The organism is Arthrobacter sp. 05T442 (assembly GCF_056395945.1).
The window spans coordinates 56,703-113,024 of record NZ_JBFTKM010000011.1; the positions used below are offsets into that span (position 1 = coordinate 56,703).

General features: G+C 67.1%; 49 protein-coding genes and 1 pseudogene (1 of these 50 cut by a window edge). 20 read left to right on the top strand and 30 right to left on the bottom strand.

Features of this window, described 5'->3' with window-relative positions; translation table 11 throughout:
* Nucleotides 1-3,090: the 5' portion of a DEAD/DEAH box helicase gene (locus tag AC1DES_RS12130; protein WP_476895951.1), read on the bottom strand. Its footprint begins 378 nt before the window's first position; only the first 3,090 of its 3,468 coding nucleotides appear in the window; it begins with the start codon at nt 3,088-3,090; its stop codon lies beyond the left edge, outside the window.
* A 341-nt stretch (nt 3,091-3,431) separates the two neighbouring features.
* On the opposite strand from AC1DES_RS12130, the gene AC1DES_RS12135 reads away from it, so the two are divergent.
* Nucleotides 3,432-4,313 carry a DMP19 family protein gene (locus AC1DES_RS12135; protein WP_476895952.1) on the top strand — a complete coding sequence of 294 codons (882 nt, stop codon included), beginning with the start codon at nt 3,432-3,434 and terminating at the stop codon, nt 4,311-4,313.
* A 49-nt stretch (nt 4,314-4,362) separates the two neighbouring features.
* Here the strand turns inward: AC1DES_RS12135 and AC1DES_RS12140 are convergent, their stop codons facing one another.
* From AC1DES_RS12140 to trmB, 3 genes are all read right to left on the bottom strand, one after another.
* Nucleotides 4,363-4,905 carry a COG4315 family predicted lipoprotein gene (locus tag AC1DES_RS12140; protein WP_476895953.1) on the bottom strand — a complete coding sequence of 181 codons (543 nt, stop codon included), beginning with the start codon at nt 4,903-4,905 and terminating at the stop codon, nt 4,363-4,365.
* A 333-nt stretch (nt 4,906-5,238) separates the two neighbouring features.
* Nucleotides 5,239-6,021: a DUF1206 domain-containing protein gene (locus AC1DES_RS12145; protein WP_476895954.1), complete on the bottom strand. Its 783-nt coding sequence runs from the start codon at nt 6,019-6,021 to the stop codon at nt 5,239-5,241.
* 151 nt (nt 6,022-6,172) lie between these two features.
* Nucleotides 6,173-7,096, bottom strand: a complete 924-nt coding sequence (gene trmB / locus AC1DES_RS12150; RefSeq protein WP_476895955.1) for a tRNA (guanosine(46)-N7)-methyltransferase TrmB — start codon at nt 7,094-7,096, stop codon at nt 6,173-6,175.
* Between the two features lie 194 nt (nt 7,097-7,290).
* Between trmB and AC1DES_RS12155 the strand changes: the two genes are divergently transcribed.
* Complete coding sequence (locus AC1DES_RS12155) at nt 7,291-8,544, top strand: MFS transporter (protein WP_476896023.1); 1,254 nt, start codon at nt 7,291-7,293, stop codon at nt 8,542-8,544.
* Nucleotides 8,545-8,564: 20 nt separating this feature from the next.
* On the opposite strand, the gene AC1DES_RS12160 is transcribed toward AC1DES_RS12155, so the two are convergent.
* Together AC1DES_RS12160 and AC1DES_RS12165 are read right to left on the bottom strand one after the other, a co-directional pair.
* Complete coding sequence (locus AC1DES_RS12160) at nt 8,565-9,851, bottom strand: MFS transporter (protein ID WP_476895956.1); 1,287 nt, start codon at nt 9,849-9,851, stop codon at nt 8,565-8,567.
* 17 nt (nt 9,852-9,868) lie between these two features.
* Nucleotides 9,869-11,137: a M20 metallopeptidase family protein gene (locus AC1DES_RS12165; protein WP_476895957.1), complete on the bottom strand. Its 1,269-nt coding sequence runs from the start codon at nt 11,135-11,137 to the stop codon at nt 9,869-9,871.
* Nucleotides 11,138-11,308: 171 nt separating this feature from the next.
* Here AC1DES_RS12165 and AC1DES_RS12170 point away from each other — a divergent pair, with 171 nt between their 5' ends.
* Together AC1DES_RS12170 and AC1DES_RS12175 are read left to right on the top strand one after the other, a co-directional pair.
* Nucleotides 11,309-12,343, top strand: a complete 1,035-nt coding sequence (locus tag AC1DES_RS12170; protein ID WP_476895958.1) for an AsnC family transcriptional regulator — start codon at nt 11,309-11,311, stop codon at nt 12,341-12,343.
* 110 nt (nt 12,344-12,453) lie between these two features.
* A complete protein-coding gene (locus AC1DES_RS12175; RefSeq protein WP_476895959.1) occupies nt 12,454-13,917 on the top strand; it encodes an MFS transporter in 1,464 nt (487 codons plus the stop codon).
* A gap of 110 nt (nt 13,918-14,027) precedes the next feature.
* Here AC1DES_RS12175 and AC1DES_RS12180 read toward each other — a convergent pair whose 3' ends face one another.
* Together AC1DES_RS12180 and AC1DES_RS12185 are read right to left on the bottom strand one after the other, a co-directional pair.
* Nucleotides 14,028-15,512 (bottom strand): amino acid permease, encoded by a 1,485-nt coding sequence (locus AC1DES_RS12180; protein ID WP_476895960.1) that lies wholly within the window; start codon nt 15,510-15,512, stop codon nt 14,028-14,030.
* A 413-nt stretch (nt 15,513-15,925) separates the two neighbouring features.
* Nucleotides 15,926-16,777, bottom strand: coding sequence for an SAM-dependent methyltransferase (locus AC1DES_RS12185; RefSeq protein ID WP_476895961.1), 852 nt, complete (start codon nt 16,775-16,777; stop codon nt 15,926-15,928).
* 232 nt (nt 16,778-17,009) lie between these two features.
* Between AC1DES_RS12185 and AC1DES_RS12190 the strand changes: the two genes are divergently transcribed.
* Nucleotides 17,010-18,917, top strand: a complete 1,908-nt coding sequence (locus tag AC1DES_RS12190) for a DEAD/DEAH box helicase (RefSeq protein ID WP_476895962.1) — start codon at nt 17,010-17,012, stop codon at nt 18,915-18,917.
* 144 nt (nt 18,918-19,061) lie between these two features.
* Here the strand turns inward: AC1DES_RS12190 and AC1DES_RS12195 are convergent, their stop codons facing one another.
* The 3 genes from AC1DES_RS12195 to AC1DES_RS12205 all read right to left on the bottom strand — a co-directional run bounded on the left by AC1DES_RS12195 (nt 19,062) and on the right by AC1DES_RS12205 (nt 21,649).
* Complete coding sequence (locus AC1DES_RS12195; protein ID WP_476895963.1) at nt 19,062-19,712, bottom strand: MBL fold metallo-hydrolase; 651 nt, start codon at nt 19,710-19,712, stop codon at nt 19,062-19,064.
* A 21-nt stretch (nt 19,713-19,733) separates the two neighbouring features.
* Nucleotides 19,734-20,738, bottom strand: coding sequence for an aldo/keto reductase (locus AC1DES_RS12200; protein WP_476895964.1), 1,005 nt, complete (start codon nt 20,736-20,738; stop codon nt 19,734-19,736).
* Nucleotides 20,739-20,965: 227 nt separating this feature from the next.
* Nucleotides 20,966-21,649: a HutD/Ves family protein gene (locus AC1DES_RS12205; RefSeq protein WP_476895965.1), complete on the bottom strand. Its 684-nt coding sequence runs from the start codon at nt 21,647-21,649 to the stop codon at nt 20,966-20,968.
* Between the two features lie 137 nt (nt 21,650-21,786).
* Between AC1DES_RS12205 and AC1DES_RS12210 the strand changes: the two genes are divergently transcribed.
* Nucleotides 21,787-22,389, top strand: coding sequence for a phosphoribosylanthranilate isomerase (locus AC1DES_RS12210; protein ID WP_476895966.1), 603 nt, complete (start codon nt 21,787-21,789; stop codon nt 22,387-22,389).
* A 148-nt stretch (nt 22,390-22,537) separates the two neighbouring features.
* On the opposite strand, the gene AC1DES_RS12215 is transcribed toward AC1DES_RS12210, so the two are convergent.
* From AC1DES_RS12215 to AC1DES_RS12245, 7 genes are all read right to left on the bottom strand, one after another.
* A complete protein-coding gene (locus tag AC1DES_RS12215) occupies nt 22,538-23,278 on the bottom strand; it encodes a hypothetical protein (protein WP_476895967.1) in 741 nt (246 codons plus the stop codon).
* A gap of 240 nt (nt 23,279-23,518) precedes the next feature.
* Nucleotides 23,519-23,896: a hypothetical protein gene (locus tag AC1DES_RS12220; RefSeq protein ID WP_476895968.1), complete on the bottom strand. Its 378-nt coding sequence runs from the start codon at nt 23,894-23,896 to the stop codon at nt 23,519-23,521.
* Entirely contained in the window at nt 23,886-25,766 is a 1,881-nt protein-coding gene (locus AC1DES_RS12225; protein ID WP_476895969.1) for a hypothetical protein, read from the bottom strand. The genes AC1DES_RS12220 and AC1DES_RS12225 overlap by 11 nt, the downstream gene beginning before the upstream one ends.
* The gene (locus AC1DES_RS12230; RefSeq protein WP_476895970.1) at nt 25,763-27,874 is read right to left on the bottom strand and encodes a glycosyltransferase; all 2,112 of its coding nucleotides are present in this window, start codon (nt 27,872-27,874) and stop codon (nt 25,763-25,765) included. The genes AC1DES_RS12225 and AC1DES_RS12230 overlap by 4 nt, the downstream gene beginning before the upstream one ends.
* Nucleotides 27,875-27,885: 11 nt before the next feature.
* Nucleotides 27,886-28,986 carry a hypothetical protein gene (locus AC1DES_RS12235; RefSeq protein WP_476895971.1) on the bottom strand — a complete coding sequence of 367 codons (1,101 nt, stop codon included), beginning with the start codon at nt 28,984-28,986 and terminating at the stop codon, nt 27,886-27,888.
* 69 nt (nt 28,987-29,055) lie between these two features.
* The gene (locus tag AC1DES_RS12240; RefSeq protein WP_476895972.1) at nt 29,056-30,051 is read right to left on the bottom strand and encodes a glycosyltransferase family 2 protein; all 996 of its coding nucleotides are present in this window, start codon (nt 30,049-30,051) and stop codon (nt 29,056-29,058) included.
* A gap of 1 nt (nt 30,052) precedes the next feature.
* Nucleotides 30,053-30,913, bottom strand: a complete 861-nt coding sequence (locus AC1DES_RS12245; RefSeq protein WP_476896024.1) for a glycosyltransferase family 2 protein — start codon at nt 30,911-30,913, stop codon at nt 30,053-30,055.
* Nucleotides 30,914-31,490: 577 nt separating this feature from the next.
* Here AC1DES_RS12245 and AC1DES_RS12250 point away from each other — a divergent pair.
* Complete coding sequence (locus tag AC1DES_RS12250; RefSeq protein ID WP_476895973.1) at nt 31,491-32,243, top strand: family 16 glycosylhydrolase; 753 nt, start codon at nt 31,491-31,493, stop codon at nt 32,241-32,243.
* A 67-nt stretch (nt 32,244-32,310) separates the two neighbouring features.
* On the opposite strand, the gene AC1DES_RS12255 is transcribed toward AC1DES_RS12250, so the two are convergent.
* Nucleotides 32,311-33,222 (bottom strand): metallophosphoesterase family protein, encoded by a 912-nt coding sequence (locus AC1DES_RS12255; RefSeq protein ID WP_476895974.1) that lies wholly within the window; start codon nt 33,220-33,222, stop codon nt 32,311-32,313.
* Nucleotides 33,223-33,598: 376 nt separating this feature from the next.
* Here AC1DES_RS12255 and AC1DES_RS12260 point away from each other — a divergent pair, with 376 nt between their 5' ends.
* The 3 genes from AC1DES_RS12260 (at nt 33,599) to AC1DES_RS12270 (ending at nt 35,198) form a co-directional block, all read left to right on the top strand.
* Complete coding sequence (locus AC1DES_RS12260) at nt 33,599-34,150, top strand: YceI family protein (RefSeq protein WP_476895975.1); 552 nt, start codon at nt 33,599-33,601, stop codon at nt 34,148-34,150.
* Between the two features lie 81 nt (nt 34,151-34,231).
* Entirely contained in the window at nt 34,232-34,645 is a 414-nt protein-coding gene (locus AC1DES_RS12265; RefSeq protein ID WP_476895976.1) for a YccF domain-containing protein, read from the top strand.
* A gap of 79 nt (nt 34,646-34,724) precedes the next feature.
* On the top strand, nt 34,725-35,198 hold the full coding sequence (locus tag AC1DES_RS12270) for an SRPBCC family protein (protein ID WP_476895977.1): 474 nt from the start codon (nt 34,725-34,727) through the stop codon (nt 35,196-35,198).
* Between the two features lie 35 nt (nt 35,199-35,233).
* On the opposite strand, the gene AC1DES_RS12275 is transcribed toward AC1DES_RS12270, so the two are convergent.
* The gene (locus AC1DES_RS12275; protein WP_476895978.1) at nt 35,234-36,103 is read right to left on the bottom strand and encodes a DUF4031 domain-containing protein; all 870 of its coding nucleotides are present in this window, start codon (nt 36,101-36,103) and stop codon (nt 35,234-35,236) included.
* 156 nt (nt 36,104-36,259) lie between these two features.
* On the opposite strand from AC1DES_RS12275, the gene AC1DES_RS12280 reads away from it, so the two are divergent.
* The 4 genes from AC1DES_RS12280 to AC1DES_RS12295 are packed head-to-tail and all read left to right on the top strand — an operon-like array spanning nt 36,260 to nt 39,358.
* A complete protein-coding gene (locus tag AC1DES_RS12280; RefSeq protein ID WP_476895979.1) occupies nt 36,260-36,670 on the top strand; it encodes a TOBE domain-containing protein in 411 nt (136 codons plus the stop codon).
* Nucleotides 36,667-37,470, top strand: a complete 804-nt coding sequence (gene modA, locus AC1DES_RS12285; protein WP_476895980.1) for a molybdate ABC transporter substrate-binding protein — start codon at nt 36,667-36,669, stop codon at nt 37,468-37,470. Before AC1DES_RS12280 ends, modA begins: the two co-directional genes overlap by 4 nt.
* A complete protein-coding gene (locus AC1DES_RS12290) occupies nt 37,467-38,312 on the top strand; it encodes an ABC transporter permease (RefSeq protein WP_476895981.1) in 846 nt (281 codons plus the stop codon). The genes modA and AC1DES_RS12290 overlap by 4 nt, the downstream gene beginning before the upstream one ends.
* Entirely contained in the window at nt 38,309-39,358 is a 1,050-nt protein-coding gene (locus AC1DES_RS12295) for a sulfate/molybdate ABC transporter ATP-binding protein (RefSeq protein WP_476895982.1), read from the top strand. The genes AC1DES_RS12290 and AC1DES_RS12295 overlap by 4 nt, the downstream gene beginning before the upstream one ends.
* A gap of 20 nt (nt 39,359-39,378) precedes the next feature.
* Here the strand turns inward: AC1DES_RS12295 and AC1DES_RS12300 are convergent, their stop codons facing one another.
* The gene (locus tag AC1DES_RS12300) at nt 39,379-39,870 is read right to left on the bottom strand and encodes a carboxymuconolactone decarboxylase family protein (RefSeq protein WP_476895983.1); all 492 of its coding nucleotides are present in this window, start codon (nt 39,868-39,870) and stop codon (nt 39,379-39,381) included.
* A gap of 954 nt (nt 39,871-40,824) precedes the next feature.
* Here AC1DES_RS12300 and clpB point away from each other — a divergent pair.
* On the top strand, nt 40,825-43,500 hold the full coding sequence (gene clpB / locus AC1DES_RS12305; protein ID WP_476895984.1) for an ATP-dependent chaperone ClpB: 2,676 nt from the start codon (nt 40,825-40,827) through the stop codon (nt 43,498-43,500).
* Nucleotides 43,501-43,584: 84 nt separating this feature from the next.
* Here the strand turns inward: clpB and AC1DES_RS12310 are convergent, their stop codons facing one another.
* On the bottom strand, nt 43,585-44,409 hold the full coding sequence (locus tag AC1DES_RS12310) for a septum formation family protein (RefSeq protein ID WP_476895985.1): 825 nt from the start codon (nt 44,407-44,409) through the stop codon (nt 43,585-43,587).
* Between the two features lie 291 nt (nt 44,410-44,700).
* On the opposite strand from AC1DES_RS12310, the gene AC1DES_RS12315 reads away from it, so the two are divergent.
* Both AC1DES_RS12315 and AC1DES_RS12320 read left to right on the top strand, forming a co-directional pair.
* A complete protein-coding gene (locus tag AC1DES_RS12315) occupies nt 44,701-44,934 on the top strand; it encodes a DUF3073 domain-containing protein (RefSeq protein ID WP_082492711.1) in 234 nt (77 codons plus the stop codon).
* A 233-nt stretch (nt 44,935-45,167) separates the two neighbouring features.
* Complete coding sequence (locus AC1DES_RS12320) at nt 45,168-45,950, top strand: VOC family protein (RefSeq protein ID WP_476895986.1); 783 nt, start codon at nt 45,168-45,170, stop codon at nt 45,948-45,950.
* Between the two features lie 84 nt (nt 45,951-46,034).
* Here AC1DES_RS12320 and purM read toward each other — a convergent pair whose 3' ends face one another.
* From purM to AC1DES_RS12335, 3 genes are all read right to left on the bottom strand, one after another.
* Nucleotides 46,035-47,198, bottom strand: a complete 1,164-nt coding sequence (gene purM, locus AC1DES_RS12325; protein WP_476895987.1) for a phosphoribosylformylglycinamidine cyclo-ligase — start codon at nt 47,196-47,198, stop codon at nt 46,035-46,037.
* Nucleotides 47,195-48,874: an amidophosphoribosyltransferase gene (purF, locus tag AC1DES_RS12330; protein WP_476895988.1), complete on the bottom strand. Its 1,680-nt coding sequence runs from the start codon at nt 48,872-48,874 to the stop codon at nt 47,195-47,197. Before purF ends, purM begins: the two co-directional genes overlap by 4 nt.
* Before the next feature lie 65 nt (nt 48,875-48,939).
* Nucleotides 48,940-49,263, bottom strand: a complete 324-nt coding sequence (locus AC1DES_RS12335; RefSeq protein ID WP_476895989.1) for a hypothetical protein — start codon at nt 49,261-49,263, stop codon at nt 48,940-48,942.
* A gap of 135 nt (nt 49,264-49,398) precedes the next feature.
* Between AC1DES_RS12335 and AC1DES_RS12340 the strand changes: the two genes are divergently transcribed.
* Nucleotides 49,399-50,247, top strand: coding sequence for a class I SAM-dependent methyltransferase (locus tag AC1DES_RS12340; RefSeq protein WP_476895990.1), 849 nt, complete (start codon nt 49,399-49,401; stop codon nt 50,245-50,247).
* Nucleotides 50,248-50,368: 121 nt separating this feature from the next.
* Here the strand turns inward: AC1DES_RS12340 and AC1DES_RS12345 are convergent, their stop codons facing one another.
* From AC1DES_RS12345 to AC1DES_RS12355, 3 genes and pseudogenes are all read right to left on the bottom strand, one after another.
* Nucleotides 50,369-51,016 (bottom strand): hypothetical protein, encoded by a 648-nt coding sequence (locus AC1DES_RS12345; RefSeq protein WP_476895991.1) that lies wholly within the window; start codon nt 51,014-51,016, stop codon nt 50,369-50,371.
* Nucleotides 51,017-51,441: 425 nt separating this feature from the next.
* Nucleotides 51,442-51,921, bottom strand: a complete 480-nt coding sequence (gene bcp / locus AC1DES_RS12350; RefSeq protein ID WP_476895992.1) for a thioredoxin-dependent thiol peroxidase — start codon at nt 51,919-51,921, stop codon at nt 51,442-51,444.
* Between the two features lie 103 nt (nt 51,922-52,024).
* Nucleotides 52,025-52,302, bottom strand: a pseudogene (locus tag AC1DES_RS12355) (hypothetical protein); the annotation flags it as partial.
* A 100-nt stretch (nt 52,303-52,402) separates the two neighbouring features.
* Between AC1DES_RS12355 and AC1DES_RS12360 the strand changes: the two are divergent.
* On the top strand, nt 52,403-53,356 hold the full coding sequence (locus AC1DES_RS12360; protein WP_476895993.1) for a serine hydrolase: 954 nt from the start codon (nt 52,403-52,405) through the stop codon (nt 53,354-53,356).
* 109 nt (nt 53,357-53,465) lie between these two features.
* Here the strand turns inward: AC1DES_RS12360 and AC1DES_RS12365 are convergent, their stop codons facing one another.
* Nucleotides 53,466-53,816 (bottom strand): hypothetical protein, encoded by a 351-nt coding sequence (locus AC1DES_RS12365; RefSeq protein WP_476895994.1) that lies wholly within the window; start codon nt 53,814-53,816, stop codon nt 53,466-53,468.
* 582 nt (nt 53,817-54,398) lie between these two features.
* On the opposite strand from AC1DES_RS12365, the gene AC1DES_RS12370 reads away from it, so the two are divergent.
* Nucleotides 54,399-54,569 (top strand): hypothetical protein, encoded by a 171-nt coding sequence (locus AC1DES_RS12370; RefSeq protein WP_476895995.1) that lies wholly within the window; start codon nt 54,399-54,401, stop codon nt 54,567-54,569.
* A gap of 62 nt (nt 54,570-54,631) precedes the next feature.
* Here the strand turns inward: AC1DES_RS12370 and AC1DES_RS12375 are convergent, their stop codons facing one another.
* Entirely contained in the window at nt 54,632-56,290 is a 1,659-nt protein-coding gene (locus AC1DES_RS12375) for a sensor histidine kinase (protein ID WP_476895996.1), read from the bottom strand.
* Nucleotides 56,291-56,322: the final 32 nt, after the last annotated feature.

Below are 56,322 nucleotides of genomic sequence, written 5' to 3' on the forward strand. Positions count from 1 at the left end.
GATGTTCTCCTCGACGAGCCGCTCGCGGACCTTGCCCAAGAAGCCGGTGAACTGGCTGAAGATCAGCGCACGGTGGCCCTCCGCCACCAGGTCCTGGAGCTGTTCGAACAGCACATCGAGCTTGCTTGAGCGCACTCCTGACAGCGACGGATCAATCAACGAGGGGTCCAGGCTGAGCTGCCGCAGCAGGGTCAGCGACTGGAAGATGGTGAAACGGTTCTTGTTGACGTCCTCGATCAGGCCGAGGATCTTCTGGCGCTCCCGCTGAAGGTGTGTCTGGTACACCTTCTGGTGGCGCGGGTTCAGCACCACCTCGAGGATCTGTTCCTGCTTCGGGGGCAGATCGTGGATGACCTGCTCCTTGGTGCGACGCATCATCAGCGGACGGACCCGGCGGCGGAGCTTGTCCAGCTGCGCCTTGTCCCCGTTCTTCTCCACCGGCTTCTGGTAGTACTCGGCGAAACGCTTCGGACTGGAAAAGAGGCCCGGCGCAACGATCGAGGTGAGCGCCCAGAACTCCATCAGATTGTTCTCCAGCGGGGTACCGGTGATGGCCAGTTTGAAGGCAGCGGGCAGCTTGCGGGCGCACTGATAGGCCTTGGACTGGTGGTTCTTGACGAACTGGGCTTCGTCCAGGACCAGGCCGGCCCAGTCCCGGGACGCGTAGGCGTCGTAGTCGATCCGGAACAGGGCGTAGGAGGTGATGATGATGTCCGCGCCGGCCATGGCCTCAGCCGGCTTTGAACCACTCTTGGCGAAAGTCTCGCCGATCGCCCGGACCGTCAGGCCCGGTGCGAACCGTGCGGTCTCCGCCTCCCAGTTGCCCACGACACTTGTGGGAGCCACGACCAGGAAGGGGGCGGCGCCCGATGCGGCCCCGGCCCCGGGCTCAGCGGACTCTCCCGCCGTTTCCTTGGCCGCTTCCTTGGCGGCACACATCAGCGCCAGCGCCTGGACCGTCTTGCCGAGGCCCATGTCATCGGCAAGCACGCCGCCCAGCCCGTGGCGGTAGAGGAAGCTCAGCCAGTTGAAGCCTTCCAGCTGGTAGGGCCGCAGGTCGGCGTTCAGCGCTGAGGGCAGCGGCAAGCCCTTTACGCCGCCCTCCAGCAGGCCTCCGACCGCCTCGCGCCAGGCAGCCGCCTGCTCATCCACGATGCCGAGCTGTGCGAGTTCGTCCCAGAGACCGGCCTGGAAGCGGCTGATCTGCAGTGGCGCGTCCTTGTTGTCCTGCAGCGACCTGGCTTCATCAATCAGGGCCCGCAGCTGGTGCAGTTCGGGCAGATCCAGCGAGAAGTGGGCGCCACTCGGCAGGAGCATGCGGGTCTGGCCTGCCGCGAGGGCCGAAAACAGTGCCGCGAAGGAGACCGGCTGGCCTTCCAGGGTGATCACGATGCCAAGATCGAACCAGTCCCGGCTGTCTGTCGCCTTGGTTGAAATCGCCACCACCGGGGCCTCTTCGGCCTCGCGGTAGTCCGCCATTTCGCCGGCAGTGTCCACGGCGAAGCCGGGGAGCTCGCGGAGGCGGGGGAGCACCTCCTCGGTGAAGGCCAGCGTGTCCAGGCCCGTGAGTTCCGCCGTCGCCGTGAGGCGCGGTGTTCCCCAGCCTCCGGTTGCGGATTCACCCAGTGCCGGGACCACGTCCCACGGCTGCCCGACTCCTTCAAGAATACGGGCCTCGGCGGCGTCGTCCCGGTAGCCGTGATCGCCGGGGTGGCGCCACAGGGGCTGGGCTGTGACCAGGTTCCCGGACTTGTAGTGCCATTCCCAGTGCAGCCGGACCCTGTGGTCGGCACCGTAATTGGCGAGCAGGGACAGGGTGGGAACGGCCAGCGTGGGCAACTCCACGGACTCATCGGAGGCCGTGACCCGGGCCGTTTGCTTGAGCTTGGGGTAGAAACCGGTCAGGAAACGGCTTTCGTCCCGGGCCGGAATGTGCAGTGTGGTCCCGGCCGTGACGAAAGTGAGGAGTTCCTCGCTGAGCCCGCTTTCCAGCGGGGCGAGCGTGATCAGGGAATCCGCCGGGGCGACGCCGGGCAGAGCGTCCCCGCCGGAAGTCAGGAAGATCCCGTGGGCGGGGTGGCCGATGGTCCCAACGGACGCCGGATCGACCACGACGCCCTCGACCGTGATGGTCGGCGCGAGCGCCAGGCCGCCGTCGTCTACACCGCCGCCGGCAGACGGTGCGGTTGCCCCGGCCCCGCCGTCAAGTCCCGTCGATGCGCCGAAGCGGGTGAGGTTCAGCCCGACGGCGGCCGCCTGGTCCACGACGCGAACCGGCTCCGTGCCGCGGTTATGGACCAGGGCGACGCCGATCTTCTGCGCCTCGGCCAGCAGGCTCCACAGGTTCTTCCCTGCGTAGGTGTTCAGCCCCAGCCAAGGTGCGGTGCCAGCGTGCCGGCGGTTGGCCACTGCCGTATGGGAAGCCAGGAATTCCTGCATCCACTCGACATGGGCCTCGTTGCATTCGCGGCGGAAGTTCAGGTAGCTCAGGGTGTTCCAGGAGACGTCTCCGCGGATCCATTTGCCCTTGGCCCCCATGATCACGGGCCGCGCCTTGAGCTGGCGCACGCTACGGAGCGGATCGCGGCGGCCGGTGTAGGAGAAATGCGGGGCGGGCTCCTCGACCTCGAACTGGAGTGCCAGCGGGATGCCATTGGTGGACTGGGTGATGCCGGGACGGGCAATCAGCGGGCTGAGCGCCTGCTCCCAGTCCGCCACCTCCAAGGGCGGACTCTGGCGGGACAGCCGCGTGACACCTGCTGGCGCCAGCAGCTGGATCCGGGTTGCGGGGTTGTCTTCTGCCGCGAAAAGGAGGGCGGCCACATGCTTGCAGTCCTTGCGGACGGGGCAGCTGCAGAGGCCCACAGTGCAGCTCCAGCCGCCCGCCTTCCGGACCAGCTTCGCCGTCGTCGAATAGGGCACGTCCGAGCCGCCCCGCACCTTGCCCAGCAGCAGCCCGGTGGCGGCGTCGAAGGAGATCGCGGAAACACGGCTCCCCATGGCGTAGGCAAGTCCGGCCGCAAGGGAGCGGTCGTTGATTGCGGGAGTCTGTATTGCCAGTGCCGCACTCTCGTCCGGATGGGATGGCATGTGCGCGCTACTTTCAGCAGTTGGTCATCTGATCCATCTTAGCGAGCCTGAAGGGGACCCCGAACCTTCACCTGCGCAAGCGCTCCACGTCCGGGCCGCGCTCACCGGGATCTACGAGTGGCCTGGACGCGAGGTCGGCCGAAATCGCCGGAAGGCTTCGGGCTCGCCGTAGGCTTCCGGCGATGTCGCACTCTTCCGGCGACCCGAGTCCGGGCTGGCCGTCTTCAAACGGTCCCTGAATCTTCGCCTGACGTTCAACCGGGGCTCGGCCGACGGCGGCGGGGCCCGCCTACCTTGGAAGGGTCCGGGCTATCAGCCGACTTCAGCAGTAAGGATCTCTCATGACCAACGGTGAGCCCACCAGCCAGTCCGCCAACAGCTACCCCACCGTGCTGACCACGGAGGGCAGGAACGGCGGAAACGAGGACGTTGTCGACGCGAACGTAAACGTCGTCAACACCATGTTTGCGGAACTGCTCGACGCCGGGGAAATCTCCCCGGCTGCGCTGCGCAGCTACTACGTGGACTTCTACCTGACGCAGTCGCTGGGCGGCGGCTTCGCCCAGTACGTATTCACCGCTCCGGAACGCGAAGAGATCGACCCCTTCGTCCGGGAAGGCCTGGAACGCATGGGCGCAACCCGGCACCTGGATCTGTTCAACCGGACTGTGGCCGCCTTCGGCGCCCTTTCCGATACCGACGTCGACTCGTATCTGGACGGCGGCACGGGCTGGAATGCCGCGGGTGATGCTGCTGAGGACGGAACGTCGGAGGCCGTGAAGCGCATGGAAGAGTTGGATGGGGAGTTCGAGTCGCTCCTGGAAACCGAGGACATCCTGGAGCTGAACGCCGCCTGGCTCCGCAGCCAGGACGGTCTGCTGGTCCTCTCCGACGACGAGCTCGATGCCCACATCGCCGGGCGCGTGGCACGGATCCCCAACCTGGCCGAGCGCCAGGCGGCCGCTGCCGAGGAAGCGCTCCTGGACGCCCCGGAATTTGAGCAGATTATTCGTGAGCTGTGCGATGTTGCGGGCCATACCCTGCTGCGGATCTCCATGGGCGATCCCAACTACGAGCACAACGGAGAGACCACCCTGGCCTGGCACTTCGCTACCGACCAGGGGGAATTCCTCATGGTGGAGGATGACGACGAAGCATTTATGCTCGACCCTCGGACCAGGGAGATCCTTGCCGCCCTGGAGTTCGAAGAGGCCGACGCCTAGACGGAAGCCCCCGGCCGGGGATCCCCGGCCGGGGTGAGGCGCGTGGCCGTTAGTAGCCGCCGGCCGCGGAGGTGACCATCGCCCCGGAGGGGGTCACGAGATACCAGACGCCGCCTACGCCCTGGCCCAGGATGTCACCGGGGGCCTGGTCCTTGGCAAAGTAGTACACGCGCATGCCGTTGATGGTCAGCTGCTTCTTGCCGTCCGCTGTTGCGGCGGTTCCCACTGTGCCCATGACGCCGGTGGCCGCGGGAGTGTCGGACGCGGTGGTGACTGCCGGCCAGTTGTTGGCGCACGAGCCGGTGCAGGCGGTGGTCCCGGAATCCTTGGTGTCCTTCGTGAAGACGTAGACGCTCATGCCCTTCATGTCCACGACGATCTGCCCGGCCCTGGACGGGGCCACCATGAGGTCCGCCGCTGCTGCGGCAGGCGCCGACGATGACGCGGCAGGCGCTGGCGATGACGACGCTGCAGGCGCAGGTGCCGTCGTCGCCGCCGTCGACGTTGTTGAACTTGTGGTGGTGCCGGCACAGCCGGAGAGGACTGCCGCGAGGGCAAAGGCGGACAAGCCAATGCTGAGGTGCTTCTTCATCTGCTGCTCCTTGACTCGAGCCAGCCCAACTCGGAGGCCGGCGCTAACCCTTATGACGTCGCCGGGGGACAAATGGTTCAGGGCGGCGCCGTGGACTGCCGCCCTGCTCAATCACTGCTGAATCACGAGCCGTCCCGGACCGCGGGCAGCGCGCCTCCGGCGAGGCTCAACTGTCGGTCCGGGCAGAACCAGGCCTGCCCGCAGGACCGTGAAAGCACGGAAGTCCCCGTCCACGGCGAGGACGTCGGCACGCATTCCCGCCCGCAGGCTCCCGACTTCGTCTTCCAGACCTGGGATCTGTGCCGGCACGCCCGTGGCGGCAGCCGTCGGGCGTCACATCTTGGCGAGCCTGGCCCGCATCGCCATGAAGATGCCGTAGCAGATCAGCCCGACGCCGACGGCTGCCAGCATGTACATGCCCATGGGCTGCTCGCGCAGGGCCCTCAGGCCGCCGTCGAGCCCCGTGGACTCGTCCGGATCTGCCTTCCAGGTGGCGATGACGATCAGCAGCCCCGTCAGGAGCAGGGCGACGCCCTTAGCGGCGTAGCCTGCGATTCCGGTGGCGGTCACCGCGGAGCGGGCGTGGCCGTTGGACGGCATGACCAGGTACTTGATGAAGGACTTCCTGAAGCCGCGGATGGCGTAGACGACACCGGTGAGGGCCACTGCGCCGCCGAGGATGAACAGGAGCAGGATCCCGCCCGGTGCCTGCATGAGTTGCAGGGTGAGGTCGCTTGTGGAGCGGCGGTGGTCCGCCCGGGCGCCGATGGCGACGGACGCCAGCGTGAGTGCGAAGCCGGTGTACACGACGGCTTGGAGGGTGGCCTTGAGCTTCTTGCCGACCTTTTTCTTCGTGGGCAGGTGCTCGAAGTCGAAGATGGCGTCGCTGGCCTGCCAGATGGCCAGTGCGACGCAGGCTGCGAAGGCGCTCCAGAGAAGCACGGGTCCTGCCGGCTGCACGGCGAGCTCCTGGACGGCGCCGCTGACGTCGGCCTGGCCCTGTCCGCCCATGGCCAGGCGGAGGGCGACCAGGCCGATGAGGAAATGCAGGATGCCGCTGACGGCAAATCCCGCCCGCGCCGCCACCTCGAGCGGCTTGGAATTGGTGACGTCCACGGCGACTTCGACGGCGTCTTTTAGTTCTTTTTTGATGGTCGATCCTACTCCGGTCCGTTCCGGGGCCGTGGGTCCGCCCCGGGAATTCCTTTCCCGTTATGGTGCCACGCCGGACCGTCCGGGAACAGCCGCCGCGGGCAGCGCCCCCGGCTTAGCGGCGCCGGTAACTGAGGTCGAAGATGAGCCGGCCGGCCTCGTGTGCCTTGTTCTCGAAGCTGGTCAGGATCCGGCCCTCGAACCTCGGCGCCCAGCCGCCGGTTTCGTCGGTTCCATGGTTGGGTCCGGTGTGTTCGGTGCTCACAGGCGCGCGGCCCTCCTTGACGGGCGCCCCGCCCACGAGGGATTCCACGCCGGATTCCCACACCCGGGTGAGGGGGCTCTCGCCCCGGCTGCGCTCACCCGCATGCAGGTTCTCAAAGGCGGCGGAGCCGGCCAGGACGTCGCGCACGTGAACGGCGTAGTTGGACCAGTCCGTCGCGATCCGCCAGATGCCGCCGGGCTTCAGGGCCCGCGCTGCGAGCTCGGCGAACTCGGGCTGGATGAGGCGGCGCTTGTGGTGACGGGATTTGTGCCACGGATCCGGGAAGAAGACCCACAGCTCAGTGACGGAACCGGCCGGCAGCATCGTGGCGAGCACCTCAGGGGCGTTCGCTTCCACCACTCGGACGTTGCTCAGCTTCCGCCCGTTGATCTTGATCAGGGTGTTGGCGAGACCCGGCGTGTAGACCTCCACGGCGAGGAAGTCCGTGTCCGGGTTCTCCTCCGCGGCATGGCACACGGCGTCGCCGAGGCCGGAGCCGATCTCCACGATCAGCGGAGCTTTCCGGCCGAATTCGGCCTCCGCGTCGAAGACGTAATCCGGGTGTACCGAGGTGTTGGCGATGTGGCGCGGGACTTCGACGGCCCACCGGTCCGAGTGCTCTTCCCACGCGGCCTGGCGGCGGCCCTGCAGCCGGGTTCCGCGGCGCACGAAGCTGACCGGCCGGCCGCCGTAGGTGCCAAAGGAGGCCTGGCTGCCGGGCGTCACGGGGCGTGCGGGCTGCGGAGTCTGCGGGGATTCTGGGGATTCACTCATCCCTTCCAGAATAGAGGAAGTCCCGCACCGGCACGGGCCCGCACGGCCCGGTCGGGGGTCCGCGGGAGCCCGCGGGGCCTGCTCCCGCCCCGGGCTGTTAACACGGGGTGCGGCCGGGGCTCTGCCAGAATGGGTCGGTGACTGTGCCGAAGAGGGTCCCGCAGACCGCTGCCAGCAGCCCCGCCGTCGAGGGCGTGCCTCACGGCCGGCGCGGCACTTTGGTGGACGCCGAGATTGACGACGTTCCGGCATCAGGGTCCACCCGTGTCGGGAGCCGCCGCGCACTGGCCTACCTCGGCGTCTGCCTGGTATTGATCGGGCTGAACCTGCGCACCGTGTTCTCCAGCTTTTCCGCCGTGCTTCCCGAGGTGGCGGCCGACGCCGGGCTGCCGGGCTGGGCGGTGGTGGTTCTCACCACCATGCCGGTGACGTTGCTCGGCGTGTTCGCCCCGGCCGCCCCGGTGCTGGCCCGCCGTTTCGGTGCCGAGCGCGTGCTCCTGGGCGCCATGGCTGTCCTGACCGCCGGGCTGTTGTTGCGCCCCGTGGAAGCGGGCGGGGCCGGCCACCTTCCGGCGCTTCTGGCCGGAACGGCGGCATGCGGAGCCGCGATTTCGCTCTGCAACGTGCTGCTGCCGGGACTTGTGAAGCGCGACTTCCCGGACCGCCTCGGCCTGATGGGCGGGCTCTACACGACGGCGATCTGCGCCTCGGCGGCCCTCGGCGCCGGCTTCACCTACCCGGTGTTCAGGGCGACCGGGGAGTGGTCCGCGGCGCTGTGGTTCTGGGCGCTGCCGGCCGGCGTCGTTCTCCTCCTGTTCCTGCCGCTGGCCGTCCGCCAACGGCACGGCCGCCAGCAGCAGGGCGCCCAAGGGGTCAACGTGTGGCGCTCGGCCATCGCCTGGCAGGTGACCATCTTCATGGTCCTGCAGGCAATGATGTCGTTCAGCGTCTTTGCCTGGCTGGCGCCGATCCTGCGCGAACGCGGGGTGGACGGCGGGACAGCCGGGCTGATCGTCTCGGCCTCGATTGTGCTGCAGATGCTCGGTTCCCTGTTCGCTCCTGCACTGGCTGGCCGCTTCCGCGACCAGCGCGCCATCAATACGGTGGTGGCGCTGATGACCGGCGGAGGGTTCGCGCTGAGCATCTTCGGGCCGCCGGAGCTCATCTGGCTGTGGACCGGGCTGCTGGGCCTCGGCCAGGGCAGCCTGACCGCCGTCGCACTCACCATGATCATGCTCCGCACCCGCGACGGCCATACCGCCGCTCACCTGTCCGGGATGATGCAGGGCGTTGGCTACGGGCTGGGTTCCACCGGAACCCTCCTGGTCGGCCAACTGCACCAGTCCACGGGATCCTTCGTTGCGGCGGGTGTGCTGTTCCTCGCAGTTGGTGCCCTGGCCGCGGTGTTCGGCTACCGCGCCGGCCGAAACGCCTTCATCGGCGGCTGATCCTGGTTGCAGGCGCGGGATCAGCCGCGCAGGTCCTTTCCGTTGGTCTCCGGGATGCTGAAGATGAACGCGATGCTGATGACCAGCAGGACCACGGCGTAGAGGTTGAAGGCCTGCGCCATGCCGACGTCCTTGAGCCATTGCTGCAGGTAGGGCGCGGTGCCGCCGAATGCTGCCACGCAGATCGAGTAGGGGACGCCGACGCCGACCGTCCGGATGCTGGTCGGGAAGAGTTCCGCGAACACGGCCGGCACAATAGCTGCGCTTGCGGCGATGAAGATGAGCATCACGGACATGCTTACCGCCAGCTGCCAGGCGGAGTCCTTCAGCAGCCACGTCATCGGGAAGTGCAGCACGGCCGCCCCGGTGGCGCCGGCCCACAGCACTTTCTTGCGGCCGATCCGGTCCGAAAGCTTGCCCCAGAAGGGCAGGGCGGCAATGAAGACGAGGTTGCCGACCACTCCGGCCCAGAGGGCCTCGCCCCTGTCGATCTTCAGCGCCGTGGTGGCGTAGCTGGGAGCCACAACGCCCCAAATGTAGTAGATGACGGTGAGCCCCACGGTCAGGCCGATCACCTGGAATGCCTGCTTGCGGTGCCGGACGATCTGCGGCCAGATCGGCTCCCGCTTTTCGTCCGCGGGCTCGTTCTCGAACACGGTGCTTTCGTGCAGCCGGGCCCGCATGACCAGCGCATAGAGGCCAAACGCGGCGCCGATCAGGAACGGGACGCGCCAGCCCCAGGCGTTCATCATGTCGGCGCTCAAGCTCATGTTCAGGACCGCGCCGAGTAGGGTGCCGAACAGGATGCCGACCGTACCGGACGTGTAGATCAGGGTGGCCCAGAAGCCGCGGTGCTCCCGCGGCGCGATCTCGGACAGGTAGGTCTGCGACGACGGCAGCTCGCCGCCGTGCGCAAGCCCCTGGACCAGCCGGGCCACCAGCAGCAGCAGGGACGCCCAGACGCCGGCGGCGGCGAACGTCGGTGCGATGCCGATGAGCAGGCTGCCCAGCGAGGCCAATCCGACGGCGAGGGTCATGGACGCCTTCCGGCCGATCCTGTCGCCGATCCAGCCGAACAGGAATCCGCCAAAGGGCCGCGCCACGAAGCCGACGGCGAAGATCGCCAAGGTGGACAGCACGGCCGAGGCGGGATCTGCCTTGCTGAACAGCTGGCTGGCGATGAACGGCGTGAACGTCGCGTAAATCGCCCAGTCGTACCACTCGACGGCGTTGCCGATGCCGGTGCCGACGAGGGTCTTCCGGAGCGTTGCCCGGGCCTCGCGCTGCGGGTTGAGAGTGCTTGTCATGGGTGTCTCCAGAATGATCAGGGGCGGGTGCCGGATGCGGCCGGGGCGGGGGAAGAGGCCAGCGCGGCAATCCGCTGCAGTGCCAGTTCGGCGTAGAGCGCCGCGCCGTCGGCGAGGACGCCGTCGTCGAATGTGGCGTAGGGGGAGTGGTTGAAGGCGGACGTGGCGTGGTCCGCGTCGCGGGGCACGGCGCTCAGCCCGATGAAGGTGGACGGGACTTCCTCCATGACCCGGGAGAAGTCCTCCGAACCGCTGAGCGGGTTGGCGAAGCGGACGTGCCGGTCTTCGCCGAAGAGTTCGTGGATGACCCGCTCGGCCGTGTGCGTCTCGTCCTCGTCGGTGACGCTGAGCGGGTACTCGTCCCGGTAGTCCACGTCGACCTCAAGTCCATGGGCGGCGGCGATGCCCTTGAGCAGCGTAGGGATGGCGGCCAACATTTTCTCCCGGGCCGCCGCCGAGAACGTGCGCACCGTCGCCTCGAAGCGCGCGGTCTCGGGGATGATGTTGCGCTTGGTGCCGGCCTGGAGCACGCCCACGGTCAGGACGACGGGATCGAACATGTTGAACTGGCGCGTGATCATGACCTGAAGCGCGGTGACCATCTCGGCCGCGGCCGTCACCGGGTCCTTGGCGGCATGCGGCGCGGAGCCGTGTCCGCCGGCGCCGAACACGGTGACAAAGAGGCCGTCGGAGGCGCTCATGATCACGCCCGGGCGCGTGCAGAAGCGGCCGTACGGCTCCAGCGACGAAAACACGTGCATGCCGTAGGCGGCGTCCACCCGGCGGCCTGCGGCGTCCAGCACGCCCTCGCGGATCATGTGGCCGGCGCCGTCGAAACCCTCCTCGCCGGGCTGGAACATCAGGACGACGTCGCCCGCGAGTTCGTTCCGCCGCTCGGCCAGGAGCGTTGCGGCACCGGTGAGCATCGCCGTGTGGAGGTCATGGCCGCAGGCGTGCATGGCGCCGTCGATCCGGGACGTGAAATCGGCGCCGGTTTTTTCCTGCACCGGCAGGGCGTCCATGTCCGCCCGAAGCAGCACGGCGGGGCGCCACGCAGCGCTGGTGGATGGCTCCCCGCCGCGCGGCGGTGCCTGCCCGCGGAGGACCGCCGTCACCGACGTCGTGTCCCGGCCAAGGCTGATCTCGTAGGGGAGTCCTTCGAGCGCCTTGAGCACCTTTTCCTGCGTCCGCGGGAGGCTCAGGCCAATCTCCGGCTCGCGGTGCATTTCGTGCCGGAACCGTGTGAGGTCTCCCTGCAACTCCTTGGCGTCTGCGGCGGTCGTCATTCATCCTCCAGGTCTCGGTGGGGCGTTTTACGGGTGCGCCTGTGGATCCAGGCTTTCGTGATGTTCTCCGGCCATTCTGTAGTGGCGAGCCTCACATCGGACGGTGATTGCTGGAATAATGCAGAGTCAGGAGGCAATTCAAAGGATTCGCGCATTCTAGGAAGGCAGGGGATGGAACTCAGCGAGGATGACCTGGCGCTGATCAACGCGCTGCAGATTGCGCCCCGGCTGAGCTGGCACGACGCGTCCGAGGTCCTGGGCGTCCACGCCACCACCCTGGCCGCCCGCTGGGAGCGGCTGCGCGCCGCGGGCGCCTCCTGGGTCACGGCCCATTTGATCGGTGATCCGAAACAGATGTGCCTGGCCATGGTGGATATCGACTGTGAAATGCACCGGCGGGCGCAGGTGACCGCAGCACTCGCCGCACTGCCGGCCGTTGTCACGATCGATGAGGCCGCCAGCAACCGGGACCTGATGCTGACCGTGATCACTCCGTCCTTGGAACAATTCAGTGCCGATGTCGTGGCGCGGTTCAAAGACATCGAAGGGCTGGTGAAATACCAGATTGCCTTGTGCACCCGGCTCCACAGCGGCGGCGGTGCCTGGCGGCTCAACGTCCTGGACCGCAAGCAGCAGTCGGCGCTGGCGGCCCTGGCCGGCCCGGAGGCGACAGGCCTGATGCATGCCGTGCCCGCCGGGCCGCCGTTGCAGGCGAGCCATCTGGCACTCCTTCCGTTCCTTTCCAGGGACGGACGGGCGTCGGCTGCCGAAATGGCGCGGGCGCTGGACCGGCACCCGGCCACCGTGCAGCGGCAACTCAGCCGGGTCCTGGCCAGCGGAATGCTGTCCTTCCGGTGCGAAATTGCGCAGAAGGAGTCCGGGTTCCCCGTCACGTGCCAATGGTTCGCCAACGTTCCTGCAGGCCAGCATGACGCCGCAGCGGCGGCCCTGCGGGGATTCCGGAACATCAGGCTCAGCGCCTCCACCACGGGCCGCACCAACTTCGTCATCATCATGTGGCTGCAGTCCCTCGCCGAGGTCATGAATGCTGAGCTGGCGCTTCGGCAGCGGGTCCCCGGCATCGAACTGGCCGAGAGCGTCATCATGCTCAGCCCGGTCAAGCGCGTGGGCTGGATGTTGAACCCGGACTCAACGGCCACCGGGGCCGTCGTCGTCCCGGCCCATGGACTCGACGTCGCGGTCTAGAGGAGGATGGTGCGCGCCGCCGGGCAGCTGTGGGATGCTTCCCCTCTAGCTTTCAACCAGAACCATGCAACCGAGACCTCAGCGTTGGTTGAGGTCCTGCGGCTGCCTCCATGACTATCGATCAGGCCCCTCCCGTGTCCCGTTCCGCCCCGACCCTGGCCCACGAACCGGCCGGCATCTTCCACCGCAGCTACCTGCTCGTGACGTTCGGCGCCTGCGCGCTGGTGTTCCTGGCAGCGTTTGAGTCTTTGGCGGTGACCACAATCATGCCGCTGGTCAGCCGTGAACTGGGCGGGGCCGGCCTGTATGCGCTGGCCTTCGCCGGCCCGCTCGCCACCGGCGTCATCGGGATGGTGGCCACCGGGAGCTGGTCCGACCGGCGCGGGCCCGTCGCTCCGCTCTACGGATCGGTGGCCATGTTCGCGCTCGGCCTGCTGATCGCCGGAACCGCCGTGGACATGCCCGTTCTCGTGTCCGGGCGGCTCGTGCAGGGACTGGGCGGGGGCGGCATGACGGTGGCGCTCTACGTGGTGATCGCCCGCGTGTACCCGCCGGTGCTTCATGCGAAGATCTTCGCGGCCTTCTCCGCCGCGTGGGTGGTCCCGTCCCTTGTGGGTCCGTTCGCGGCCGGGCTCGTGGCCCAGCTGGCCAGCTGGCACTGGGTCTTCCTGGGGGTGGTGGGGCTGGTGCTGCCGGCCCTGCTCATGATCGCTCCTGCCTTGCGCGGACTGCGGGGCACCGCCGAAGGCGCCCCCGGTGACCCCCACCGGATCGGCCCCCGGAGCGACCCCAACGGCACGGCGGACCCCAGGCAGCCGGAAGCCCCGCGCACGACCTCGGGCTACGCCCGGCTGGCCTGGGCAATGCTTGCGGCGCTCGCCGTGCTGGGACTGAACCTTTCCGCGCAGGTACCCGTGGCCGGGGGCGCCCTGGCGGCGGCCGCCGTCGTCGTGGCGCTCGTAGCGGTCCGTCCCCTGATGCCGCAGGGAACCCTCGCAGCCCGCCGCGGACTCCCGAGCGTCATCCTGACCCGCGGCCTCGCGTCCGCCGCCTTCTTCGGGGCTGAGGTGTACCTGCCCTACCTGCTGGTGGAACGCTATGTCTTCTCGCCCACGTTCGCGGGTCTCACCCTCACCGGCGGCGCGCTCGCGTGGGCGGCGGCGTCGGCCATCCAAGGCAGGCTCGGTGCCCGGTTGGGCCACCGGCGTGCGGTCCGGATCGGTTCGGCGCTCGTGCTCGGCGCCGTCGTCCTGGCACTCGTGACCACGGTGCTGGCGTGGCCGGCCGCCGTCGCGATTACCGGCTGGGTATTTGCGGGCGGCGGCATGGGCTTGATGTATCCGCGCCTGAGCGTCATGACCCTGGCCCTTTCCACCAAGGACACGGAAGGCTTCAACAGCTCGGCGATGTCCATCTCCGATTCCCTGGGCGGCGCACTCGCCCTGGCCGCCACAGGTTTGGTCTTTGCCGCGTTCACGACGACGGTCGCGTCCTTTGCTGGGGTGTTCGCCTTGACGGCGGTGGCAGGCGCTGGCGCCGTCGCGGTTGCCCCGCGCGTCGCCACGCACCCTTAGCCGCGCACCCGCTGCGGCAGCGAAAGGGAGCTCCGGCCGGAAACCGGCCGGAGCTCCTTCGCGGAGTTCCGCCCCGGGCAGGCTGCCCGGGATCACTTCCCGACGTAAGCTCAGCCGGCTACAGGAGCTTCCTCGGCGGAGCGGAGGGCTTTCCATTCCTCAATCCGGGCTTGCTGCAGCGGCGCCTGGCGGTTGAAGTACCAGGCTGCGCCGAGCAGAAGGAACCAAACAGGTGCCACCACGAGAGCCATCCGGGTGTCATCGGCCTGGGCCAGTGCCACGAGCATGAAGCCGAAGAATGCCAGCACCACATAGGGCATGAAGGCGGACCCGGGCATCTTGAACGTTGAGGCGGCGTGCAGGGCCGGGCGGCGCCGGCGGAACACGATATAGCTGACGAGGATCATGGACCAGACGAACATCGTCAGGACGGAGGCCACGGACGTGACGATCGTGAAGGCGCCAATGACGGAATCGCCGGCGTAGAGCAGGACCAACCCGGCCAGCAGGAAAATGCAGGAGAACAGCAGTGCGTTCTGCGGGACCTTGCGGACGCTCAGCCTCCCGAATATCTTCGGCGCATTGCCGTCCTGGGCGAGGCCGTAGACCATCCGGGAGGTGGAGTAGATCCCGGAGTTGGCGCTGGAGGCCGCGGAGGTCAGGACCACAAGGTTGACGACTACCGCGGCGATGCCCAGCCCGGCCAAGGTAAACATGCCGATGAACGGGCTGCTGGCCGGATCGATGCTGCGCCAGGGGTTGACGGCCATGATGACCACAAGGGCGCCCACGTAGAACAGCAGCACCCGGATCGGGATGGAGTTGATGGCCCGCGGGAGGTTCTTTTCCGGGTTCTTGGTTTCCGCGGCTGCGGTGCCCACGAGTTCGATGCCCGCGAAGGCGAAAATGGCGATCTGGAAGCCGAGGATGAAGCCGAATACGCCGTGCGGGAACATCCCGCCGTCGTTCCACATATTGGCCAGGTTCGCCACGGCGCCGCTGGGCGACGTGAAATGCGTGGCGATCATGACAACGCCGGTCGCTATCAGCGCGATGATCGCGACCACCTTGATGATGGCGAACCAGAATTCCGTTTCACCGAAGGCTTTGACGCCGGGCAGGTTCAGCAGGATCAGGACCAGAGGGGTGATCAGGGCCGGGATCCAGAGCGGGGTGCCCGGCGCGAGCTTGTCGACGTAACCGGCGATAGCCACGATGTCGGCCACTCCGGTGACCACCCAGAAGAACCAGTAGGACCAGCCGGTGAAAAAGCTTGCCCACGGACCGAGAAGGTCACCGGCAAAGTCGCTGAACGACTTGTAGTTCAGGTTGGAGAGCAGGATCTCGCCCATGGCCCGCATGACGAAGAACAACATGGAACCGATGATCATGTAGACGAAAATCACGGACGGTCCGGCGAGGGAGATGGTCTTGCCGGACCCCATGAACAGGCCGGTGCCGATCGCGCCGCCGATGGCGAGCAGCTGGATGTGGCGGTTCCCCAGGGCGCGGGCGAGATGTGGTTCCTGGCCCGGGCTGCCTGCGGAGGGCTTTGTTGCGATCTTCGGGACAGCCGTGGTGGTGCGTTCTGACATGTGGCTTCTTCCTTGTTGCAGGCGGGGGCGATGCGCCGTGGAACTTCGGAATCGCGGCCCGCACTGATCCAGTCTTGGCGTGACGGAGGTAACACTTTGTCGTGTGCATCAAGCCTAGGGGCCTTATTCCGCCCGACGCGCCCCCGGGCAGGTCCGGCCGGCCGCTTCCGCGGGGCAAATCCGCCGCTGTGCCGCCGGAGACGCACCGCCCCTTGCGGGATGCTGAGGGGATCCCGTTCGTTGGCTTGTCGGCAATATGAGACGCGGATCACATGGGCGGGGCGTGGCGACCGGGCCCTGGTAGGCGCTGGAGGCACGGGGGAGCCCGTGTCGACAACTGTCGATGATCGTAGCCTCAGTTGTCGTCCGGTGTCCCATGTCATATTTTGGCTCTCAGCACACCCGATCCGGCGTCAGCGGGCGGCCAGGCGGGTAGCCCGCAATACGGCGTCGGTGAGGGCCGCCGCCTCGCCGTCGGGTCCGAAGGCGCTGCGGTGCCGGGTGTCGACGACGTCCAGGCGCCACTCGGGCGCCTCGATCCCGAGTTCACGGGCGAGCTGTTCCGCGGTGAAGTACTTCTCCGCCGTGTTGTGCGTTCCCCACGGCGGCAAGCCGTCGGGGTGGTGGCCCACGATGAGCAGGGTCCCGCCCGTCCGCACGGCTGCCGCGGCGAGCTGGAGGGCCTGCTGCCACGGCATCCGGGTGGAATGCAGGAACTGGGCGGTGACCAGGTCGAACTGCCGCTCCGGTACCCAGCTGGCAAGGTCCTGCTGTACCCACTCGATGTTTGCGTCCTGCCCCGCCTCCCGCGCGTGGGCTGCCGCCCGTTCAAGGGCGACGGCGGAGACGTCCAGCGCCGTCACGGCCCACCGGCGGCTGGCGAGCCAGATGGCGTCGGCACCCTCGCCGCAGCCCAGGTCAAGGGCGCTGCCCGGACGCAGATCGGAGGCCTCTGCGATCAGCTGCGGATTGGGCTGCCCGCTCCACACCGTGGCGCGGCTCCGGTACTTCTCGTCCCACATGTCCGCCGCGGTGCCGGACTCGCCAATGTGGCCGCCGCCGTGGTGGCCGCCGAAGTCCCCTCGGCCGTGCGCCTGCCCGCGGACCGGGAGGGGCGGCGCACAGGCCGGGGTCGTGCGCAGGGGATCCCGGCCCCGGGAAGCGGGCGGGGAGGCCGCCGGATGATAGACTGGTGAAACTTGATGTGCAGTGATGCCCACTTTGGTCTTGACGGACAGGGTCCTGATTGACCGGAACCGGTTCATCAACCGGTTCCCCGGCCGAATTCTTCACCGAAGCCGTTCGCCGGGAGTGGGTTTTTTCATGTGAGAGGCACATCCTGCGTCGATGAACGCGTTCTATTTGGTCCCGGCCGCCACTGCCGCAAGGTTGGTAGCGGCCCGGTTGATCACCTGACTTTTCTTCGGCGAACCCTTGGGCCAACCGGCACCGGGGGCCGATATCCGCACGGATACCGCCTGAAAGACCTCGAAACATATGACTACTTTTGCTGCCCTCGGCACGCCCAAGACCCTCGCTGACACCTTGACCGCCCAGGGGATCGTGGAACCGTTCCCCATCCAGGTCAAGACCCTCCCCGACACCCTGGCCGGACGCGACGTCCTGGGCCGCGGCCGGACCGGCTCCGGCAAGACCATCGCCTTCGCCATCCCGCTTGTAGCACGACTCGCTGAGCGGGAGGCCAAGCACTTCCGCAAGCCGGGCCGCCCCATGGGACTGGTCCTCGCACCGACCCGCGAACTGGCCACCCAGATCAACGCCACCATCGAGCCGATGGCCAAGGCCATGGGCCTGAACACCACCGTGATTTACGGCGGCATCTCCCAGGCCCGCCAGGAAAAGGCCCTGCGCGCCGGCGTCGACATCGTCATCGCCTGCCCGGGACGCCTCGAGGACCTGATCCGCCAGCGCATCCTGACCCTTGAGGGTGTCGAGATCACCGTCCTCGACGAGGCCGACCACATGGCCGACCTCGGTTTCCTCCCGGTGGTCAAGAAGCTCATGGACATGACCCCCAGCCAGGGCCAGCGACTCCTCTTCTCCGCCACCCTGGACAATGGCGTGGACAAGATCGTCCAGCGTTACCTGTCCAACCCGCTCACCCACGCTGTGGATGAATCACAGGCTGCGGTGACCACCATGGAACACCACGTGCTGGTCGTCAGCGACCAGACCGTCAAGAAGCAGCTGATCGTCGAGCTCGCCTCGGGTGCCGGCCGCCGGGTGCTCTTCATGCGCACCAAGCACCACGCACGCAAGCTGGCCAAGACCCTGACCGACGCCGGCATCCCAGCCGTCGATCTTCACGGCAACCTGTCGCAGAACGCCCGTGACCGCAACCTGGCCGAGTTCTCCTCCGGCGAGGTCCGCGTCCTGGTCGCCACCGACGTGGCCGCCCGCGGCGTCCATGTCGACGACGTCGAACTCGTCATCCACGTGGATCCGCCCACGGAGCACAAGGCCTACCTGCACCGTTCCGGCCGCACGGCCCGCGCCGGCTCCGACGGCACTGTCGTCACGCTGACGCTTCCCGAGCAGCAGTCGGACGTCAAGAAGCTCATGAAAGCTGCCGGCGTCGAGGTCAACTTCGAGCGAGTCACAGCCAACTCGCCGCTCGTGGCTGAACTTGTGGGCGAGATGGCCGACAAGATCGATCCCCGCACCCGCGCTGCACTGCTTGCTGCAAAGTCCAACCAGGGCGGCGGCACCTCCACGGGCGCCAATGCCGAGCGCAAGCGCGCCCGCCGTTCCACCCAGGCTGCACCCACCGCGGGTGGCCGGGGCGGTCGCGGCGGACGCGGACGCGTCGGAACCGAAGCTCCCCGCACCGACCTTCCCCGTGCAGAGCGCCGTGCCGTGGCCTACGAAGGCCAGGCCGCGGCGCGCAACGCCGCTGAGCGTGTAGCGGAAAAGAACGAGGACCGGATGGACGCCGAGCGCGCTGCACGACGCAACGCCCGAGGCCGGTCCACTGCATACGCACACCACAACGATGTTCCGGCTTCAGGCGGCCGCGCATCCGCCGGCCGGGGTTCTGACGGCCGGGCAGCCGAGGGCCGCAGCGATGCCCGCGGCGCTTCGGCACCCCGCTCGGGCGCACCCCGCAGCGGCGCACCCCGCTCGGGCGCACCCCGCAACGGCGGCGCGCCCCGCACCGGGGCTTCGGCTGGCGGCCAGCGCGGCGGACGTCCGGCAACGGGCCAGCGTGCAGCTGCCGGCGCCAAGTCCGGCGCAAACCCGGCTGTGTGGTCCTCCAACACTGACGGAACCTCGGGCGGATCTTACGCAGGTGGCGGCAACGGCCGCTCCGGTGAAGGCCGTCCGGCGCGCAGCGGACCCCGCCGTGCGTCCGCTCCGGCATCAAACGAACGCCGCAGCCGCTAACAATGCCGCTTAACCACCGTCGAGTGCTCCGCAACTGCCCTTTGGAAGGTTCATAACGGCAGTTGGGCCCACGCCGGCAGGGTTCCCTGGCCGAGCTTGCGAGGCGAAGGGGCCGGTGGGGAGCACTCGATGAGGTTTCAGGCCCTACCAGCCGCGGGCGCGCCACTCTTCCAGGTGGGGCCGTTCCGCACCCAGGGTGGTGGGCTTTCCATGGCCCGGGTGCACCACAGTGTCATCCGGATAAACGTCGAACAGCCGCTCGCTGACGTCGGTGATGAGCTGGGCGAACCGCGCGGGATCCTTCTGGGTATTGCCCACGCCGCCTGGGAACAGCGAGTCGCCGGAAAAGATGTGTGCCTGGCCCTCCGGGTCCTGGTACACGAGGGCGATTGAACCCGGGGTGTGCCCCCGCAGGTGCACTGCCGTCACATCGAACCCGTCGAAGTTGCCGACGTCCCCGTGACTCAGCAGCACATCCACCGGAACTGGCAGCTCCGGGGCGTCGTCCGTCCCGGCTGCGGTCCGGGCACCGGTCGCTTCCACGAGGCCCGGCAGTGCACGGATGTGGTCCCAATGCTGATGGGTCGTAGCGATCAGCGCCAGCTTGGGCGTGGCCGAGGTATCCGCGGCGGCGTCCGCCAGCAGCTCCTGGATGGCCGCCAGATCATCGGCGGCATCGATCAGCAGCTGGGCGCCGGATTGCCTGGCGGTGAGCAGGTACACGTTGTTGTCCATCTCGCTGACTGAAATCCGGCGGATGGTGATGTCTCGAAGTGAGTGAATGAGCGAGTCCATGGGCATCAGTCTACGGACGGACTATTCGCGGCCCTGCGAAACCCAGCTGGGGTCCGCGGAACGGGAGCCGAAGACGGCGTCCGCGGCGGCGTCGAGCTTGTCCAGTTGCGCCCGGGTGAAGGCGAGCGCCAGGGCGCCCAGGTTCTCGTCGATCCGGTGCGCCTTGCGGGTTCCGGGGATGGGGACGACAGGAAGCCCCAGCTTGCTGCCCTGCGCCAGCAGCCAGGCCAGCGCAACCTGGGCCGGCGTCGCCTCCAGCTCGGAAGCGACCGCCTGCACCGCAGCCACCACACCACGGTTGGCCTCCGCGGCATCCGCGGCGAAACGCGGGATGTTGCGGCGGAAGTCGTTGCTGCCAAGCTTCGAGGCGTCCACTGTGCCCGTGAGGAACCCCCGGCCGAGCGGCGAGTAGGGCACGAAGCCCACGCCCAGCTCGGCCGCGGCGGGAACAACATGAAGTTCTACATCCCGGCTCCAGATGGACCATTCGCTCTGTACGGCTGCGATCGGGTGGACACTGTTAGCTTCGCGCAGTTCCTCGGCCGTGACCTCGGACAGGCCAAGGTGCCGCACCTTGCCCTGCTGCACAAGCGCTGCCATGGCCTCCACGGTTTCCACTATCGGAACGCGGAGGTCACGGCGGTGCATGTAGTAGAGGTCGATGGTGTCGGTCCCCAGCCGTTGCAGGCTTCGGTCCACCGCCTGTTTGACGTAGGAGGCGTCGCCACGGATGTCACGGTAGCCCTCCGCCGGGCTGCCGACGAGACCGAACTTGGTGGCCAGCTGGATCTCGCCGCGGCGGTCCTTGAGCAGCTGCGCGATGAGCTCCTCATTGCTGCCGCCACCGTAGATGTCCGCCGTATCGATGAAAGTCACGCCGGAGTCCACCGCATGGTGCAGGGTCTGCAGCGCCTCGGCCGGGTCCACCTCTCCGTACACGGGAGTTAGCGCCATGCCGCCGATCCCCAAGGGGCTGACTGAAAGGCCGTCGCCGAGCCGGACTGATGCTGCCGCTTCGATATTCATGGAACTCCCCATCTCTGGATTGCACATGTGACTGTCGTCCCTGCCAAGAACTCCGGCCGGCGCCGGAGTATTCCGCCGCTCCCGCCCAGTTGCCAGCCACCATCAGGGTGACGCCACGGCCTGTTGCAGCGTGTCGGGGCGCACAGGCCTGGTGAACGGCGGAGCAACTGGGCGGGAGCGTCGCCTTGCTCCCGCCTTGCCGCCCATCCCAGGGGGCGGCCTGTCCCCTAGGCGCCGTCCGCTACAGGGTCGATGGACACGACGGCCAGGAAGCCGCGGCCCAGGATTTCCGGCGTGGCCGTATCTGTCCCGATGACGGCGTCGTACCGGCTCAGCTCGATGTGCTCCGCGTCCTGGCGCCCGCCGGCCGCCGGCTCACCCGATGCCGGATCGTCGGCTGCCGGCCCACCCTGGGCGGGCGTGCCGGAGTCGTTCCTGGCACCGGGGCGGACTGTCACCTGTCCTTGGAGCAGGATCCCGAGTTGGCCCTCGAACACGGGATGGGCGCGTTTCTTGGAGAGTTCGATGATGGAGGTGTAGCCCTTGAAGGAGCCGCCGCGCGTGACGACGTTCAGGTCCCGGATGTCGCCGGTGGGCAGGGCGGCGGACGAAATTGCATCGCCCGAGAACCGGAACGGGCGGTATTTCTCGAGGGGGTGCTCGGTGCCGTCGACGCTCAGGAGCAGCAAGTCGCCATCGATGACAGTAATCACGCGGTCCATGCCGGGGAAGGCGGAGAAGTCTCCGGCCTTGGACACCTCGGCGATGCTCACCCGCCAATCCCAGGCGCTGCCCGGGGCTGTGGCCGTAACTGCAGAGACAGTCTTGGGGCGGCTGGCCAGTTCGCGGGTTACCCCGCCGCCGTTGCGCCAGGGTTGGGCTTTGAGCGTGGCATAGCGGATGATCTCCATTCTCCCAGCCTATCCGCCGCCACCGGACAGGCCGCCGTCCCATGCCCGATGTGACGCCGGTGGATGGAACCGGAACTCGGCACGGCGGCGCGCTCTTGCTAACGTCAGAGGCAACAAGCGCTGCAGAAGGAGCCCGAATGTTCGTCAAAGTGTGCGGCCTCAGCACAACGGAGGCGGTCCGGGCCGCGGCTGAGTCCGGAGCTGACGCCATCGGCTTCGTCCTGACCCGAAGCCCCCGGGAAGTCACGCCGGCCCAAGTCAGGGACCTCCTTGCCCACGTGCCACCCGGGGTCCCCGCGGTGGGTGTGTTCCGGCACGAGGCGGCCCATACTGCTGTCGGACTGGCACGCGAGGCGGGCCTGGCCTGGGTCCAGCTGCATGGCGACCGTTCCCCGGCGGACGTTGAGGCAGTGCACGACGCCGGGATGAAGGTCATCCGGGCCATCACCATGTCGGCCCCTGCCGAGGCCTTCGGAAGCTGGGGCGAGGAGCTGCTGCTCGTCGACGCCGCGGTACCCGGTTCGGGCGAGGCCTGGGACTACGGCTCGGTCCGGGCCAGGGAACTCGCCGGCCGGCACTGGCTGCTGGCCGGCGGCCTGGATCCGGCCAACGTTGCCCGCGCGGCAGCAGAAGCCGGTGCGTGGGGCGTGGACGTTTCCTCCGGCGTCGAATCGTCCCGCGGCGTCAAGGACCTGGCCAAAATCCGGGACTTCGTCAAGGCGGCCAAGTCCGCGGGATGAGAGCCGGCCGCCGCGACAGCGCCGCCTGGCCGGGCGTTCTGCGCACAACAGTGGCAACCGGGACAATTCCCGGTTGCCACTGTTGGAACTCACTCAATCCAGGAGTTCCCCGCGCCTGGGGCTGAGTGAGTTGAATTTTTCCTAGCCGCTATGGGGATGTCTTGATGACGACATCGTCGATGTATTCATCGCCCATCTGGCGGTTGTGCTCGGCCCCGAGTTGGACTTTGCTCAGCCCGGTTCCCGCCATACTGACGGCGGCGCTGGAATACTTCTGCACCCCGTCAAACCAGACCTGGACCGTTGACGCGGAGCCGTTGGAAGTCACCCGCATAGAGACATGATGCCAAGCGCTGAGCGTAATGCTTCCGGCGATCAGCTTCGTGTAGACGAAAGTCCCGTTCGGTGCGGTCACGCGCAGCCACAGCTGGCCATTGCTGTTGTAACGGTAGATATCGGCAACGCGGGTAGTGCCGGAGAAGAAGCGGAAGTACGGTACGTCATTCCCGGCGACTCCTGCGGTGGTGATGTCGAACCAGCCGTCGGCGTAGGAAGTCTTGGTGCCGGCGGCCAGGGCCGGGGTGGAGAGGTTCGCGAGGGAACCGGAATCGCTGGTCACATGCAGCTTGGCCGAGTGGGTCCCAGCGTGCGCGGGCGAACTTGCGACAGTTGCTGTGCCGGTCCCCGACGTCGTCGCCGTAAGCGGGCAAAGGCTGCCGCCCTCAAAGCTTGAAGCGACCGCCACGGTTCCGGGGTACGAATTCGTCGGCACAGGCGTGCCCACGTTGCAGGTCGCCGCCGAACTTGCCTGTGCGGAACCGAAAACAAGGGTACCGGCTACGAGCAGTCCGAGCGTCCCCACTGTGCTGAGTGCTTTTAGTTTTCTCATTGATTTACTTTCCGTGCTTGGTTCGACTTGTTCTTTTGATCTCGCGCCGTAGCAACGAGCACACTGGCCCCAGTCACGCCAGTTGCACCATCTGTACCGCCACCGAGATGCCGATTACAGACAGGAGGGCCGCGGTCGCAATGACAACCGCGCGCGGGAGTGCCTTCTCAGGATTCAAAACACGAAGGACCTCGCAGCCTACGAGAGCGGCTACGGTGGCCAATCCCAACAAAAAGACGATCATTTCGCACCTGCCAAGGAGCGCGTGGACCTCTTGAACTCGAGGCCAAGCAGGCCGAGGGTGACGAGGGCCAGCAGGCACACACCTGCCGGCGGCGCCCAGATGCGGGCGTAGACCATCGCGGTCGCCACGAGAGTGGACATCGCGAGACTGAAAGCGATTGCGATTGCGATGCTGAGGGGAAGTGCCCCGGTCGCCTTCAGCGACCGCGGAGGGTCAAAGCGGAGCAACAGGACCAACGCTGTTCCAGGCCCGGCCAGCATCAACAATCCGATGACTGCCAGTCTGAGGCCGCCGGGCCCGAAGAAGGAAAGCGGTAAGGCGGCGGCGGCGACGGCTGCCGTCGCGTAGCTCACGTAGCGGCGTTCATTTGCCATTGTTTACTCCTTGGATGTGGAAGATCACGCCGCCGGCATTCTCGAATACCTTGGTCCAGCCAGGGCTGGTGCCGCACGTGGCGATGAAATGCTGGAGGTCACCTGGGGGAGTCGCGCCGCGCAGATCGGCGGCCGCCTGCTGGCTGTCAGTGACGATGACGTACGCCCCGGCGTTGTGGGCGATCTGGTTGGCACCGTCGCACGAGAGCGGACCGGCCCCTGGCCTCGGCTCGGCAGGCACGAGGGCCCGGTAGTCGTAGTCCGCGTAATGCTGGAATTTCCACGGCGTATTGCGTACCGCTTCGATCAGCACGGAGCCGGTAGGCGCCGTTGAGTAGAGCTCATTCACGACGGCGATTTCGTCGCTGCTGAAGCTCTCCATGGAGTCGTTGCCGTAGCGGGTGACGATAGTGGTTGTGGCGAGCACGCCGCCGAGCAGCAGCAGGGTCAGTGCCCGCCGCAGTCCCAGACCCGCAGTCCTGTCCGAGAGCAGCGGCAGTACCGCAAGGCAGGCCGCGAACGGCAAGCTGAACATGTACAGGCGAAGAAGAAGTTCACCGCCATACGGCTGGGCCGGGATCAGGGCGAGCGGTGCAAGGGCGCCGACCGCTGCGGTGAGCCACGGCGTCTTCCGCTTGTGGCCTACAACGGCGCCGATGACGGCAAGGATCCACACGAGGGCGACCTCGGCGATCCGCGTGTAAACCACCCACAGATGCGAATCGCTGCCGGAAACCTTGGTGGACAGCGCGCCGACGGTGTTTGCGCCGATGTCGCCGAACGACGCGAAGAGCTGTCCGGCGTGGCCTTGGACATACGCTGTGGCCACAAAGAGCAGCCAGCCCACCGGCAGGACCGCGGCCAGTACGGGCAAGAAGCGAAGCCGCAGCCGGCCCGTCAACAGAAAGGCGACCAGGATGGGGACCACTGCAAACGGCGTGAGCTGATGCGATGCCGTCATCGCCACGAGGAACAGTGAACAGACGACGACGAGGGCAGCGGCCTCGCCTCGGGACGGTTCGATGATCCCTTGCCGCTGAACTGAACCGTCCAATCTGGCCACGACCCGGGAAAGTCCGGTGGTGAGCCGGTTGCGGTTTGGCTGCCATGCCCATCCCGTGAATACGCCAAGGAGGCAGGCAAAGAGCGTCACCATGAGCACGAAGGAATAGGCCTGAGGCGACAGATAGTCCTGCCCGACCCAGCTGGTCAGATAGAACATCCACACGGCAGCCCATGCCTGCCGGGGGGTGGAGGTCAAGCGTGTGGCCAGGGCAAGGAGGGGCGCCAGGAGTATGACGTTTACCCCCAGGGGTGCCCATGTCGCGATGCTCATCAGGTCCTTGACGCCGGTTGCGCCCGACACCATACCCAACAGGTTGAAAAAGCCTGGCCAGCTGAAATAGGCGTCCAGGCCTGTGTCCAACTGCCCGGACTGGGCAATGTTGTCGGCAATGCCCAGGTGCCGGAAGGTAGCCTCGAGACGGGGTAGGCCGTGGATGATCGGGTCGGCGCCGTGGAGGATTACCACCGTGGCCAGAACCTGCCACGTCAGAAGCGTCGGAATGAACCTTCGAAGACTCAGCGACGCCACGAATCCGCCCAAACTGAGGGCCAGCGCGACGAAGTAGGCGGGCGGGAGGGCGTCGATGAGACCCGAGCCGCCAATCCGTTGGGGATCGACGCCGGTCATGCTCCAGACCCCGATGACCAGCGCCGCTGCGGCTACGCCAGCGAGAGCGTTGACCTGCCAGGAGGGGGTCAGCCCGAGGTTGCGGTCGGTGGGTGGCTTCGCACCGCTGTGCCTGGCGTGATCTTCCCGCTTGTGGGAAGTGCGCACGGGGACAGTTGCTGCCGTTTCGTGTGTCATGGTTTCTCGATTCCAGAGGGCTGGTGTTGCAATGCCGTAGGAAACTCTGAGTTTTTTACGGCGGTGGGCATCACTCGGGTAAGCGCGATCAGACGCTGTACGGCGATCAGGGCAACCGCCGCCTGGGCGACGGACCAGAGTACGGATACGCCGGTTAGGCCATAATGCTGGGCTACTGCTGCAGCCGGTGCCACGACCAGTGCAGCGGCCAGGACTGCGACAGTTGTGGATTCAATCAGACGCCCTTGCGCTCGGCACAGCCCGTAATAGACCTGGGTCACGCAGCTCAAGAGCAGTGCCGGCACAAGTACGGGAAGCAGGACCCAAGCGGAGGCATACTGCGGTCCAAGAAGACGAAGGAGGAACGGGCCGGCGAGCATCAGAATCAGCCCGGCCGCAAGCGTCAGTAAGAGGCTGGCCCGGAGTGCGGAGGCGACGAGTCCAGGCCGCGAGCGCGTGCCCGCCAAGGCTGTCTGGAGGGTGAAACCGGCGGATTGCGGCACAAAGAAGACTGCCGACGCCATCATCCACACGATGTACCACGCGGCAGTCGCCGCAGGGCCCAGCGTGGACGCAACGATCAGGGGAAGCAGGTACCCGGGCGCGCGGTCGGCGAGCATGAGCGCGTGGTTCGGAAGCCCGGGCCGCAAGAGTTTCAAGGCCGACCCTGGCCGCAGGCCGTGCCGCCAGTCCGGGGAGACTTTGGCGCGGCCAAGCTGACGCAGACCCACGAGAACGCTGGCCAGCGCACCAAGTGCCACAGCGCCGATAACGACCGATAGTTCGTGGATGCCGACGGCGAACGCGATGGCGAGGAACGCAAGCTGCACCAGGCTTTGCACGAGACTGCGGCCGAGCGTGCGGTCGGCGCGTTCCTGGGCAACGCCCACGTGATCGAGCTGATAAGCACTCGCCGCGAAGAGAGCCGTGGCCACAAAGATGACGGTTACCAGGGGATCGTTCCAGGCTTCTCCGACCCCGGAACCGAGGGAGTGTGTGGTGGCGACAAGCGCTCCCGCCCCTATGAGCGAAAAGGTGCCTACCGTGAACAGGCTGGTGGCTATGAGGCGGCGCCCTCCGTCATTTTCGGCGGGAAGGAGCGTGAGCGTGGCGGGCCCGACGCCGAGCATGCCCAGCTGCACGGTCAGGAGGGCCGCGGACACGACCGCAGAGCCCAGACCAATTTGCGCCGGAGGAAGTACCACGGCTGCGAGCGCCCAGAACAGGAAGCCGGTCACCATTGGGGCTACCCTGGCCGCAGCCAGCCACGCCGCGTTCCCGCCGACGGAGAGCGTCTGGTTTGCAGGGCGCAGGATCTCACCGAACATGGCGCGGTAGTTGTAGAGGAAAAAGCACATCCAATAGGGCAGGTAACGGGGGGCGCGCACCAGGGACAACCCCACACCCCGGACTGATGCCATCAGCGGAAGTGCCACCAACCAGCCGGCGCGGGCTGGATGTTTGCGGACGGTCCGGGCCATCCCGGCGCCGTCCTGGAGCCACTGGTCGCGGGCGGAATCAAAGCTGTCGCCGAACCTGTGCCGGACCTCCGTGGTGCTGGAGACGCCCAGCCGGTAGCCGGCCTGCTCCAGCCGGATCCGCAGCTCGACATCTTCGCCGGAGCGGAAGTTGTCATCGAACCCGACCGAAAGCAGTACGTCACGGCGCATCAGGGTGGCGCAGACACCAAACCAGCTACGCACGCGGCTGTGGTTGTGATGCCAGGCCAGCGCGGCACCCCAGTAGCCCGGACCGTCGGCTTCGCTGGCCAGCCCGAACTGCAGGCCGTCGTAGCCGCCGGACTCGAACTCCTCCAGCAGCCGCCCCAAACTGTCCGGCGGAAGTACGACGTCGGCGTCTATCAGGGCGATCACATCGCTCCGGGCGCTGCGTGCCCCCAGCATCCGTGCGGCCGGCAAACCGCGGCCCTCGTCGGAGATGACGGTCGCCCCGAAGGACCGGGCAATCTCGACGGTGTCATCGGTCGAGCACCCGTCGATCACAATCATTTCGTGCGGGTGTTGGCGCCCGATTGACGCCAGGCATTCGCCCAGCCAGGCAGCTGCGTTGCGCGCCGGCACGATGACCGACACTTTAAGATCGCCCACGTCGCCTCCCCTCACTCGTCGAGCTTCGAGCGGACCAGGTTCGCAATGAAGTCCGAGGCCTGGTCGGCGGACCAGGAAGCCGGCAGCCGAAGCAACCAGCACGGCACGTCTTCCAGTGCCCGCTTCACCACGGCAGCCTTTTGCCCGAAGTGCTCCTCCAGCGGCACCAGGCTGGTCGCGCCGAGAGCCTCGACGAGGCGGCGCGAGACCATGGGCAGCTCAGAATGGAAATTCCCGACAATGCGGGACGTCATCCACTCTGTGCTTCGGCCTTCCAGCCGGGCGTCAGAGCCGTCATAGCGTTCCAGGAAGATGGCAAGTTGAGCTGGCGCCGCTGATGAGATGCGGTTCGAACCGAAGACATGCTCCGGCTGGACCATCCGGTGCTCGGGGGACCAGCGCCTCGTGAATGCCGCAGTTTTCGGATAGCGGACAATGACCGGGTGGACTGCGGTGGCCAGGTGGGCGACCGGGGTCGTGAGCCATCCTGGTGCCAACGGCTTGCGCGTCCCGCGAAACATGTCCGGGTAGATGGCCCGGTGATGGGGCTTGATGAACATCGGTTTGGCGTATCCCATGAGCATGCCGCCGGCGCCCAGGAACGCCCAGTCATCGGCCATGAAGCGGACGTCACGCATGGCAACGAGCTTCGCCACGGTGCTGGTTTTTCCGACGCCTCCCCAAGCCGGCAGGAGAACGCCGGAGCCACGGAAATCCACCACAGCGGCATGGATCATGGCGGTCTCTTCCTCGACGCAGAGCCGGTCCAGCAGCGGGATCACGGAGGTCAGTAACTCGCCGGCGCCTTCGATCCGGTATCCGGCGGCCGTTTCAATGATCTGGACCCGGTCCGCGGGGATATAAAGGGAGTCGCCGGTAAAACGGTAGGCATCCTCCGCATGCGATTGACCGGAAACAGGCGAAACCTTTCCGCCGATGGTAATCCGCCTGGTCGCGCCGGATTCGCCGAGGAACGGTGCCAGCATGTCGCGCAGTTGCGACTCGCCGGGTGTCCCGGCCTCCACATCGATGCCGACGACGCCGTGGACGTCAAAGCTGGCGCCGACTGACGCTCCGGTCGGCTGCTTCACATCTCGTTCAGACTGGCTCATGATCGACACTTTCTGTGGTCGGGGTGGCCGCCGGGGAAACCTGCCGGCCATGCGGGTCGTATGTTCGTTTCACTGGACTTCCCGCCAGAGGTCGTCCGGTGCCGGGCATGCTTGGAGCGGCGCCGGCGCTGCCGGGAGGCGGCGGCCGCGCACGTATCCGCTGGCGGTGGCCGCGAGCACAGCGATAATGGTCGCTGCCCGGCCAAGGCCTGCCGGCTCCTCGCCCCGGATCCAGCCGCGGACTCCGCTGAACACCGCACGCGGCAGGATCTGCCGCACGTAGCGCCGTTCAGGGCCAAGCGCACGCTTGTGCCCGACAATCCTGCTGACCTGAGCCTTCGAAATCCCTTCGGACCAGGAGCGAGCGAACATGTAGCGCAAGCCGCCCCGCCCTGCAGGAACGTGGTGATGCACGAGGGCTGCCGGTTCGTAAACGACCCTGGAACCTGGGGAGCCCAGGACAGCCCGGATGCATAGTTCGGTCTCCTCGCAACCGAGGGGGGTGGCGCCTTGGCGGCCCAGAGACGTGTTGAAACCACCGACCCGATTGATGACGTCAGCACGGAATGACATGTTGGCCCCGATGACGTTGCGCACCTCTGCCGCGACCTTGGGCATGCCCCGATACGTGCAGCCGACGATCCAGTCCAACTCTTCGGCGAAGTGACCGGGCCGCCCGGCCTCCCATAGCGGTTCGACACGGCCGCCGACTCCGAGGACATCCAGGTCGTCGTAAAGGGTTGCAAGCCGCTCAAGCCAATCCGGCGCCGCCTCGGCGTCGTCGTCGAGGAAGGCCACGATCTCCGAATTCGCCACGCCGACCCCGGTGTTGCGGGCGCCGGAGAGACCCTTTGGGCCTGTGTTCTCCACGATCACTGCGTCCGGGACGGTGAAGATGAGTCTCTTGTAAAGGTCTACGTTGTAGTCAACGACGACGATCGTCTGCTTGGGCGTCAGTGTCTGGGCGCGGACGGAGTCCAGGGCACCCATCAACAGATCCCAGCGCTCCTCTGAGTAGGAGCAGATGACCACGGACACTGCCGGGAGGCTGGGGATCTGGGCCATCCTACTCACCCACCCGCAGTCCCAGAACACTCTGGGGATCCGTGGGGATGTGGGGGAAGACGGTACTGGGGTACTTGTATTTCACCCGTCGCAGGGTCTCGGGACGGGCCCCTGCCGTGGGTGCCTCCCAACTGATGCGTTCGCGGGCGAGGGTCCGCAGCACGCGCCATCCGTCCCGGAACGTGTGGAGGTTTGACTGCCCGGAGATGCGGTTCAGCTCGTGGCTGGGCACCTCGGCAATTCGCAGGCCGGCCCTGGAGGCCCGTACGATCAGTTCCGTCTCGATCTCGAAGCCGTCTGACTTGAGCTCCAGTATGTCAACGCATTCGCGGCGCAGAGCGATGTAGCCGTAGCAGAGGTCTGAAAAGTCGCTGCCAAGGACCGCGTTGGCCAGCCCCGTCAGCATGCGATTTCCGGTGCTGCGCAGCCATGTGATGTCGTCCGAGCCGCCGCCTGTCACGTAGCGCGATCCCTTGACGAAGTCGTATTCATGTTGGAGCGGCGTCACCAGCCAGCCGATTTCCTGGGGGTCCATGCTGCCGTCGCCATCCAGCATAACGATGATGTCGCCGGATGCCGCGGCGAATCCCGCACGCACTGCGTTGCCTTTGCCGGGACGCGGCTCGGCGACAACCACGACGTCGAGACGCAACGCCCGGGCGACGTCGACTGTGCTGTCGAGGGAGCGACCGTCGACTATCACCACTTCGTCGACGTACGAGGGCATCCTGCGAAGCACCCAGGGTAGGTTCATAGCCTCGTTTAGAGTGGGGATCACCACACTGACGGACGGATTTGCCGGCGGAGGCGCCGTTTGCGGACGCACATTCGGTTTGAGATTCGGGATGGACACTGGCCTCACCACTCAATGACGTAGTCTGCTCGCCTCAACTGCAGCGTCCCCGTCCCCACGGCGGGAAGTAGACCCGTCGCTGACCAGTTGAAGGCAACTTGGTTAATACCCCAGGTGTTAAGTATTGGCCGCGCCACCTTGCATTAACCTTGAGTTAAGTTGAAGATTCAACTTTTCGAAGGGCCAGTCGGATGCCGCTGAAAAATGCCGGTCCGTGGAGGCCCACAACCGGTTGATCAGCAGGTTCCCTCCATGTAACACTGACCGCATGGGGACCCCCGTTCAAGGCAGCGCCGCCCGATGGAACACCCGACGCCTGCGAAAATTCCGACACAATCTAGGCCACCTGCTGGCTCCTGCACTCGTTCTCGTTCTCGTCGGCTGCGGGGCCGGTCCGGCTGCCCCCGGGAGCCAGGGGACACCAGTGAGTCCGGCACCCGGCTCATCCGCGGAGCCACCCGCCAGCTCAGCCGAGGGCAGCCCCACCGGCGCGCCGACCCGTTCGGCACAGAGCGCCGACGCCAGTGCGCCGACCAGTTCGACAGAGAGCGCCGCCGCCCGTGTGCCCGCCGGGCAGGCCCCTTCCGTGACCCGAACCACCGACACGAGGCCGAGCGGCGATCTGCCCGGCTGGAAGCAGGTTTTTGCAGAGGATTTCACCGCCGGCGACGTCCCTCTTGGTGGTTTTCCTGGCCCCCTCTACGCCGGGCGGTGGAGCGCGGGGTACAAGGACGGCACACCTGACACGGCCGGGCAAGTCAGCGGTGGAAAATCCGGCTACTATCCGACTAAAGTCCTCAGCGTCCACGATGGCGTCCTGGACTGGTACGTGCACTCAGAAAACGGGATTTCCATGGGCGCTGCGCCGGCGCCGGCAATCCCCAACGCGAGTGCCAACCCGAAGCGTGCCAACAGCCTTCTGTACGGCCGCTACTCAGTTCGCTTCAAGGCGGATTCGCTCGCCGGCTTCAAGACGGCGTGGCTCTTCTGGCCGGACAGCGGAATATGGCCGCGGGACGGGGAAATCGACTTCCCCGAAGGCGATCTGGCAGGACCCATTTACGGCGCAGCGCATTTCCGTGGAACGGATCCAAACGCCTTCGATAAGGCGGAGTCGAACATTGACTTCACCTCGTGGCACGTGGCAACCACCGAATGGACCCCGGGGCGGGTTGAGTTCTTTCTGGACGGCAAGTCTCTCGGCGCGAGCACGACAGCCACGCCCACGACGCCAATGCACTTCATCCTGCAGACCGAGTCGTGCCTGACCGGGTGTCCGCTTCCCACAACAGAGGGGCACGTCTACCTGGACTGGATCGGTATGTGGGAGTTGGCCTGAGAAACCTGCGAATCGCCGTTGCCGGCCGCCCTCCGGCACTCGGGGCGCGCTGCCGGCCGCCCTCCGGCTATCTTCGATGGAGGGTGAAGGAATCGGAGAAACTGTATCCCGCTGCCGGGACAAACCGGGCGGCCAGATCGGCCGAAGTGGCCGTGACGTCCAGGGTCCCCAGCGTGGGATTTCGGTTCTTTCCGGACCAGGTCGCGAAATAGCCGGCTTCCGGGTCGTCGTTGTGCACGTCGTAAAGTCCCACACCGCCCACCCCGATGGTGGCGAAAACAGTCCCGGCGCCCTGCACCATGTCATTGTCGGTGTCAGCCAGGCACCCCGCGGAGAAGCTGGCGGGAACTATTTCCGGGCACTGCCCTCCCATGCCCAGCTGATGCGTCCGCTGATATACGTGGTCATGACCCGAGAGCACGAGGTCGACCCTCTTCTCCATCAACATGTTGGTGAACTCCCTGCCGGCCAGGCAGTCGTAGGTGCCCACGCTCAGGCACGGCACGTGCATCGCGACGACTGTCCAAGGGATCTGTCGAGCCTTGGCCCCGTCAATTGCATCGACGGTCCAACGCCACCGTTCGCTGCCCTTCGAGTAGTCCAGCGGCTTTCCGTCGCGGAAATCGATGCCCGGGGAAACCATGACGAAGCGAACAACCGGATTGGATTCCGGGACGTCCACCCTCCACTGCGTGCCGTAGACACCGTCGACGCCGGGCAGCCTGTTGGGAAGGCAGCGGACGAAGTTCTCGATGTCCCCGTCGCGGCCCCCGCTCTCGTGGTTGCCCGTCACGAGCTGGTACGGGAAGTCGGGGCCCAGGCTGCCGGTGACCATATCGCAGAACGACTGTTCTATCCCGGCCTCATAGGTGAAGTCTCCGAGGGCGAGGTTCAGCTCGGGCTTGAGGCCGGCAACGACGTCGAGCACCTTGCGGGCCCCCGTGCTGACGCCGATGTCCCCCTGGGCCGTGAAGTGCACCGGCGCACCCGACGGCGGCACGGGGCTGGGCGGGGATGGTCGGGGTTCCGGGGGCCCGGGCTGGCAAGCGGCCAGCAGCAGGACAAGGCCCAGCAGGCCGGCGCCCGGACCCTCCTTGCGCCGTCGGCCCCGTCTTCTCACCGATCCGGCCACGAATCCTCACATCTTTGGGCTAAACAGAGTGCCTTTCAAAGTCCAGTGTTTGCTCGGTGCTGATACGCCAGATTATCCCGGCGACTATGCGAAGGCCAGAGGCGGCACCGGCATCTTGCACGGGCACCTAGCCCGGTGCGGGCTTCCTCGTTAGCATGCTTGGTGGGGGAGTACCCCGATGATCCGGCGGGTTCGCCCCGCCACCCGCGTGAAGGAGACCGTTGTGACTCTGCCCGAAGGTTTGACCCCTGGCGTCTGGACGCTGGACATGTCCCACAGCGAAGTTGGCTTCAGTGTCCGCCATGCCGGCATCAGCAAAGTCCGCGGCCGGTTCAACGAGGCGTCTGCGGAAGCCCGGGTGCGGGACTCGCTCGCGGACGCTAGCCTGCATGCCACGGTCAGGACCGCCAGCTTCGACTCCGGCGACGCCAATCGTGACGCGCACGTCCGCGGTGCCGACTTCTTCGACGTCGAGAAGTATCCCGAAATGACATTCCGCGCCACCGGGATCCGGGGTGACGGGGAGGATTACGTGCTGACCGGGGACCTCACGATCCGGGACGTCACTAAGCCCGTGGAGCTGGAAGTCGAGTTCACCGGCGTCGCGGTGGACCCGTTCGGCGCCACACGTGCCGGGTTCAGTGCCGAGACCGACATCAGCCGCAAGGAATTCGGCCTGACCTGGAATGCCGCTTTGGAAGCCGGTGGGCTGCTGGTCAGCGACAAGGTCAAGATCAACGTCGAGGCGGCCATGGTGAAGCAGGCCGAAGCGTAGGCCGCATCACGCCGGCATGCCGGTCCGGACAGGGCCCTTGTCCCTGGGCCGGATCGGCGCCGGGTGCGGGAGAATGGAGCCATGAAGACACTCCTGAACATCATCTGGCTGCTCTTTGGCGGGTTGTGGCTGGCGCTCGGATACTTCCTGGCAGGGGTCATCTGTTGCCTGCTCGTCGTCACGATTCCGTGGGGGCTGGCGTCGTTCCGCATCGCGTCGTACGCGCTCTGGCCCTTCGGCCGGGCAGTTGTGGACAAGCCTGGCGGTACCGGGTTGTTCGCCCTCCTGGGCAATGTCATCTGGTTGCTCGTGGCGGGCATCTGGATCGCGATCGGCCACGTGATTACGGCCTTTGCCATGGCCATCACGATCGTCGGCATCCCGCTGGCGATCGCCAACCTCAAGCTCATCCCGGTCTCCCTGATGCCCCTCGGCAAGCAGATCGTCCCCAGCAACACGCCTTTCGTGGTGGCCTACAGGAATGGCCCGCGCTAGGCACTGCGGCGCAGATGCGGGCCCGGCGGTCACCTCCCCCGCGACTTTCCCAACAGAACCCAGGCCAAGGAAGATCCCGATGACTGAACAGGCAGCCAGCAGCGACAACCTCATGCTGGTCATCGTCCGCGAGTTCAACGCCCCAATCAGGGTCGTGTGGTCCGCACTGACCGACCCTGAGCAGGCGCCGGAGTGGTGGGGACCGCACGGCTTCCACGTCCCGCGCGAGAGCATCGACGCGGATCTGGAGGTCGGCGGCCTCTACCGGGCCTGCATGATCGAGGAGAGCACCGGGCAGGAACACTGGTGGAGCGGCGTCCACACGGATATCGAGCCGCCCAACCTCTTCATGTTCACCCACGCCTGGGACAAAACCGACGGCACCCGCGGCTTCGAAACCGAGGTGACAATCGAGCTGGAAGAGACCGACGGCGGAACCAGGATGACCTTTACCCAGGGACCGTTCGAGTCCGTGGAAAGCCGCGACCGCAACGGGGCCGGCTGGGGCGAGTCGCTTGACCGGCTGGCGGATCACCTGAGTGTCGCCGCCTGAGCTCCTCTGTCCGCAGGTGGCAGGCAGGGTCCCGTTTACCTGAGTTCGCCCTGCAGATTCCGGCGGGCCGAGTCCAGCCAGAGCCCCCGCGCACGGTTGGTGTGGAAGAGCGGCTCGAGCTCCAGGAGCCGGCGGACGACGGCGGCGCGCCCGGCGGCGAAGTCGGCGTCGCCGATGTGCGCGAAGTCCTGCCGGACGGCGGCCAGGTACCTGCCGTAGGCTTCGGGCCCGCTGCCGAGAACGGACAGGTCTGCGTCGCTGAGCAGGGCGCCGTCGCCGTCGCCGGGTTCCGGTCGGTGCTCGGCTGTCAGCCGGACCAGGCGGGCCACCTCGTCGACTTCGGCAGCCGGCAGTCCGGTGTGCCGGAGCCGGTCCTCGGCGAGCCGGGCCGATTCCTCCTCATCCTGCCCGGCAATGCCGCGGTACACGGCATCATGGAACCAGGCCGCCAGCAGCACGGCGCGGGGAGGGCTGGCAGGGTGCGTGAGCAGGTCCAGTGCTTCCAGGACCGCGAGCAGGTGGGTGCGTCCGTGGTACGTCCTGTGCTCCTCGCCCCACCGGTCCAACAGGTCCAGGAAGAGGGCATCATGGCCCGGGAGCGCCTCGTTCCAGCGGTTCAGCAGCGGCAGCTTGAGGGATTTTCCGCGCCGACGCGCGGGGATCCGCAGCCCGCTGCCGATCAGCGTCCGGACGAGGACCCTGCCCTCCACCGGGACGGCCCCGGCCGCCACGAGTGCCCCGTACCTGGCCTCGGCGACGTCGTAGTGGTCGCCGTCGAACGCCCGCTCGGAGATGCCGGCAGCTCTGGCGAAGGCGTGCAGTTCCTCGAGTGAGGCGTCCGAAATCAGGTGCGAGAACAGGGTCCCATGGGCAGGCCAGAGCGGCGGATCGACGAAGACGGCCATGAAGGCAGTCTAAACCCGGACGCTCGGCCACCCTGTGCGGCGGGACGCGAGGGCGGACTTCAGGGCGGCGTTGCAGACTTGGGGGCGCCCGCCGTGATCGCATTTTGCGGATCATCAGCGGTCTGAATATCCGCAAATGAGGACTAGGCTGGCACTATGACCCTCATTCGCGTATCTGAAGCGGCACGGTTCCTCGGCGTCAGTGACGACACCGTCCGGCGCTGGATCGAGAACGGGAGCCTGACACCGCTCAAGGACGACTCGGGCCGGCTGGCGGTGGACGGGCTGGAGCTCGCGCAGCTCGCCCGGGAGCAGGCCCAGCTCCCGGACGATCCCGCGAAGGTGGGGAGCTCGGCCCGGAACCGCTTCGTCGGTCTCGTCACTGCCATCACGGCCGACACGGTGATGGCGCAGGTGGAACTGCAGTGCGGACCCTTCCGTGTGGTGTCGCTGATGAGCAGCGAGGCGGTGCGCGATCTCGGGCTTGAGCTCGGCTCCGTCGCCACCGCCGTCGTCAAAGCCACCACCGTCATCATCGAAACACCCAGGGGAAAGGGCATCGTATGACCATGGCGCGAAAGCCTGCCGCGCTGGCCGCCGCAGCGATGCTGGCAGCGGGCCTGGCCGCCTGCGCACCGGGGGCCGGGAGCGGCCCTGGAACCGCAGGCCCCGGGGCCGGAGGCACCGTTCTCTCCGGCACCCTCACGGTGTTTGCCGCTGCCTCCTTGAAGGCGACGTTCACCTCGCTGGCCAGCCAGTTCGAGGCGGCGCATCCGGGGACGAAGGTGATGCTGAGCTTTGCCGGCTCCTCCGACCTGGTCACGCAAATCACCCAGGGCGCCCCGGCCGACGTCTTCGCATCGGCGGACACCGAGAACATGGCCAAACTTGCCGACGCCAACCTGCTGGACGGTCCCGCGAAGAACTTCGCCACGAATGTCCTGGAGATCGCCGTTCCGCCGTCGAACCCGGCGTCGATCGCGTCCTTCGCCGATCTGGCCAGGCCCGGCGTCAGGGTGGTCGCGTGCGCACCCCACGTTCCCTGCGGTGCCGCGGCGGCCTCGGTGGAAAAAGCCACGGGGACCTCCCTGTCACCGGTCAGCGAGGAATCATCCGTGACTGATGTGCTGGGCAAGGTGGCCTCGGGCGAGGCGGACGCCGGACTTGTCTATGCCACGGACGTGTTGGCAGCCGGGGACAAGGTCAAGGGCGTTCCGTTCGCCGAAGCGGACAAGGCCGTCAACACCTACCCGATCGCCGCAGTCGGCTCGAGCCAGAGCAAGGAACTGGCGGCCGCATTCATGGCGCTGGTCACGGGCAGCGAAGGCAGGAAAGTTCTCGGCGACGCCGGGTTTGGCACCCCGTGAAGCTTCTACAGCATGGCAGGGGTGGCGGCTACCAGGGGATCCCGCGCTGGATCTATCTGGTTGCCGCCGCTGGCGCCGTGTTCGTCCTGCTGCCCCTCGTGGCCATGGTCGCGAAAGTGAACTGGCCGCAGTTCATCCCCCTGGTCACCTCCGAACCGTCCTTGACGGCGCTCGGGCTGAGCCTGCGGACCTCGGCGGCGAGTACGGTCCTCTGCATCGTGCTGGGCATTCCGCTCGCCCTGGTCCTGGCCCGCGGCGAGTTCCCCGGGCAGCGGCTCCTGCGCTCCTTCGTCTTGTTGCCACTCGTTCTCCCCCCGGTTGTCGGCGGCATCGCCCTGCTCTACACCTTCGGACGGCAGGGCCTGCTGGGGCGGTCACTGGAAATCGCGGGCATCCAGATCGCGTTTTCGACGACGGCGGTGGTACTCGCGCAGACCTTCGTGGCCTTGCCGTTCCTTGTCGTCAGCCTCGAGGGAGCCCTGCGGTCGGCCGGGAGCCGGTACGAGGCCGTCGCCGCGACTCTCGGTGCGCGCCCGACTACGGTGTTGCGCCGGGTCACGATCCCGCTGGTCCTGCCCGGACTCGCCTCCGGTGCCGTGCTGTCCTTCGCCCGGAGTCTCGGCGAATTCGGTGCCACCCTAACCTTCGCAGGCAGCCTGCAGGGCGTGACCCGAACGCTGCCGCTGGAAATCTACCTGCAGCGTGAGACGGACGCGGATGCCGCCGTCGCGCTGTCTCTGCTGCTCGTGGCGGTTGCCGTGATCGTCGTCGGGCTGTCCTACCGGCGGCCGCCGGCTGCCGCAGGGCACAGCGGCGCCCGGCCGGAGCCGGTGGGCGCATGACCGTCCGGATCGAGGCCGCCGTCGCGGCCCGAGGCTTCGACGTGGCGTTGGGCCTCGCGCCCGCGGAGACGATCGCCGTGCTGGGACCCAACGGCGCCGGCAAGTCCACGTTGCTCGCGGTGATTGCCGGGCTGCTCCGTCCTGACACCGGCCTCGGCGAAGTGGATGGGCGGGTGTTGTTCGATCTGCGCCCCGGGGCGAACCTCTGGACTGCGCCGCACCGCCGGGGAACCGCTCTTCTGGCCCAAGAGCCCTTCCTGTTCCCGCACTTGAGCGCGCTGGAAAACGTCGCCTTCGGACCTCGGAGCGCGGGGAGCCCCAAAGCGGCGGCCCGGGAAACCGCCATGAACTGGCTGGCGGAGGTCGACGCCGAAGACCTTGCCTTCCGGCGCCCGGGGCAGCTTTCCGGCGGGCAGGCTCAGCGCGTGGCTGTGGCGCGGGCGCTGGCCGCCAATCCGGACGTTTTGCTTCTGGACGAACCGATGGCGGCTCTTGATATCCATGCCGCACCGCTGCTTCGCAGGTTGCTAAAGCGGGTTCTGGCCGGCCGGAGGGCGATCATTGTCACCCACGATGTCCTGGATGCCTACATGCTTGCCGACCGGGTGGTTGTCCTGGAGGACGGCCGCATCACTGAGGAGGGCCCAGTCCGGGAGGTTTTGCAGCGGCCGCGCAGCAGCTTCGCCGCCGGACTTGCAGGGTTAAACCTCGTGGCGGGAACGGCCACCGCAGCGGGTATCCGTTCCCCCGAGGGGCTGGAAATCGCGGGGCAGCATGAGGACCCGCTGGCGCCGGGGCAGTCAGGCGTGGCAGCGTTCCCGCCCTCTGCCGTGTCCGTCTTCCGCAGCGAGACCCATGGAAGCCCGCGGAACTCGTTCCGTGTGACCGTCACGGACCTGGAGCCGCATGGAGACCAGATCCGTGTCCGGGCCGGGGCGATGTCCGCGGACATCACCCCCGCCGCCTCGGCAGACCTCGGGCTGGCCCCGGGTGTGGACGTCTACTTCGTGGTCAAAGCGGCCGCCGTGGCCATCTACCCGGCGTAGGGGTGGTCTGCTCCGGCCTGCTAGTCGCGGGCCGGGCGGACGGGGTGCTGGCTGACGATGGAAACGCGGTTGAAGGCGTTCATGGTAATCGCTAGCCAGCTCACGGCGGAGAATTCCTCGGCCGTGAGGTGCTTCCGGGCGTGGCCGCCTTCGCGTTCGCGCGCGCGGGCGTCGGAGATGTTGGTGACAGCCTCGGCCAGGGCCAGGGCGGCGCGCTCCTTCTCCGTGAAGAGGTCGGTGTCCCGCCAGGCGGCAAGGACGGCAAGGCGCTGGGCGGACTCGCCGTTCTTCACAGCGTCGCCAACGTGCAGGTCCAGGCAGAAGGCGCAGCCGTTGATCTGCGAAATGCGCACGTTCAGTAGCTCGATCAGTGACCCGTCGAGGCCCGCATCCGCCGCCGCCTCCTTGGCTTTCAAGCCCAGGCCGTTGAGTGCGCGCCACGCTGCCGGGTGCGCCTTGTCCAGGAAGACGCTCCGGTGTTCGGTTTGCGGGGATGCCGGTGACTGGTCCATGGTTCCCACAATACCGACGTGCCCGGGACGACATTCGCGCATAGCATGACAGTTTTTGTCAAAAGTGTGACAAGATTTCGGATGAAGGGTACTTGATTCGGTGGACGGCTCCTTGGGGGAGCCGGCCACCGAATCGCTTTCCGGGTCGGCGGCATGTTTTTGGGACATGTCCACCGCTTGGCTCTGGAAATGGGCATGACGGGGATATGTCCGGCGGTGCGGGGAACTGAAGAGCATGTCCAGTGGTCGGGCGGGGCGCCGTGGCGATGGGTCCGCCGGTCGGGCGCGGGCAGCGGGGGAGATGCTCCTGGATCCGGGGACACCCTTGGGGACATGTCCACTGCTTGGCTCCGGAAATGGGCATGACGGGGATATGTCCAGTGGTGCGGGGAACCGAAGAGCATGTCCAGTGGTCGGGCGGGGCGCCGTGGCGATGGGTCCGCCGGTCGGGCGCGGGCAGCAGGGGACATGCTCCTGGATCCGGGGAGACCCTTGGGGACAAGTCCACTGCTTGGATCCGGAAATGGGCATGACGGGGATATGTCCAGCGGTGCGGGGAACCGAAGAGCATGTCCAGTGGTCGGGCGGGGCGCCGTGGCGATGGGTCCGCCGGTCGGGCGCGGGCGGCAGGGGACATGCTCCTGGATCCGGGGGCACCCTTGGGGACATGTCCACTGCTTGGCTCGGGAAATAGGCATGACGGGGATATGTCCAGCGGTGCGGGGAACCGAAGAGCATGTCCAGTGGGGGCGCAGAGATTCTACGCCCATGCTCGTTCCCGCCCCCGCGTGCCGCCCCCCCGTTCCCGTGCCTGCCCCCGCCCCCGCGCACCTCCGCCCTCCGGCCCTAGACAGCCGTTTCGCTGTGGGCAAACATGGAGCCCAAGGGACCAATTTCAAAGTTGAGCGCGCTAGACTCAACTTTGACTCAGTACCATTCCGGAAGGAGCTCTCTTTGGACGCCAAATTCACCACCAAGAGCCAGGAGGCTCTTTCGGCAGCAGCCATGAACGCCTCGACGGCGGGGAACCCGCAGCTCGAGCCTGCACACCTGCTCAAGGCGCTCCTGGACCAGCGGGAGGGTGTCGCCGTCGCCCTTCTCCGCGCGACCGGAACCGACCCGGACGCGGTCAGCGTCCAGGCGAGCACCGCCATCAAGGCTCTCGCCTCCACTTCCGGCAGTTCCGTGCAGCAGGCCCAGCTGTCCCGCACCGCCATGCAGGCCATCAAGAATGCCCAGAACGAGGCCGAAAGGCTCGGCGATAGTTTCGTCTCCACCGAGCACCTGCTGCTCGGTCTCGCCTCAGGGAGCGACGGCGTCGGGAAACTTCTCCGGGATGCCGGCGCCTCCCACGAGGCGCTGCTCGCCGCGCTGCCCGGGGTGCGCGGAGACCGCAAGGTGAACAACGCAGACCCGGAAAACACCTTCCAGGCGCTGGAGAAGTTCGGCACCGACCTCACCGCCATCGCCCGCGCCGGCAAGCTGGACCCCGTGATCGGCCGCGACGCGGAGATCCGCCGCATCATCCAGGTCCTGAGCCGGCGGACCAAGAACAACCCCGTGATCATCGGCGAGCCCGGGGTGGGCAAGACCGCCGTCGTCGAAGGCCTGGCCCAGCGGATCGTGGCCGGCGACGTGCCTGAAAGCCTGCGGGGCAAGACCCTGATAGCCCTGGACCTTGCCTCCATGGTGGCCGGCGCCAAGTACCGCGGCGAATTCGAGGAGCGGCTCAAGGCAGTCCTCGAAGAGATCAAGAACTCAGAGGGGCAGATCGTGACGTTCATTGACGAGATCCACACCGTGGTGGGCGCCGGCGCCACCGGGGACAGCTCCATGGACGCCGGGAACATGCTCAAGCCCATGCTCGCCCGCGGCGAGCTCCGCCTGATCGGCGCCACCACCCTGGACGAGTACCGCGAGAACATTGAGAAGGACCCGGCCCTGGAGCGCCGGTTCCAACAGGTGTTCGTGGGCGAGCCGAGCGTGGATGACACGATCGGCATCCTGCGCGGCCTCAAGGAGCGGTACGAAGCCCACCACAAAGTCGCGATCGCGGACTCCGCCCTCGTGGCCGCGGCTGCGCTCTCCAACCGCTACATCTCCGGCCGGCAGCTTCCGGACAAGGCCATCGACCTCGTGGACGAGGCCGCCTCCCGGCTGCGCATGGAGATCGATTCCGCGCCGGAGGAGATCGACCAGCTACGCCGTTCCGTGGACCGACTGACCATGGAAGAGCTCGCCCTGGCCGGCGAGACCGATGCCGCCTCCGTGGAACGCCTCGCCGCCCTGCGCGCGGACATGGCAGACAAGAAGGAAGAGCTGGCCGCCCTCAATGCGCGCTGGGAGGCCGAGAAGGCCGGACTGAACCATGTCGGCGACCTCAAAGCCCGGCTGGACGAGCTGCGTTCCGCCGCGGACAAGTACCAGCGCGAAGGCGACCTCGAGGCCGCCTCCCGGATCCTCTACGGCGAGCTCCCTGCGCTCGAGCGGGAGCTGAACGCCGCCGCGGAAGCGGAGTCTGCCCGCGTGGCCGGCGGAGGCCCCAAGCAGGAGCTCATGGTGGCTGATGAGGTCACCGCCGATGACATTGCCGAAGTGATTTCGGCCTGGACCGGCATCCCCGCCGGGCGCATGCTGCAGGGCGAAAGCCAGAAGCTGCTGGAGATGGAGCATGTGCTCGGGGAGCGGCTGATCGGCCAGAAGAAGGCCGTCACCGCGGTATCCGACGCCGTCCGCCGCGCCCGCGCGGGGATCAGCGACCCCAACCGGCCCACCGGTTCCTTCCTGTTCCTGGGCCCCACGGGCGTGGGCAAGACCGAGCTCGCCAAGTCCCTCGCGGACTTCCTGTTCGACGACGAACGCGCCATGGTGCGGATCGACATGTCCGAGTACTCGGAGAAGCACTCCGTAGCCCGGCTCGTCGGCGCCCCGCCTGGTTACGTCGGCTACGAGGAGGGCGGCCAGCTGACCGAGGCTGTCCGTCGCCGCCCGTACTCCGTGGTGCTACTGGACGAAGTGGAGAAGGCCCACCCGGAGGTCTTCGACATCCTCCTGCAGGTGCTCGACGACGGCCGCCTCACCGACGGCCAGGGCCGCACCGTGGACTTCCGCAACGTGATCCTGGTGCTGACCTCGAACCTGGGCAGCCAGTTCCTGGTCGATCCCGGCCTGGATGCGGCCGCCAAACGGGACGCCGTCATGGCCACTGTGCACGCCGCCTTCAAGCCCGAGTTCCTGAACCGGCTGGACGAAGTGGTGCTGTTCGACCCGCTGAACGTCGAGGAGCTTTCCGAAATCGTGGAGCTGCAGGTCAAGGAACTCGGCGAGCGGCTCAAGGGGCGCCGGCTGAACCTGGAAGTCAGCGAAGGCGCCCGCGCCTGGCTGGCCGTGACCGGTTTTGATCCGGCCTACGGTGCCCGGCCGCTGCGCCGCCTGGTGCAGCGCGAGATCGGCGACCGGCTGGCCAAAGCCATCCTGTCGGGCGAGATCGCGGACGGGGACACCGTGCTGGTGGACACGGCACCTGACCTCATGGAGCTCACCATGGGCGGCGCGCACACTGGGGAGCGGCCCGACGGCGGCGCCTCCACGGGCAGCGGCCTCTCCGTCCGGCGCAAGGACGCGGCGTAACAGCCGGCAGCAGCGTGCTGACAGCCGGACCATGGCCTGGCTGTCAGCACGCTTGAGTCCAGCTGGGCGCTTGGAGCTACACGCTTAGGTCTGGGGGAGCAGGGACTCCAGGATGACGTTGCCGGTGTCCGCGACGGCGTAGCAGTCCACGCGCCGGTCGCCCTTATCCCAGCTGGAGGAGCTCGGGTAGGCGAGTTTGTAGCTCAGGATGTAGTCGGCCGGTTTCTTCGTGATGGGCGCCGAATTGCAGGCATCCAGGGCCTTCTGCTTTAGCGGGTCCCGGCCGGGGTATGCATCCGAATCCTGATAGCGGTCGATGGCGACCAGCTGGGCCGAGTGGCCGGTGTCGCAGGCGACGACGGTGGCCTGCGTCGAATTCGGGTCGAAGTCTTTGAAGCAGTCGCCCAGCTGGAATTCCAAAGGGTTGACTCCTTCCAGCGGCAGCGGTCCGCGGCTGGCCGGTGCCGACGACGAGGCCGCGCCGGTAGCCGGCGTGCTGTGCTCGGCTGTGGGCTTCGTGCCGCCGCCGAGCGAAAACGCTGCCCACCAGATCACAAGCCCCAGGAACACGAGTCCGGCTGCAGCGGCGCCGATCCGCTTGGGACCCTGTGTCCTGAGCCAGCCGCCCAGAACGGCAACCCTGCCGGCGACGAGCTTTGCGGCGCCGGACGCCGGGCGGCCGGGCTTGCGGCTGCGCTCGCGTTCGACCGGAGGCACCGCGGGGCGCAGGGGCTGCGGAGGAGTGAACGGCGGCGCGGAAGGCTGGACGGCCGGCGGCACCACCGGGGATGCCGACGTCGGCGGCGATGACGGACGCGGGGGCACCGAAGGGAACTGCCTGCCGCCGGGCTCGCCTGCAGGGGGAGTCACAGGCACCCCGGCATCGTGCCTTGCGTTCTCTTCAGTCACTGAGAAATTCACCACTTCCGTGCGTCTTGACCGTTGCTGGAGGCACGGCACCGTGGCCCTTTTCTGGGAGTCCACTACGGAACTCTATCGAAGAAGCCTGCACGCTCGCATGCCCAGGCGGCCACTGACCCGGTTGCCGCAGACGCCACGTTCTCCACAGGGGCGGGACCGGCAAGCAGCCGGGGCCGAAAGCATGTAATCTAGGTGTACGACAAATTGACCAAACATTCCGGGGCCTCACTAACGCCAATGGTGACCACCTCCGGTCCGAGTACAAAAGGGGGTCACGCCATGGGGCGCGGCCGTCAAAAGGCAAAAGCTACCAAGCAGGCTCGGGACATTAAGTACTACTCCCCGAACACTGACTACTCTGCTCTTCAGCGCGAGCTCAAGAGCTCTGAGGGTCGTGCACCGAGTCGTTTCTCGAGCGAGCCTGTTGAGCCGGATTATTCGGCCTATGTGGATAAGTACGCGGACGATGTGGAAGAGGACGACGACGAGGTAGATTCCCGTCGGATAGGTTAGTCGACACTTCTTTCCGGCATGTTCTTCCTTAGCGGATTGCCGACCACATGATTTCAGGCCCGCCGGCCGCTCCCATCCCGGAGTGGACGGCGGGTTTTCTGCTGCCCGGGCACGTGGCCGCCATGGCTTCCGTGCCGCCACGTGCCGCGTGGTTGTCCCGGCCGGGCCCTCAGGCTAGGTTGATTCTGCCGGACGCATCCGGAATCCATGCGGTTCATCCTGGAAGGTTTGCCATGACAGTTCGCACAGCGTTTAGTGAGGGCGAAGTCTGCTGGACGGACCTCCAGACCAGGGACGTGGACGCGGCGAAGGATTTCTATGCGGCCGTCTTCGGCTGGCGCTACGAGGACCTGCCCACTCCGGACGGCCGCAACTACGCGCAGGCTTTCGTGGGCGATGAACTTGTCACGGTCATCGCCCCGCAGAACCCACAGCAGGAAGCCTCCGGCGCGGAGGGACAATGGCACGTCTATTTCGCCGCGGACGATGCGCAGGACCTTGTCCTCGAACTGGCGCATTCCGGCGGAACCCTCGAATTCGGGCCTGAAGCCGTGAATGACACCGGCGTGATGGTCTTCTTCGCCCCGCCGGGCGGCGGCACCACCGGGGCCTGGCAGGCAGGGAGCCATTTCGGGGCCGCCCGCAGCCAGGAACCCGGCGCACTGGCCTGGGCCGAGCTGCTTACGCCCGAGCCGCAAGCCGCCGTCGGATTCTTCCAGCAGCTGTTCGGGCATGAGGTCACCGAGTACGCGCAGGACGACGGCGGCACCTACTCGACGCTCATGGTCAACGGCACGGAGGTCGCCGGGATCGCCCCGCTGCCGGCGGTCGTCGGGGTTCCCCTCCAAGCGGGGTGGCAGGTGTACTTCGGTGTCTCCAATGTCGCGGACGCGGTGGACGCGGCCGTGGCTGCGGGCGGTGTGGTGCTCGTGGAGCCGGAGGAGGTCGAGGAGGCCGGCATTATCGCCACCCTCCAGGATCCCCAAGGCGGAGTGTTCAGCCTGCTCGAGCTGTAACTCGAGCCTTAGACGGCATCGAGTGCTGCGCAACTGCCCTCATGAACGCTGGAAAGGGCGGCTGCGGAGCACTCGATGGGGCATTTAGGCGTAGGCGTTGACCAAGCGGACCGCGCCGCCGTCGACGCCCTTGGCGCCCTGTACGTAGTCCGGGCCGGTCTTGAGGATCGAGTCCGAGTTCTCTTCCACGGTGCCCATGACCCAGGACGGCAGGCCACGGTCGTTGAGGCGGTTCACCGCGGCGTCGGCGACGTCCGCGGAGACGATCGCGACCATGCCCACGCCCAGGTTCAGGGTGCGCTCAAGGTCCGGCAGCGGGACGTTTCCGAGCTCGGAGACCAGCTTGAAAATGGCCGGCAGCTCCCAGGTGGCGCGGTCCACGGTGGCCAGCAGGCCCTGCGGGAGGACACGTGCGAGGTTGGCGGCGAGGCCGCCGCCGGTGACGTGGCTGAATCCGTGGACGCCGTGGGCGGAGTTCACCGGGAACGTGCGGGCCAGGTCCAGGCAGTCCGCGGCGTAGACGCGGGTGGGTTCCAGCAGCTCTTCGCCCAGGGTGCGGCCGAGTTCGGAGACCTGGCGGTCCAGGGCCCAGCCGGCGTGGTTGATCACGCGGCGGACCAGCGAATAGCCGTTGGAGTGCAGGCCGGAGGATGCCATGCCGATCACGACGTCGCCGGCGCGGACGCGGTCCGGGCCGAGGAGGTCGGCGGCTTCGACGACACCGGTGGCGGCGCCGGCGACGTCGTACTCGTGCTCACCCAGCAGGCCCGGGTGCTCGGCGGTTTCGCCCCCCACCAGGGCGGTGCCGGCGACGGAGCAGGCGGCCGCGATGCCGCGGACGATGTCCGCGATGCGCTCGGGCACAACCTTGCCGCAGGCGATGTAGTCGGTCATGTAGAGCGGTTCGGCGCCCACGACGACGATGTCGTCGACCACCATGCCGACGAGGTCGAAGCCGATGGTGTCGTGGATGTCCATGGCCTGGGCGATTGCCACTTTAGTGCCCACGCCGTCGGTGGAGGTGGCCAGCAGCGGGCGCTTGTAGGTGAGCAGCCTGGAGACGTCGTAGAGGCCGGCGAATCCGCCGACACCGCCGATGACCGAGGAGTTGTGGGTCGCCTTGACGGCGTCCTTCATGAGTTCGACGGCGCGGTCGCCCGCCTCGACGTCGACGCCGGCAGAGGCGTACGTGATGCCTGCGGCGTTCTGGGCGGCGTTCATGTCGGCGGCCGGGGAAGCGGAAGTCATACGGGCTCTTTCTTGTCGGCAACGGTTGCATGATCGACGGGGTGGACGCGATCAGCCTCGGTGAGCAGTTCTTCGAACTCGGCGTCCGGGCCCGGATCGCAGCCGCCGGCACCGGACTTGGCGGCCGGATCCTCGTCGGGGCTGATACTGGCGGCGGGCTCTGCCTGGCTGGCAGGGGCAATCGTGGTCGCGGCGGCGGGCAGGCCGCCGAGGTCCGTGCGTTCCAGCAGGTTCTTGCCGAGCTTGTCCGCGCCCGGAAGCTCGATCGGGTACTTGCCGGTGAAGCAGGCGGTGCAGAGGCGTTCGCGCGGCTGGCGGGTCGCGTCGATCATGCCGTCCTCGGAGATGTAGGCCAGCGAGTCGGCGCCGATGGCCTGGGAGATTTCCTCGATGGTGGCGCCGTTGGCGATCAGCTCCGCGCGGGAGGCGAAATCGATGCCGTAGAAGCAGGGCCACTGGACCGGCGGAGAGGAGATCTTGACGTGCACGGAGGCGGCGCCGGCTTCGCGGAGCATCCGGACAATGGCCCGCTGGGTGTTGCCGCGGACAATCGAGTCATCCACCACCACGACGCGCTTTCCGCGGATCACCGATTCCAGGGCGTTGAGCTTGAGCCGGATCCCGAGCTGGCGCAGGGTCTGCGAGGGCTGGATGAAGGTGCGGCCCACGTAGGCGTTCTTGACGAAGCCGTGCGCGAACGGGATGCCGGATTCCTCGGCGTAGCCGACGGCCGCTGGCGTGCCCGATTCCGGAACCGGGATGACGATGTCCGCTTCCTGGGTGTTTTCGCGGGCCAGCTGGCGGCCCATCTCGACACGGGACTCGTACACGGAGCGGCCTGCTATGGAGGCGTCCGGGCGGGCGAGGTAGACGTACTCGAAGACGCAGCCGGCCGGCGTCGCCTCGGCGAAGCGCTGGGAACGCACGCCGTCCTCGTCGATGGCGATGAATTCGCCGGGCTCGATTTCGCGGATGAAGCTGGCGCCGACGGTGGCCAGGGCGGACTGTTCGGAAGCGACGACCCAGCCGCGTTCCAGCCGTCCCAGGCACAGCGGACGGATGCCGTAGGTGTCGCGCGCCGCGTAAAGGGTGCCCTCGTCCATGAAGACGAAGCAGAAGCCGCCCTTGATCTTGGGCAGGAGTTCCAGTGCGGTCTGTTCGAGGGATATGCCCTCTTCGCCCTCAAGGAGTGCGGTGACCAGGGCGGTGTCCGAGGTGTTGCCTTGCTTCATTTCGCCGCTGAGGTGGCCGCCGTTGCGGTCCATGATCATGGCTTTGAGCTCGGCTGTGTTGGTCAGGTTGCCGTTGTGGGCCAGGGCCACGGTGCCCGTGGCGGTGGCGCCGAGGGTGGGCTGGGCGTTGGCCCAGTGGCTGGCGCCGGTCGTGGAATAGCGGCAGTGGCCGACGGCCAGGTGCCCGGTCAGGGTGTTCAGCGTGGTCTCGTCGAAGACCTGGGACACGAGCCCCATGTCCTTGTAGACGTTGATCCGCTTGCCGTCGCTGGTGGCTATGCCAGCCGACTCCTGACCGCGGTGCTGCAGCGCGTACAGCCCGTAGTAGGTGAGTTTTGCTACCTCTTCACCTGGTGCCCAGACCCCGAAGACGCCGCAAGCGTCCTGAGGGCCTTTTTCGCCAGGGAGAAGATCATGAGAAAGTGTTCCATCGCCGCGTGCCACTGGTCGATTATCTCACGATGTGCGCCGGGACTTTCCCGGCAGCCGGTTTGTGACCTGCGGCCGGCTCAGCGGACGTCGTCGCCGTCGGCCTCGGGGACCGAATCAGGGACGGGCTCGACGACGGCGCGCTCGGCGCGTCGGACGCTCAGCCGGTCCAGCACGAGCGCCACGACGGCGCCCAGGAGGACACCTCCGGCGCTGCACAGGATCATGAAGAAGCCGAAGACCGAGCTGCGGTCGAAGCTCGCATCCCCGGGAACTCCGTAGGCAAGCACCGCGGCGACGACGACGCCCAGCAGCCCGCCGAGAATCAGGAACGGCACGTATTTCGGTGCCCGTCGCACAGTGATCTCGCGCCGCTGGGGCGCCGGAGTTTCTGGGGAAGACATGCCGTTAAGCGTACTGCCCTCCGCGCCCGCCACGCGCCCTGGCTGCCGGCCGGCGGGCTCATTGCTCCGGCTCTTCCAGAGGTGGACACTTGGGGTGGGGGAGGGCTAGGTATGGACTAGCTAGGGGGAAACGCCATGTCAGACTCGGCCGACCACATTCGTGACGAGCAACGGAGCATCTGGGATCAGTTCTCGGCCGGCTGGAAGAAATGGGACGCTGAAGTACAGGGCTGGCATGCACCGTTCGGGGATGCCATGATCCGGGAGGCACGTCTCCGCCGGAACTCCGCCGTGCTTGACGTCGCCGCCGGCACCGGCGAGCCGGGGCTGACCGCGGCCGCCCTGGTTCCGGACGGCAATGTCACGCTGACCGACCTGTCGGAGGGCATGCTCAAAGTGGCGGCTGAGAGAGCCGCCGCCAGCGGCCTCGTCAACGTCCGCACCGCCGTCAGTGACGCCGCCGCGCTGCCGTTCGCCGACGACAGCTTCGACGCTGTCTTCTGCCGCTTCGGTTTTATGTTCTTCCCCGATATCTCCGCCGCCCTGGCAGAGATGGTCCGCACGGCCAGGCCCGGCGCTCGGATCAGTGCCGCCGTCTGGGGCCGGGCCGCGGAAAATCCATGGGCCAGCCTCATCCTGGGGACGATCGCCCGGCACGCTGAGCGGCCGGTTCCGCCCGCGGGAGCCCCGGGGCTTTTCCGCTGCGCCGCCCAAGGCTTCATGTCCAGGGTCTTCACCGGTACCGGTCTCATTGACGTGGCCGAGCACAAGGTCAGCACGGACCTGGTGCACGAGTCGCCGGAGAGATACTGGGAATTCATGACCGACATCGCGGCCCCGGTGGTGCTCGGGCTGGCCCAGGCCGACGCGGAGACCCGGGAACTGATCCGCTCGGACGTGTTCCAGATGCTGGGCCGCTACGAGCACGACGGCGCCATCCGGCTCCGGTCCACGGCCACGGTCGTGGCGGGGACCCGGGCGTAGCCAAGCCCGGCGGATGCGGGACCGTCGCGCGCCGTTTCCGCGGCGTTTCCGGACAGCCGCTGCGTGGATCCGGGCTGCGGCTGTCCGGAAACGCCGCAGAAACCCGCATGCGCCGCGGGGATCAGCGCCGGCACGACGGGAGAGCCAGGCGCGGGACGCCCGCGGAATCCAGATAGGCCGCAAACTTCGCCGGGGTGGAGAGTTCCGACCACGTCCAGCGGACCACCCGGCGTCCGGTCGACCGGATCCGGTCCTCGCGCCGTTTCTCGTCGACCACGACTTCAGCTGGTGTCCGGCCCTGCAAGTATTCGAGCTTGCGGTACTTCGCGAGGCCGTCGAATTCGCCGCACACACCGTCCTCGGGCCAGTCAAAGTCGGTGAACCCGGCAAGTCCCCGGGCGTCCCTGATCTCAGCCTGCAGGAGCGGAATCTTGAAGCCGAGGCGGTACATCAAGGCACGGCTCACCGATTCGCCGGGGGAGCCCGACGCCGGGTCCGCGAACCCGAGGACGGCCCGGATCCGCCGGGCGGCGGCGGCCGTGTAGGGGCCGTCGATTCCTGATTCAAGCTCACCCCGGTCCAGCGGGGGGAGCCCCTGCGGTATGGGCCGGAGGACGTGGTCGATCACCGTCACGCCCTGTTCGCATGATGCAAAGGCCGCGAGGTCAAGGGCGGTCCGGACGCGGCCCGTGACCAGGAGCCCCCGGCATTCCTCGATAGACGCCGCACCCCGGCCCGTGAGCGACCGCCGGCGCCGTCCCAGGTGCACGCATGAACAGGATGTCCGCGGCCGAGGACGGGCCAGTCCCAAAGTGCTGCCGCGGATTGGCGGCAGAAGACGGTTTCGCTCTTCAGCGTGGACGCCGCCGCCAGGATAAGCAGCGGATAACGGTCCCAGGACGCCAGTGCTTCCCATTCCTCGGCGCGGACGTAGACGCCCTGCCGTATGCGCTTGAGTTCGCCGGATTGGGCCTTCCGCGAGAGGGCGCGCACATCCCGGCCGAGGCGAGTCCGGTCGCCGCTCAGAATCAGGGTTGGAAGCTCCATGCACCGATGCTGGCCGTTCCTCCGGACACAGACAACGTCCGGGCCGGCGTATGTGGACAACCCGGCCACCATTTCTGCTGCGATTTCGGACGGGTGCAGCGCGGGTCCGGGCAGCACCCGTCCGAAAACGCCGCGAAAACCGGGGAGCTAAACGCCGAGCTCTTCCTTCAGCGCCGCAACATGGCCCTGTGCTTTGACCTGGTATTGCGCGAGCTTCACATTGCCCTGGGGATCGAGGACCACGGTGGAACGGACGATGCCTTCGGTGACCTCGCCGTTGACCAGCTTTTCGCCCCAGGCACCGTAGGCGAGAGCCACGGAGTGGTCCTCGTCCGCCAGCAAGGGAAAGGTGAGGGCGAAGTCGCCGGTGAAGTGGGCCAGGGCATCCGGACCGTCGGGCGAGATGCCCAGGACCTCGTAGCCGGAACCCTGCAGGGAGGCGAGGTTGTCGCGGAAGTCGCAGGCTTCAGTGGTGCAGCCCGGTGTTGCGGCCTGCGGGTAGAAGTACACGATGACGTTCTTGCCGCGGTAATCAGCCAGGGATACGGACTTGCCGCGGGCGTCGGGCAGGGTGAAGTCCGGGGCCTGCGTGCCCGGCTGAAGCTTGATGGTCGGATTGGGGCTCATGGGGATCCTTTGAGTGGGGCGTGGAATTAAGAGGCTGTGGTGCACAACACCGTCGTCGAGTGCTGTATTCCGTGGGACGGCCAGCCGCGGGGCCACCGTCCGGGATCACCGAGAGGACGTCGCCGGCCGTGAGGAGCGGGTATTTTGGGGCGCCGCTGACCGGTTCCAGGAGGACCGAACCGCCGATCCGGGAAACGGCCGCCGCCGCCGCAGCGAGGTTTGCCACGGCGAGCCCGTCCTGGCCTCGGAGGACTCGCAGTCGGTGCGATTCAAACGGCCACCAGAATTCGGCGGCGTCAAAGCCGGCTGTCTTTGCCGCGGCGTGGCGCTCGAGGAGGGGAGTTCGGTCGGCAGGATCGACCAGTTCACCGTGTAGGTCATGGTCAAAGTCCTTGTGAGGTTCGCCGCGCCGATGGCCTGCTGATGGGTGACAGCTGGTTCATAGCTCCTGCATAGCTGGCGTGGCTAGCTTGAAGCCATCATGGAAGAGCACACGCCGCCACAGCCACGTTACGGGTTCCGACGCACTGCGATCGGGAGGCGCCGGCGCTGGGCTCCGGACCGGGTCCGCCGGCTAATGCTCACGGTGTGTGCGGCTGTCCTGGCCGTGGCGCTGGCCGCCACCATCTACACCGCCGCCGAAGCCAAGTCCGCCGCGCCGCGGACGCTGGCACCAGCGGCGCCCGCCGGAACGCCGGGGCCGGCTGCCCCGGCGGCCGGAATAACACCACCAGCGAAAACAGGATCCATCAATGAAGCGCTGGACGCGGAACTTAGCGGAATTATCAATGCCAACAGCCAGTACCAGATCGGTGTGGCGCTGATCGAGCTGTCCGATGGCGCGGCGCACGAATACGGCGTCCAGGAGCCGTTCGTGGCCGCGAGCACCGCCAAGGTCCTGGCGGCTGTTGCGTATTACCATCTCGTCGAAACGGGCGCGGCGTCCCTGGATGATTCCCTCGGGGACTACACCTCCGGATTCCAGATCAAGGAAATGATCCAGGACAGCGACAATGACTCGTGGTCGCTGATCATGGACGCGGTCGGCCACCCGGAACTTCGGGACTATGCGGCCTCCATCGGGGTGAGCTACGACCCCGAAACAAACACGCTGACCCCCGCGGAGATGGCCAAGATCCTGGCCGGTCTCTACGCGGGAACGCTCCTGGACCCCGACGACACCGCGCAGTTGCTCTCTTACATGCAGGACACCAACTACGAAACGCTCATCCCCGCTGCCGTGCCCGACGGCGTCACCGTGTTCCACAAGTACGGGCTGCTCGGCGGGGAGCTGCACGACGCCGGCATCCTCGCCAAGGACGGCAAGGCCTACGCCTTCGTCGTGTACACCAAGGGCGCTGACCTGAGTGATGTCCCGCAGCGCACCGAGGTCATCCACCAGTTGACGCAGGCGGTAGCAGGCGCCCTCTTCTAGCGGAGCGGAGGGAAGAGCCCGGGGGAGCGGCACGGAAAGGCCAAGGGCGCGGGCCCCTGGCCTTTGCTGTGCTGGACCGGCACGTGACGGTGCCGGGACCCTTCAGGAATCAGTTGCCAATGGTTGCGACGTCGCTCTTTTCCCAGTTAGTCCAGTCGGACCAGCTGCCGTTGTTGCCGCTGCGGACACGGAAGGAGACGACTTGGAACACCTCCTCATGGCTGCGGCGATCAACATTCGGCACGCGGTCGAAGCTGTGCACCGTTACGGACCTGTCCCGGTTATCGAACGACTCCCGGAACGTTGAGGAACCAAGGAAGTCTTCGTGCCTGCGTCCGTGATCGTCTTCGAAACGCCGTTGGCGGATTTCGACGGTCTTGTCGCCCCGGCATGACACCGAGACCCGGAAGTCCACTTGTTGGGAATCCCAGCGGAAGCCCCAACGGGTCGTGGGCTTCAACGGATCGACTGTGCAACCGTGGTCCCAGGTTGACGCCTGAGCCGGTGCGGCCAAGACGACAGGACCTCCAATGAGCCCCAAAGACACGGCCGAGATTAGGGCAACCTTGGCCCCGAAGGGGCGGGATTTCTTTGTTACGGGAGTGATGGACATATCTGCTTGCTCCTACACGAGGATGCGAATCATCATCATGTGCGGACAGCGGGCCGCCGCGGGTTCCCTGTAACCGCGGCACGGCGGGGCCGTCCGCTTTGAAATAGCTCACCCGTGCGAGACGGGCGTTCGATCCCGGATTCCGCCTGAGACATATGTCGGATCCGGTACTTTCATGGTGCGCCTGCCTGGGCCTCCGCGCCAGCCCTGTTTACCCGGAGCGAAACGCTATTTCGTCAGGAACCTCGGTTCGGTTCGGATCAATGGCCGGTCGCCCAAGGGCTGTACCTGTAGGGAACCTGCACTGCCGCCGGAGCCGGAGCCGGAGCCGGAGCCGGAGCCGGTGTCCCGTCCTTTCGCGTCTCGCCATTTTTTAGGGCTAATACCCCTGGGGGTATGATGAGGAGAACCCACCAAAGGAGACACCGAATGTGCCGTGCAGTTACGTGCAAGAAATGCGGAAAGACGACGTGGGCCGGCTGCGGCCAGCACGTTGAGCAGGTCATGCGGAACGTACCCGGCGCTGATCGGTGCCGCGGCCATGAGGAAGAAACCAGCACCAAGACCGGATTCTTCGCCAAGCTGTTCTCCCGGCGCTAGGCCGGAAAACAGCTAGCGGAAAACAGCTAGCGGACGGAGACTGGCGGAAGGCGGCGGCCGGGTCACAGGCGCAGGCCCACGGTCTGCAGCGGGATCTTGATCAGGAACGTCGAGCCGTGGCCGTAGTCGGACTCGACCGTGGCGGTGCCGCCGTGTGCCTCGGCGATTGCGGAGACGATGGCTAGGCCCAGGCCGGACCCCTCCTGCCCGCGGCCCGGGTGGGCCCGGCCGAACCGTTCGAAGATGCGCTGCTGGTCTTCCGCCGCGATACCGGTGCCGCTGTCCCGCACCCACAGCACCAGCAAGTCCGCCTCCGGCTGTGGCGTGCCGTCCGGCGCCGTCGGCCCTTCGATCCTGCTGCCCAGGGCGATCGTGGCGGAACGGCCGGTGTATTTGACGGCGTTCGCCGCGAGCTGCACCAGCGCCTGGGTGAGGCGCTGCGGGTCCGCTTCCACCACGTAGTCTGTGGTTTCCTCGATCTGCCAGCGGCGGTCCGCGAGGACACGGACCTTCTCCATTACCTGGCGAAGGAAATCCGGGACCCGGATAAACTCCTTCCTGATGAAGTCAGGGTGGCCTGCGTTGGCGAGCAGCAGGAGATCATCGACGAGGCGCTGCATCCGGTCCACCTCCTCGAGCAGCACATCCCGCGTCGCAACGACATCTGCGGGGTCGTCGACGGTCACAAGCTCCAGATGGCCGCGGAGAATGGTCAGCGGTGTCCGCAGCTCGTGGCCGGCGTCGTCCAGGAACCGTTGCTGTTGCTGCGCGCCGTCGTCGAGTCTTTCGAGCATGTCATTAAAGGTTTTCGCGAGGAGCGTCACATCATCCTCCCGGTCGCGCACCTCCACCCGCTGGGTGAGGTCCTCGTGGCTGACCACCCGCGTGGCTTCGCTCAGCCGGCGGAGCGGATACAGGAGCCGGCCGGCGACCAGGCTGCCAATGACCGCTGCGGCAAGCAGCGTCCCGGCTGCGACAAGCGAGTAGGTCTGGACCGAGGCGACGTTGTGCTCGCGTTGGTCACCGGCGTCGCGGCCCACCAGCAAGAATGTCCCGCTGGCATCGGACGTACCTGTCACCGGCACGACGACGGTCCTGAGCGGGCGTCCGGCCACGATGAGCTCGCCGAAGGCGGCCCCGGACGCGTTCCGGATCTCCGCGGCAGCAGGATAGAGACCCTTGTCCAGGAGCCGGTGGTCAGGACTGCCCTCGACGGTCCACTCAACGCGTCCGCCCACGATTCCGGCCATGACCTCGTTGCTGCGGGGTTCGATGTCTTCAGCGACCTCGTGGAGCGACTTGGCCTCGGGATCCGCGGTGGCCTTGTTGTTATTCTGGACCACCTTGACCACCGAATTGGCCTTGTCCAGGATTGTCTGATCAACCTTGGTGTCGGAGTCCTGGAATTGGACCACAAACGTAATCAGTCCCGCAGTCACCAGCCCCGCAAGTACCATCCCGAGCATGGCGGCCACCACCCGGAACCGCACCGAGTGGATCTTCGCGCCCCAGCTGGACGGCTTCGGGCCGCCAGCGGGAGGCGGTCCGGGAGAAGCCCCAGGGGACGCCACGGGGGACACCCCGGGAGGAACGCCGGCAGATCCGGGAGCGCCGGCCGGGCCGGCGGAGGCTGCAGTGCCCGCGGCGGAAGCGGCGGGGGCCGCAGCCGGCATTGCGGGCGCAGCGCGGAGCACACGCAGACGGCCTTGCAAGGAGGTCACGATACTTCCTTCCCGGTGGTGGCAGCCGGACC

What these genes read in the sequence shown, in the direction of transcription:
- AC1DES_RS12135 (WP_476895952.1), top strand. Translation starts at nt 3,432, where the DNA reads ATGACCAACGGTGAGCCCACCAGCCAGTCCGCCAACAGCTACCCCACC.
- AC1DES_RS12140 (WP_476895953.1), bottom strand. Translation starts at nt 4,905, where the DNA reads ATGAAGAAGCACCTCAGCATTGGCTTGTCCGCCTTTGCCCTCGCGGCA.
- trmB (WP_476895955.1), bottom strand. Translation starts at nt 7,096, where the DNA reads ATGAGTGAATCCCCAGAATCCCCGCAGACTCCGCAGCCCGCACGCCCC.
- AC1DES_RS12160 (WP_476895956.1), bottom strand. Translation starts at nt 9,851, where the DNA reads ATGACAAGCACTCTCAACCCGCAGCGCGAGGCCCGGGCAACGCTCCGG.
- AC1DES_RS12165 (WP_476895957.1), bottom strand. Translation starts at nt 11,137, where the DNA reads ATGACGACCGCCGCAGACGCCAAGGAGTTGCAGGGAGACCTCACACGG.
- AC1DES_RS12170 (WP_476895958.1), top strand. Translation starts at nt 11,309, where the DNA reads ATGGAACTCAGCGAGGATGACCTGGCGCTGATCAACGCGCTGCAGATT.
- AC1DES_RS12175 (WP_476895959.1), top strand. Translation starts at nt 12,454, where the DNA reads ATGACTATCGATCAGGCCCCTCCCGTGTCCCGTTCCGCCCCGACCCTG.
- AC1DES_RS12180 (WP_476895960.1), bottom strand. Translation starts at nt 15,512, where the DNA reads ATGTCAGAACGCACCACCACGGCTGTCCCGAAGATCGCAACAAAGCCC.
- AC1DES_RS12185 (WP_476895961.1), bottom strand. Translation starts at nt 16,777, where the DNA reads ATGAACCGGTTCCGGTCAATCAGGACCCTGTCCGTCAAGACCAAAGTG.
- AC1DES_RS12190 (WP_476895962.1), top strand. Translation starts at nt 17,010, where the DNA reads ATGACTACTTTTGCTGCCCTCGGCACGCCCAAGACCCTCGCTGACACC.
- AC1DES_RS12195 (WP_476895963.1), bottom strand. Translation starts at nt 19,712, where the DNA reads ATGGACTCGCTCATTCACTCACTTCGAGACATCACCATCCGCCGGATT.
- AC1DES_RS12200 (WP_476895964.1), bottom strand. Translation starts at nt 20,738, where the DNA reads ATGAATATCGAAGCGGCAGCATCAGTCCGGCTCGGCGACGGCCTTTCA.
- AC1DES_RS12205 (WP_476895965.1), bottom strand. Translation starts at nt 21,649, where the DNA reads ATGGAGATCATCCGCTATGCCACGCTCAAAGCCCAACCCTGGCGCAAC.
- AC1DES_RS12210 (WP_476895966.1), top strand. Translation starts at nt 21,787, where the DNA reads ATGTTCGTCAAAGTGTGCGGCCTCAGCACAACGGAGGCGGTCCGGGCC.
- AC1DES_RS12215 (WP_476895967.1), bottom strand. Translation starts at nt 23,278, where the DNA reads ATGAGAAAACTAAAAGCACTCAGCACAGTGGGGACGCTCGGACTGCTC.
- AC1DES_RS12220 (WP_476895968.1), bottom strand. Translation starts at nt 23,896, where the DNA reads ATGGCAAATGAACGCCGCTACGTGAGCTACGCGACGGCAGCCGTCGCC.
- AC1DES_RS12225 (WP_476895969.1), bottom strand. Translation starts at nt 25,766, where the DNA reads ATGACACACGAAACGGCAGCAACTGTCCCCGTGCGCACTTCCCACAAG.
- AC1DES_RS12235 (WP_476895971.1), bottom strand. Translation starts at nt 28,986, where the DNA reads ATGAGCCAGTCTGAACGAGATGTGAAGCAGCCGACCGGAGCGTCAGTC.
- AC1DES_RS12240 (WP_476895972.1), bottom strand. Translation starts at nt 30,051, where the DNA reads ATGGCCCAGATCCCCAGCCTCCCGGCAGTGTCCGTGGTCATCTGCTCC.
- AC1DES_RS12265 (WP_476895976.1), top strand. Translation starts at nt 34,232, where the DNA reads ATGAAGACACTCCTGAACATCATCTGGCTGCTCTTTGGCGGGTTGTGG.
- AC1DES_RS12270 (WP_476895977.1), top strand. Translation starts at nt 34,725, where the DNA reads ATGACTGAACAGGCAGCCAGCAGCGACAACCTCATGCTGGTCATCGTC.
- AC1DES_RS12275 (WP_476895978.1), bottom strand. Translation starts at nt 36,103, where the DNA reads ATGGCCGTCTTCGTCGATCCGCCGCTCTGGCCTGCCCATGGGACCCTG.
- AC1DES_RS12280 (WP_476895979.1), top strand. Translation starts at nt 36,260, where the DNA reads ATGACCCTCATTCGCGTATCTGAAGCGGCACGGTTCCTCGGCGTCAGT.
- modA (WP_476895980.1), top strand. Translation starts at nt 36,667, where the DNA reads ATGACCATGGCGCGAAAGCCTGCCGCGCTGGCCGCCGCAGCGATGCTG.
- AC1DES_RS12295 (WP_476895982.1), top strand. Translation starts at nt 38,309, where the DNA reads ATGACCGTCCGGATCGAGGCCGCCGTCGCGGCCCGAGGCTTCGACGTG.
- AC1DES_RS12300 (WP_476895983.1), bottom strand. Translation starts at nt 39,870, where the DNA reads ATGGACCAGTCACCGGCATCCCCGCAAACCGAACACCGGAGCGTCTTC.
- AC1DES_RS12315 (WP_082492711.1), top strand. Translation starts at nt 44,701, where the DNA reads ATGGGGCGCGGCCGTCAAAAGGCAAAAGCTACCAAGCAGGCTCGGGAC.
- AC1DES_RS12320 (WP_476895986.1), top strand. Translation starts at nt 45,168, where the DNA reads ATGACAGTTCGCACAGCGTTTAGTGAGGGCGAAGTCTGCTGGACGGAC.
- purM (WP_476895987.1), bottom strand. Translation starts at nt 47,198, where the DNA reads ATGACTTCCGCTTCCCCGGCCGCCGACATGAACGCCGCCCAGAACGCC.
- AC1DES_RS12335 (WP_476895989.1), bottom strand. Translation starts at nt 49,263, where the DNA reads ATGTCTTCCCCAGAAACTCCGGCGCCCCAGCGGCGCGAGATCACTGTG.
- AC1DES_RS12340 (WP_476895990.1), top strand. Translation starts at nt 49,399, where the DNA reads ATGTCAGACTCGGCCGACCACATTCGTGACGAGCAACGGAGCATCTGG.
- bcp (WP_476895992.1), bottom strand. Translation starts at nt 51,921, where the DNA reads ATGAGCCCCAATCCGACCATCAAGCTTCAGCCGGGCACGCAGGCCCCG.
- AC1DES_RS12360 (WP_476895993.1), top strand. Translation starts at nt 52,403, where the DNA reads ATGGAAGAGCACACGCCGCCACAGCCACGTTACGGGTTCCGACGCACT.
- AC1DES_RS12370 (WP_476895995.1), top strand. Translation starts at nt 54,399, where the DNA reads ATGTGCCGTGCAGTTACGTGCAAGAAATGCGGAAAGACGACGTGGGCC.